35 protein-coding genes and 4 pseudogenes (1 of these 39 running past the window's edge) are annotated in these 57,671 nt (G+C 70.4%); 22 read left to right on the forward strand and 17 right to left on the reverse strand.

Features of this window, described 5'->3' with window-relative positions; all coding sequences use genetic code 11:
• Positions 1-1,473: beta-ketoacyl synthase N-terminal-like domain-containing protein (locus IEZ00_RS25850; protein WP_229796088.1), on the reverse strand; the 1,473-nt coding region annotated here is incomplete at its 3' end.
• A gap of 312 nt (positions 1,474-1,785) precedes the next feature.
• Positions 1,786-2,406: a pyridoxamine 5'-phosphate oxidase family protein gene (locus tag IEZ00_RS25855; protein WP_229796089.1), complete on the reverse strand. Its 621-nt coding sequence runs from the start codon at positions 2,404-2,406 to the stop codon at positions 1,786-1,788.
• A gap of 280 nt (positions 2,407-2,686) precedes the next feature.
• On the opposite strand from IEZ00_RS25855, the gene IEZ00_RS25860 reads away from it, so the two are divergent.
• The 5 genes and pseudogenes from IEZ00_RS25860 (at position 2,687) to IEZ00_RS25880 (ending at position 21,862) form a co-directional block, all read left to right on the forward strand.
• Entirely contained in the window at positions 2,687-14,485 is an 11,799-nt protein-coding gene (locus IEZ00_RS25860; RefSeq protein WP_189225945.1) for a type I polyketide synthase, read from the forward strand.
• A 147-nt stretch (positions 14,486-14,632) separates the two neighbouring features.
• Positions 14,633-18,634, forward strand: a pseudogene (locus tag IEZ00_RS25865) (type I polyketide synthase); the annotation flags it as partial.
• Positions 18,634-19,980 (forward strand): crotonyl-CoA carboxylase/reductase, encoded by a 1,347-nt coding sequence (ccrA, locus tag IEZ00_RS25870; RefSeq protein ID WP_189225947.1) that lies wholly within the window; start codon positions 18,634-18,636, stop codon positions 19,978-19,980. The pseudogene IEZ00_RS25865 and the gene ccrA, both read left to right, overlap by 1 nt.
• Positions 19,977-20,987 carry a 3-oxoacyl-ACP synthase III family protein gene (locus tag IEZ00_RS25875; protein ID WP_189225948.1) on the forward strand — a complete coding sequence of 337 codons (1,011 nt, stop codon included), beginning with the start codon at positions 19,977-19,979 and terminating at the stop codon, positions 20,985-20,987. The genes ccrA and IEZ00_RS25875 overlap by 4 nt, the downstream gene beginning before the upstream one ends.
• Positions 20,984-21,862: a 3-hydroxybutyryl-CoA dehydrogenase gene (locus IEZ00_RS25880; RefSeq protein ID WP_189225949.1), complete on the forward strand. Its 879-nt coding sequence runs from the start codon at positions 20,984-20,986 to the stop codon at positions 21,860-21,862. The genes IEZ00_RS25875 and IEZ00_RS25880 overlap by 4 nt, the downstream gene beginning before the upstream one ends.
• Before the next feature lie 122 nt (positions 21,863-21,984).
• Here the strand turns inward: IEZ00_RS25880 and IEZ00_RS25885 are convergent, their stop codons facing one another.
• The 4 genes from IEZ00_RS25885 to IEZ00_RS25900 all read right to left on the reverse strand — a co-directional run bounded on the left by IEZ00_RS25885 (position 21,985) and on the right by IEZ00_RS25900 (position 24,882).
• Positions 21,985-23,181, reverse strand: coding sequence for a cytochrome P450 (locus IEZ00_RS25885; protein WP_189225950.1), 1,197 nt, complete (start codon positions 23,179-23,181; stop codon positions 21,985-21,987).
• 26 nt (positions 23,182-23,207) lie between these two features.
• Positions 23,208-23,399, reverse strand: a complete 192-nt coding sequence (locus IEZ00_RS25890; protein ID WP_209620344.1) for a hypothetical protein — start codon at positions 23,397-23,399, stop codon at positions 23,208-23,210.
• A gap of 140 nt (positions 23,400-23,539) precedes the next feature.
• Positions 23,540-24,721: an LLM class flavin-dependent oxidoreductase gene (locus IEZ00_RS25895; protein ID WP_189225951.1), complete on the reverse strand. Its 1,182-nt coding sequence runs from the start codon at positions 24,719-24,721 to the stop codon at positions 23,540-23,542.
• A complete protein-coding gene (locus IEZ00_RS25900; protein ID WP_189225952.1) occupies positions 24,718-24,882 on the reverse strand; it encodes a hypothetical protein in 165 nt (54 codons plus the stop codon). The genes IEZ00_RS25895 and IEZ00_RS25900 overlap by 4 nt, the downstream gene beginning before the upstream one ends.
• A gap of 229 nt (positions 24,883-25,111) precedes the next feature.
• On the opposite strand from IEZ00_RS25900, the gene IEZ00_RS25905 reads away from it, so the two are divergent.
• Positions 25,112-25,945: an SDR family oxidoreductase gene (locus tag IEZ00_RS25905; protein WP_189225953.1), complete on the forward strand. Its 834-nt coding sequence runs from the start codon at positions 25,112-25,114 to the stop codon at positions 25,943-25,945.
• A 133-nt stretch (positions 25,946-26,078) separates the two neighbouring features.
• Here the strand turns inward: IEZ00_RS25905 and IEZ00_RS25910 are convergent, their stop codons facing one another.
• The 6 genes from IEZ00_RS25910 to IEZ00_RS38160 all read right to left on the reverse strand — a co-directional run bounded on the left by IEZ00_RS25910 (position 26,079) and on the right by IEZ00_RS38160 (position 36,683).
• Positions 26,079-28,853 (reverse strand): AAA family ATPase, encoded by a 2,775-nt coding sequence (locus tag IEZ00_RS25910; RefSeq protein ID WP_189225954.1) that lies wholly within the window; start codon positions 28,851-28,853, stop codon positions 26,079-26,081.
• Positions 28,854-28,955: 102 nt separating this feature from the next.
• Positions 28,956-29,591, reverse strand: coding sequence for an MFS transporter (locus tag IEZ00_RS25915; protein ID WP_189225955.1), 636 nt, complete (start codon positions 29,589-29,591; stop codon positions 28,956-28,958).
• 1,429 nt (positions 29,592-31,020) lie between these two features.
• Positions 31,021-32,523 carry a multicopper oxidase family protein gene (locus IEZ00_RS25920; RefSeq protein ID WP_189225956.1) on the reverse strand — a complete coding sequence of 501 codons (1,503 nt, stop codon included), beginning with the start codon at positions 32,521-32,523 and terminating at the stop codon, positions 31,021-31,023.
• 164 nt (positions 32,524-32,687) lie between these two features.
• Entirely contained in the window at positions 32,688-35,468 is a 2,781-nt protein-coding gene (locus tag IEZ00_RS25925; protein ID WP_189225957.1) for a M48 family metalloprotease, read from the reverse strand.
• On the reverse strand, positions 35,465-35,938 hold the full coding sequence (locus IEZ00_RS25930; protein WP_189225958.1) for a hypothetical protein: 474 nt from the start codon (positions 35,936-35,938) through the stop codon (positions 35,465-35,467). Before IEZ00_RS25930 ends, IEZ00_RS25925 begins: the two co-directional genes overlap by 4 nt.
• A 475-nt stretch (positions 35,939-36,413) precedes the next feature.
• Entirely contained in the window at positions 36,414-36,683 is a 270-nt protein-coding gene (locus tag IEZ00_RS38160) for a hypothetical protein (protein WP_189225959.1), read from the reverse strand.
• A gap of 26 nt (positions 36,684-36,709) precedes the next feature.
• On the opposite strand from IEZ00_RS38160, the gene IEZ00_RS25940 reads away from it, so the two are divergent.
• From IEZ00_RS25940 to IEZ00_RS25955, 4 genes are all read left to right on the forward strand, one after another.
• Entirely contained in the window at positions 36,710-37,270 is a 561-nt protein-coding gene (locus IEZ00_RS25940; RefSeq protein ID WP_189225960.1) for a 2Fe-2S iron-sulfur cluster-binding protein, read from the forward strand.
• A complete protein-coding gene (locus tag IEZ00_RS25945) occupies positions 37,267-38,253 on the forward strand; it encodes an FAD binding domain-containing protein (protein ID WP_189225961.1) in 987 nt (328 codons plus the stop codon). Before IEZ00_RS25940 ends, IEZ00_RS25945 begins: the two co-directional genes overlap by 4 nt.
• The gene (locus IEZ00_RS25950; RefSeq protein WP_229796090.1) at positions 38,250-40,685 is read left to right on the forward strand and encodes a xanthine dehydrogenase family protein molybdopterin-binding subunit; all 2,436 of its coding nucleotides are present in this window, start codon (positions 38,250-38,252) and stop codon (positions 40,683-40,685) included. Before IEZ00_RS25945 ends, IEZ00_RS25950 begins: the two co-directional genes overlap by 4 nt.
• Positions 40,686-40,885: 200 nt before the next feature.
• Positions 40,886-41,389, forward strand: a complete 504-nt coding sequence (locus IEZ00_RS25955; RefSeq protein ID WP_189225962.1) for a TetR/AcrR family transcriptional regulator — start codon at positions 40,886-40,888, stop codon at positions 41,387-41,389.
• A 110-nt stretch (positions 41,390-41,499) separates the two neighbouring features.
• On the opposite strand, the gene IEZ00_RS25960 is transcribed toward IEZ00_RS25955, so the two are convergent.
• Positions 41,500-43,257, reverse strand: coding sequence for a serine/threonine-protein kinase (locus tag IEZ00_RS25960; RefSeq protein ID WP_189225963.1), 1,758 nt, complete (start codon positions 43,255-43,257; stop codon positions 41,500-41,502).
• A 1,215-nt stretch (positions 43,258-44,472) separates the two neighbouring features.
• Here IEZ00_RS25960 and IEZ00_RS38165 point away from each other — a divergent pair.
• The 3 genes from IEZ00_RS38165 to IEZ00_RS25975 all read left to right on the forward strand — a co-directional run bounded on the left by IEZ00_RS38165 (position 44,473) and on the right by IEZ00_RS25975 (position 46,930).
• Positions 44,473-44,913 carry an nSTAND1 domain-containing NTPase gene (locus IEZ00_RS38165; RefSeq protein ID WP_373293197.1) on the forward strand — a complete coding sequence of 147 codons (441 nt, stop codon included), beginning with the start codon at positions 44,473-44,475 and terminating at the stop codon, positions 44,911-44,913.
• Positions 44,914-45,011: 98 nt separating this feature from the next.
• Complete coding sequence (locus IEZ00_RS25970; RefSeq protein ID WP_189225965.1) at positions 45,012-45,815, forward strand: glycosyltransferase family 2 protein; 804 nt, start codon at positions 45,012-45,014, stop codon at positions 45,813-45,815.
• Between the two features lie 26 nt (positions 45,816-45,841).
• Positions 45,842-46,930: a glycosyltransferase family 4 protein gene (locus tag IEZ00_RS25975; RefSeq protein WP_189225966.1), complete on the forward strand. Its 1,089-nt coding sequence runs from the start codon at positions 45,842-45,844 to the stop codon at positions 46,928-46,930.
• A gap of 377 nt (positions 46,931-47,307) precedes the next feature.
• Here IEZ00_RS25975 and IEZ00_RS37135 read toward each other — a convergent pair whose 3' ends face one another.
• Positions 47,308-47,469 (reverse strand): hypothetical protein, encoded by a 162-nt coding sequence (locus IEZ00_RS37135; RefSeq protein WP_229796091.1) that lies wholly within the window; start codon positions 47,467-47,469, stop codon positions 47,308-47,310.
• A 33-nt stretch (positions 47,470-47,502) separates the two neighbouring features.
• Positions 47,503-47,802 carry a winged helix DNA-binding protein gene (locus IEZ00_RS37140; RefSeq protein ID WP_229796092.1) on the reverse strand — a complete coding sequence of 100 codons (300 nt, stop codon included), beginning with the start codon at positions 47,800-47,802 and terminating at the stop codon, positions 47,503-47,505.
• Positions 47,803-48,019: 217 nt separating this feature from the next.
• Between IEZ00_RS37140 and IEZ00_RS25985 the strand changes: the two genes are divergently transcribed.
• The 4 genes from IEZ00_RS25985 to IEZ00_RS26000 all read left to right on the forward strand — a co-directional run bounded on the left by IEZ00_RS25985 (position 48,020) and on the right by IEZ00_RS26000 (position 52,791).
• Positions 48,020-48,652, forward strand: coding sequence for a (2Fe-2S)-binding protein (locus tag IEZ00_RS25985; protein ID WP_189225967.1), 633 nt, complete (start codon positions 48,020-48,022; stop codon positions 48,650-48,652).
• A 4-nt stretch (positions 48,653-48,656) separates the two neighbouring features.
• Positions 48,657-49,637, forward strand: a complete 981-nt coding sequence (locus IEZ00_RS25990) for an FAD binding domain-containing protein (RefSeq protein ID WP_189225968.1) — start codon at positions 48,657-48,659, stop codon at positions 49,635-49,637.
• A 20-nt stretch (positions 49,638-49,657) separates the two neighbouring features.
• On the forward strand, positions 49,658-51,814 hold the full coding sequence (locus IEZ00_RS25995) for a xanthine dehydrogenase family protein molybdopterin-binding subunit (protein WP_229796093.1): 2,157 nt from the start codon (positions 49,658-49,660) through the stop codon (positions 51,812-51,814).
• A gap of 92 nt (positions 51,815-51,906) precedes the next feature.
• On the forward strand, positions 51,907-52,791 hold the full coding sequence (locus IEZ00_RS26000) for a helix-turn-helix transcriptional regulator (protein ID WP_189225969.1): 885 nt from the start codon (positions 51,907-51,909) through the stop codon (positions 52,789-52,791).
• 131 nt (positions 52,792-52,922) lie between these two features.
• Here IEZ00_RS26000 and IEZ00_RS26005 read toward each other — a convergent pair.
• A pseudogene (locus IEZ00_RS26005) lies at positions 52,923-53,146 on the reverse strand (transposase); the annotation flags it as partial.
• A 104-nt stretch (positions 53,147-53,250) separates the two neighbouring features.
• Here IEZ00_RS26005 and IEZ00_RS26010 point away from each other — a divergent pair.
• The 4 genes and pseudogenes from IEZ00_RS26010 to IEZ00_RS26025 all read left to right on the forward strand — a co-directional run bounded on the left by IEZ00_RS26010 (position 53,251) and on the right by IEZ00_RS26025 (position 56,121).
• Positions 53,251-54,051: an IS3 family transposase gene (locus IEZ00_RS26010; protein WP_189225970.1), complete on the forward strand. Its 801-nt coding sequence runs from the start codon at positions 53,251-53,253 to the stop codon at positions 54,049-54,051.
• 32 nt (positions 54,052-54,083) lie between these two features.
• Positions 54,084-54,419, forward strand: a pseudogene (locus IEZ00_RS26015) (IS481 family transposase); the annotation flags it as partial.
• Positions 54,420-54,481: 62 nt separating this feature from the next.
• Positions 54,482-55,702: pseudogene (locus tag IEZ00_RS26020) on the forward strand (RHS repeat-associated core domain-containing protein); the annotation flags it as partial.
• Complete coding sequence (locus IEZ00_RS26025) at positions 55,699-56,121, forward strand: hypothetical protein (protein WP_189225971.1); 423 nt, start codon at positions 55,699-55,701, stop codon at positions 56,119-56,121. The pseudogene IEZ00_RS26020 and the gene IEZ00_RS26025, both read left to right, overlap by 4 nt.
• A gap of 622 nt (positions 56,122-56,743) precedes the next feature.
• Here the strand turns inward: IEZ00_RS26025 and IEZ00_RS26030 are convergent.
• The gene (locus tag IEZ00_RS26030; protein WP_189225972.1) at positions 56,744-57,211 is read right to left on the reverse strand and encodes a hypothetical protein; all 468 of its coding nucleotides are present in this window, start codon (positions 57,209-57,211) and stop codon (positions 56,744-56,746) included.
• Positions 57,212-57,402: 191 nt separating this feature from the next.
• Between IEZ00_RS26030 and IEZ00_RS26035 the strand changes: the two genes are divergently transcribed.
• On the forward strand, positions 57,403-57,671 hold the beginning of the coding sequence (locus IEZ00_RS26035; RefSeq protein ID WP_229796096.1) for a hypothetical protein. 520 nt of this gene lie beyond the right edge of the window; only the first 269 of its 789 coding nucleotides appear in the window; the start codon lies at positions 57,403-57,405; its stop codon lies beyond the right edge, outside the window.

Genomic DNA, 57,671 nt, shown 5'->3' on the forward strand with positions numbered 1-57,671 from the left:
GGTCACCAACGAGTACGCAAGATCGACCAACGCCACATCCGGCCGCTCCACCACAAACGACCGCAACCGAGCAGCCTGACCACCCAACGCACCCAACCCACGAGCCGACAACACGAACGGCAACATCGCGGGTGACTGCCCGGAGTCCGCCTCACCGGTCCCAGGTCGCCCGTCCGAGGTGATCGGGTCGGATGGCGCTTCACCGACGACCAGGTGGCAGTTCGTACCACCCATCCCGAAGGAACTGACGCCGGCGATCAGCGGGTGGTCGGGTGCTTCCCACGGACCGTGGTTCTGCTGGACTCGGAGGTTGAGCTCGTCCAGGGCGATGTCCGGGTTCGCCCGCTCGAAGTTGAGACTGGCGGGGAGTTCGCGGTGGCGGATCGCCATCGCCACTTTGATCAGGCCGGCGACGCCCGCGGCCGCTCCCAGGTGCCCCACGTTCGTCTTGACCGACCCGACGGGCAGCGGTCGCGTTCGCGGGCGGGCGGAGCCCACGGCAGCGCCGAGGGCGGACGCCTCCACCGGGTCGCCTGCGGGCGTCCCGGTTCCGTGCAGCTCCACGTACTGGAGTTGCGTGGCGCTGATTCCAGCGCGCTCATGAGCCCGCCGCAGGACGTCCTGTTGTGCGGCTTCGTTGGGCTGGGTCAGGGCGCGACCGCTGCCGCCGTGGTTGACAGCGCTCCCGAGGATCACGCATCGCACGGTGTCACCGTCGGCGAGGGCGCGGTCGAGCCTCTTGAGCACCACCAGGCCGCCGCCTTCGCCTGGCACGTAACCATTCGCGCGAGCGTCGAAGGTGTAGCAACGGCCGTCGGGGGACAGCGGTCCCCAGCGGTCCGCGATGTCCAAGGACTCCGCCAGCAGGTTGAGCTGCACACCGCCCGCGACGGCGAGGTCCGACTCACCGGTGAGCAGGCTCTGGCAGGCCATGTGGACGGCGACCAGCGATGACGATTGGCCGCTGTCGACGGTCACGCTGGGCCCGCGCACGTCCAGGAAGTGGGAAAGCCGGTTGGCGATGACCGCGCGTTCGATGCCGGGGTAGGTGTGCTGCGACGCAGCGGTAGCACCGTTCCGGTGCGCGAGATGGGCGTAGTCGTCGGCGAAGGCACCCACGAAGACACCGAGTCGGCCGCCGCGAACGCTGTCCGGCACGATCCCCGCGTCCTCCAGCGCCTCCCACCCCAGCTCCAGCACGAGTCGCTGCTGCGGATCGGCGGCCGCCGCCTCTCGGGTGGACATGCCGAAGAACTCGGCGTCGAACTCGTCGACGGCGTCGAGGTACCCACCCCACGGGGGCGCGACGGTCCTGCCCGAGGCACCGCGTCCAGGACGTCCAGGCGGGCCATCGGTGATCGCGTGGCGTCCCGCAGCCAGAAGCCGCCACAGTTGCCCAGGCCCGTCTGCGCCGGGGAAACGGCACGACACGCCAATCACCGCGACTTCGCCACTCCGGGCGCGGACATCCACCTGGGTCGTCCCCTTCCACGTTCGCAAATCGCGTCCTCCGGGCCACCGCGGCCAGTGCCGGAAAATCAAGTCGAAGGCGCCAGAGATCCCGCCGGCACGGAGGTCCGGCGTGATTCACCGTCTCGGTTTTCGCGGTTCCCGGTCCCGGCCAGGTGTTTTCACGCACCCTGAACTACGGCGTGATCCCTGGCCATGGCCCGATCAACGCCGCGCACCGGACTTCACGCACCGCGGCTGCGGCGCAGTCGCACGAAGAGTGTGATCAATCGAGTGTCGAGAAAGCAGATCCAGCGGATGACGACGCGAGCACGGTCATCGGGCTCGCGGGAAGTCCCACCTGGTCGCGGATTCCCATTCGGCGATACCCGCCCAACCGTAGACCCGCTGGGGAGTCAACCGGAACACCGGCGCGCTCTGGCCGAACTGCGTGTGGACACGGCCTTCGGTCACCGAGAGCTTCCAGTCGTACTTCACCCCCACGGCTTCGGCGAGCACGTTGATCTCGTCGACCGCGATCACCCTGGAACAGCTGCCCTCGATCATCACCACGTCCTCGCCGACCTGCAGGTTCACCGAGGCCCGCGGGTTGACCTCCAGGAACCTGCCGCAGCGGTTCTGGCTGGAGAACAGGAAGGTGTCCTGATCCCAGACACCCCACAGGGGCCTGCTGTGCGGGACACCGTCCGGGCTGGTGGTGACCAGCCAGTACGTGTGCGCGGACGCCAGCAGGTTCTCCGCCCAGCTCCACGGTTTCGCCGGTCCCGGCGCGGTCTGGTTGAAGATGAATGCCGACGTCCCCGCCGGATCCTGCGTGTTCTCCAACAGCTCGGCAGTCATGTCGCCGTCCCTTCGCTCGTCTGTCGCGGGCGACCAGCGGGACGCACCCGTCCAGCTTCGCGGCCAATGCTTGCAGCGCGGCTGCGACACCGACACCCCACAAGGATCGCGCGGCTGGGGTCGTTCCACCGGTACGGCGACTAGGGGAGTTAGGGGGTGCCCGCGCTGACGCCGTCAGACCATGGTGGTTAACGCGACCGCCCAGAGGCAGTCTTGATCATGGCCCCACCCGAGCCTTCTTTCGGCGCGATTCGCCGGGCTGCCGGCCTCATCAGACGCCTGCCGCGTGTCCAGGGCACGTCAGGTCCGGGGTACGTCGACCACTCCGGGGTCCCCCGGACCACTGGAACAGACACAGACGGATGGGGTTTCTCCTGTGGAAAACGAGGAAAAGCTTCGCCAGTACCTCAAGATGGTCACGAGCGACCTGTACCAGGCTCGCAAGAGGATCACTGAGATGGAGGCCCAGGACACCGAGCCGATCGCCGTCGTCTCGATGGCCTGCCGCCTGCCCGGCGACGTCTGGTCGCCGGAGGACCTCTGGGAGCTGGTCTCCAGCGGGACCGACGCGATCGGCGACGCCCCGACCGACCGGGGCTGGGACATGGACAGCATCTTCGACCCGGAGCCCGGCAAGCCCGGCAAGACGTACTCCCGCGAGGGCGGCTTCATGTCCGGCCTGGCCGACTTCGACGCGGGTTTCTTCGGCATCTCCCCGCGCGAAGCCCTCGCCATGGACCCGCAGCAGCGGATCGTCCTCGAAGCCGCGTGGGAGTCGTTCGAACGCGCGGGCATCGACCCGGAGACCCTCCGCGGCACCAAGACGGGCGTGTTCATCGGCTCGAACACCCATGACTACGTGCCGCTGACCGTCACCGCGCCCCGCGAGGTCGACGGCTACCTGCTGCTGGGCAACGCGCCCAGCGTGCTCTCCGGCCGCGTCGCGTACATGTTCGGCTTCGAGGGCCCCGCTGTCACCGTCGACACCGCCTGTTCCTCCTCGCTGGTCGCGATGCACTACGCCATTCGGGCCCTGCGCCGCGGCGAGTCCACGATGGCCCTGGTCGGCGGCGTCGCGTCGATGTGCTCGCCACTGGTCATGGTCGACTTCGCCCGACAGCGCGGGCTCGCGCCCAACGGCCGGTGCAAGGCGTACGCGGACACCGCGGACGGCACCGGTTGGTCGGAGGGTGTCGGCCTGGTCCTGCTCGAGCGGCTCTCCGACGCGCGCGCCAACGGTCACCCGGTGCTCGCCGTCATCCGTGGTTCGGCGATCAACCAGGACGGCGCCTCCAACGGCCTGACCGCGCCCAACGGCCCCGCCCAACAACGGGTCATCCAGGCGGCGCTGGCCGACAGCCAGGTCCCGATGGAGCAGGTCGACCTGGTCGAGGGGCACGGCACCGGCACCCGGCTGGGCGACCCGATCGAGGCGCAGGCCCTGCTGGCCACCTACGGCCGCAAGAAGAAGGACGGCGAGCCGCTGTGGCTGGGCTCGCTCAAGTCGAACGTGGGTCACACCCAGGCGGCCGCGGGCGTCGCGGGCGTGATCAAGGCGGTGATGGCCATCCGCAACGGCGTCCTGCCCAAGACGCTGCACGTGGATGAGCCGACGCGCGAAGTGGACTGGTCGGCCGGTGGGGTCGAGGTGCTGACCGAGAACCGCCCGTGGCCGGAGAACGAGTGGCCGCGCCGGGCGGGTGTGTCGTCGTTCGGCATGAGCGGCACCAACGCGCACGTCATCCTGGAGGAGGCGCCCGCGCCGGAGCCGGTCGAGGCCGAGCCGGTGAGCGCACGGCCGACCGCCTTGCCCTTCCTGCTCTCCGCCCGCACTCCGCGGGCCCTGGCCGGTCAGGCGGCGCGGCTGCGCGACTGGCTCGCCGACGAGGACGTCGCCCTGCTCGACGTGGCGAACTCGCTCGCGCTGCACCGCGTGACGTTCGAGCACCGCGCCGCCGTGGTCGCGGGCGGCAAGGAGGACCTGCTCGCCCAGCTCGACCTGCTGGCAAGCGGCGGCAGCGGCGCCACGGCGGTCGTCGGCACCGAGTGCCGCGGACTCACCGCGGTGATGTTCCCCGGACACGGCCCGCAGCGCATCGGCATGGGCGCCCAGCTCGCGGCCGCGTTCCCCGTCTTCGCCGCGGCGTACTCGGAGGTCCTGGGGTTGCTCGACCCCGAGCTGCCGCGGATCATGGCCGAGGGCGGCCCGACGTTGGACCGGCCCGAGTACGCGCATCCCGCGCTGTTCGCGATCGAGGTGGCGCTCTACCGCCTGGTCCAGTCGTGGGGTCTGCGGCCCGACTACCTGCTCGGCCAGTCCTGCGGCGACATCGCGGCGGCGCACGTCGCGGGTGTGCTGTCGCTCAAAGACGCGGCCACCATGGTCACCGCCCGAGCACGGCTGATCCAGACCACGGCCGCGGGCGTGATGGCCACGGTCGCGGCAGGCGCCGACGTGGTGGAGCCGGTCATCGCCGACATCGAGGGCGTCTCGCTCTCCGGCGTCAACAGCCCGAGCGCGGTCACCATCTCGGGGCTGGAGGGCCCGGTCGAGGCGGCTGTGGCGCGGCTGTCCGAGCTCGGCTGCGCGACCCGCGTGGTGCGGGTCGACCGCGCGGGCCACTCGGCCACGATGGAGCCGATCCTGGCCCAGTTCCGGGCCGTGGTGGAGACCTTGACCTACTCGGCCCCGACCATCCCGATGGCGGTGCCCGCCGAGGTGCTGCGCACCCCCGAGTTCTGGGTCCGGCAGATGCGCGACACGGTGGACCTCGCGGGCGGCGTGGCCCGGCTGCGCGAGCACGGCGTCACCCGGTTCATCGAACTGTCGCCCGCCGCGTCGATGACCAGCCACGTGCGCGAGTGCTACGGCGACGAGCCGGTGGTGGTCGTGCCCGCCCTGCGCAGTCGGCGCGACGAGGTGGAGTGCGTCGCGACGGCGATGGCCACCCTGCACAACGCGGGCGTCGAGGTGGACTGGGCGGCCTTCTTCGCGGGCACCGGCGCGCAGCGCGTCGACCTGCCCACCTACGCGTTCGAGCGCGAACGCTTCTGGCTGGAGACCAGCCACGTCGGGGGGCACGACCTCGGCTCGATCGGCCTGCGCCCGGTGGACGCCCCGCTGCTGGGTGCGGGCGTCTCGCTGGCCAACGACGGCGGCTTCCTGTGCACCGGCAGGCTGTCGCTGTCCACCCAGCCCTGGCTCGCCGACCACGCCCTGTTCGACCGCGTCCTGCTGCCCGGCACCGCGTTCGTCGAGTTCGCGCTGCGCGCGGCGGACCAGGTCGGCTGCGAGCTGGTCGAGGACCTGACCATCGAGACCCCGCTGCTGCTGGAACGGGGCGGCGTGGCGCTGCAGATCGTGATCGGCGAGCCGGAGGAGTCCACCGGCCGACGGTCGATCACCATCTGGTCGCAGCAGCAGGACCCGGACTCACCCGACGTCGACGGGGCCTGGACGCGGCACGCCAGCGGCTTCGTCTCAGCGACCGCTGGTGTGCGCCGCGACGACCCCGAGATGGCCCAGTGGCCACCCGCCGGTGTCGAGGAGGTCGACCTCGGTGATCTCTACGAGAACTTCGCCGCGGCCGGGTACGGCTACGGGCCGGTGTTCCGCGGCCTGAAGGCCGCTTGGCTGCGTGACGGGGAAGTCTTCGCCGAGGTGGCCCTGCCCGAGCACGTGGGCGACGCGGGCGCGTACGGCATGCACCCCGCCCTGCTGGACGCCGCTCTGCACGCGATCGGGGTCACCGGCACCACCAGGGGCGTCATCCCGTTCACGTGGACGGGCGTCCGGCTGTACGCCGTCGGTGCTTCCGCGCTGCGCGTACGACTGACCCCTGTGGGGACGGACGCGGTGGCGCTGCTGGTCGCCGACGGGACGGGCCGCACGGTGCTGTCCGTCGACTCGCTGACCTTGCGGTCCGCCACCGCGGAGCAGATCGCCCAGGGCGCCCCCCGTGCCCACGACTCCCTCTACGAGATCGAGTGGATCTCCGCGGGTGAGGTCGAGGTCCCGTCGCCCACAGGCTGGGCGAACCTGGGCGGCGGAGCGCCCGCGACAGGCACGGCGTACGACGGCTTCCCCGCGCTGCGGGCCGCCCTCGACGCCGGCGGCGAGGCGCCCTCCGTGGTGCTGGCCGCTCCCGTTCACGGCCACGGTCGCGACACGGCCGAGGAGGTGCGCTCGGGTGTCAACCGGATGCTCGAACTGGTGCGCCACTGGCTGGCCGACGAACGGCTGGCCACCTCACGGCTGGTGCTGGTCACCCGCGGCGCGTTGGCCACCTACGACGGTGAGCACGTCGGTGACCTGGTCGGCGCGGCCCTGCACGGCCTGTTCCGCTCGGCGCGTGCCGAGCACCCCGGCAGGCTCGCCCAGGTCGACCTCGCACCCGGTGAGCCCGACGCGGCCGTGGTGGCGGCGCTCGGCGCCGGGGAGGACGAGATCGCGGTGCGCGCGGGCGCGGTCCTGGTGCCGCGCCTGGCCAAGGTCTCCTCCTCGACGACCCTCGCCGTGCCGGAGGGGGTGACCGCGTGGCGCCTGTCCGCCCCCCGCCCCGGCACCCTCGACGGGCTCGCCCTGGTCGACTCGCCGGAGGCGGTCGCGCCCCTGGCCGAGGGCTGGGTGCGGGTGGCCGTCCGGGCCGCGGGCATGAACTTCCGGGACGTCATGTCCACCCTCGGCCTGGTGCGCGGTCAGGAAGTGCTCGGCGGCGAGGGGGCGGGCGTGGTGACCGAGGTGGGCCCCGGCGTCACCGACCTCAAGCCCGGCGACCGGGTGATGGGCCTGTTCTACGGGCCGTTCGGGCCACTGGCCGTGGCCGACCAGCGGATGGTGGTGCCGATCCCGGACGGGTGGTCCTACCTGCAGGCATCGACCGTCCCGATCACCTACCTGACCGCGTACTTCGGGCTGGTCGACGTGGCCGACCTGCGCCCCGGCGAGTCCGTGCTCATCCACGCCGCCGCCGGCGGCGTCGGCATAGCGGCCGTGCAGCTGGCCGCCCACCTGGGCGCCGAGATCTTCGCCACCGCCAGCCCCGCCAAGTGGGCCGCCGTCCACGAGCTCGGCATCCCCCGCGAACGGATCTCGAACTCCCGCACCGCGCAGTTCGAACCCGACCTGCTCGGCGCCACCGGCGGCCGCGGCGTCGACGTGGTCCTCAACTCGCTGACCAACGAGCTCGTGGACGCCTCGCTGCGGCTGCTGCCGCGCGGCGGCCGGTTCGTCGAGATGGGCAAGACCGACATCCGCGACGCCGGTTGGGCGGCCGACACGTTCCCCGGTGTGCGGTACCAGGCCTTCGACCTGCTCGAGGTGGCGCCGGAACGGGTGCACGAGATGCTGGTCGAGGTGCTGGAGCTGTTCGACCGCGGCGTTCTGACCCTGCCTCCGATCGCCACCTGGGACGTCCGCCGGGCGCCGGACGCGTTCCGCTTCCTCAGCCAGGCCCGGCAGGTCGGCAAGATCGCCCTCACCATCCCGGTTCCCCCCGATCCGGCCGGGACCGTGCTGCTGACCGGCGCCTCCGGCACGCTGGGCGGTCTGGTCGCCCGGCACCTGGTCGCCGAGCGCGGCGTGCGCAACCTGGTGCTGGCGAGCAGGCGCGGCCCGGACGCCCCCGGCGCCGCCGAGTTCGCCGCCGAGCTGACCGGGCTCGGCGCCTCGGTGACGACCGTCGCCTGCGACGTCGCCGACCGCGAGTCGCTGCTCGGCGTGCTGGCCGCGATCCCGGCCGAACACCCGCTGACCGCGGTCGTGCACGTCGCGGGCGTCAGCGATGACGGCGTCGTCGGCTCGCTGACGACCGAGCAGGTCGACAACGTGCTGCGTCCCAAGGTGGACGCCGGTTGGCTGCTCCACGAGCTGACCGAGGACCTCGACCTGTCCGCTTTCGTGCTGTTCTCCTCCGCGGTCGGGGCACTGGGCGCGCCGGGCCAGGCCAACTACGCCGCCGCCAACGCGTTCCTGGACGCTCTTGCCCGGCACCGCCGCGCGTTGGGGCTGCCCGCCGTCTCGCTCGACTGGGGTCTGTGGGCCACCGCGAGCCAGATGTCGGCCTCGCTGCGGGAGGCCGACTGGGAGCGGATGACGCGCTCCGGCATCAAGGCGATATCCGACGAGGAAGGTCTGGCCCTCTTCGACGCGGCCCTCACCGTCGGCGCCCCGGTGGTGCTGCCGGTCCGGCTCGACCTGGCCGCGTTCCGCGGCCAGGTGCCGCCCGTGCTGCGCAACCAGGTCTCCGGGCGGGTGCGACGTGCCGTCGTCGCCAGTGGCGGCGACGCGGGCTCGTGGACCCGCCGTCTGCTCGCCCGGCCGCCCGCCGCCCGGCATCGGATCGTGCTGGACGCGGTCGCCGCCGAGACCGCGGCCGTGCTCGGGCACACCTCGGCGTCGAGCCTGTCGCCGGACCGGGCCTTCAAGGACATCGGCTTCGACTCGCTGGCCTCGGTGGAGCTGCGGAACCGGATCACCGCGCTCACCGGCCTGCGGCTGCCCCCGACGGTGGTCTTCGACTACCCGAGCCCCGCTTCGCTGGCCGACTACGTGCTCGGCGAGGTGGTCAGCGCCAACTCCTCCGCGCAGGCGACGCCCGCGGTCGCCACGGCCGACACCAGCGGCGACCCGGTCGTCATCGTCGGCATGGCCTGCCGCTACGGCGGTGGGGTCGACTCGCCGGAGGCGCTGTGGGCGATGGTCGAGCAGGGCCGGGACGCCGCCGCGGAGTTCCCGTCCGACCGCGGCTGGAACCTGGCCGAGCTGTTCGACCCCGAGCCCGGCCGCTCGGGCACGACCAACACCAGGGCGGCGGGCTTCCTGCCCGGCGCGACCGAGTTCGATCCCGAGTTCTTCGGCATCTCGCCGCGTGAGGCCACCGCGATGGACCCGCAGCAGCGTCTGCTGCTGGAGTCGGCGTGGGAGGCGTTCGAGCGCGCCGGCATCGACCCGTCGGCGACGCGCGGCACGAGGACCGGCGTGTTCGTCGGCCTCAGTGCCAACGACTACGGCAACCTGCTCGCGCGCGAGTCGCGGGGGCTGGAGGGCCACCTGCTGACCGGCACGGCGGCCAGCGTGGCCTCGGGCCGCATCGCCTACGAGTTCGGCCTCGAAGGACCCGCGCTGACGGTCGACACCGCCTGCTCGTCCTCGCTGACCACGGTGCACATGGCGGCCCAGGCGCTGCGCAGCGGTGAGTGCGACCTCGCCTTGGCAGGCGGTGCGGCAGTGATGGCCACACCGGTGGTGTTCCAGGAGTTCGCGCTGCAGGGCGGCCTCTCCCCGGACGGCCGCTGCCGGGCGTTCGGCGCGGACGCGGACGGCACCGGCTGGGCCGAGGGCGTCGGACTGCTCGTGCTGGAGCGCCTGTCCGACGCCCGCCGCAACGGCCACCAGGTCCTCGCGGTGGTCAAGGGCTCCGCGGTGAACCAGGACGGCGCCTCCAACGGCCTGACCGCGCCCAACGGCCGCTCGCAGCAGCGCGTGATCCGGGAGGCGCTGGCCAACGCCGGCGTCTCGGCCGCCGACGTGGACGTCGTGGAGGGACACGGCACCGGCACCAGGCTCGGCGACCCGATCGAGGTGCAGGCGCTGCTGGCGACGTACGGGCGGGAGCACACCGAGGAGAGCCCGCTCTGGCTCGGCTCGCTGAAGTCGAACCTGGGCCACGCGCAGGCGGCGGCAGGCGTGGCAGGCGTGATCAAGATGGTGCAGGCGCTGCGGCACGGCCTGCTGCCCCGGACGTTGAACGCCGAGAAGCCCACCCCGCACGTGGACTGGTCGGACGGCGCGGTGAAGCTGCTGACCGAAGCCCGGCACTGGCCGGAGCGCGACCGGCCCCGGCGCGGCGCCGTCTCCGCGTTCGGGATCAGCGGCACCAACGTGCACGTGGTGCTGGAGCAGGCACCGGAACCGGAGCAGCCGCCCGCCGCGCCCGAGTCCGATCGGGTGCTCGCGCCATCGGTCAAGCCGTTCGTCATCTCGGCGCGCGGCGCGGCGGCACTGCGCGGTCAGGCAGCCAGGCTCAACGCCTACCTCGCCGAGCACCCTGGAGTGGACCTCGACGCGCTCGGGCGTTCGCTCGGCGGCCGAGCCGCGTTGGAGCACCGGGCCGTGGTCCTCGCCCAGGACCTGGGCGAGCTGACGGCGGGGCTCACCGCGATCGCCGCCGACACGGCGGAGTCCAACGCGGACGTCGTGCTGGGCGAGGGTGGTGGCCTGAGCAGGCCGGTCTTCGTCTTCGCCGGCCAGGGTGGCCAGTGGCGTGGCATGGCCGTGGACCTGTGGCGCACCAGCCCGCTGTTCGCCGCGGCCATGACCGAGTGCGACGCCGCGCTGGCCCCGCACGTCGACTGGAACGGCGCCACCCTGCTGGACGTCCTCACCGGTGCCGAGGACGCGCCCGGCCTGGACCGGGTGGACGCGGTGCAGCCCGCGCTGTTCGCGGTCATGGTGTCGCTGGCCCGGCTGTGGCGCTCGCTCGGGGTCGAGCCCGCCGCGGTGGTCGGTCACTCCCAGGGCGAGATCGCGGCCGCCGTGGTGGCCGGTGTCCTCACCCTGGCCGACGGCGCCCACATCGCCGCGCTGCGCTCGCGCTTGATCGCCGGCCTGACCGCGCGCGGCGGCATGGCCTGGATCGGCCTGCCGGTCGCCGGGGTCCAGGAACGGCTCGCCGACTACGCCGGGCTCGGCGTCGCCGCGGTCAACGGGCCGCGGTCGGTGGTCGTCTCCGGCCCCGCCGACGAGTTGCAGAGCATGTGCGCGGCGCTCGCGGCCGAGGAAGTCCCGGTGCGCAAGCTGCTGGTCGATTACGCGTCGCACTCGCAGGAGGTGGAGGAGCTGCGCGCCGAACTCGTCGACGCGCTGGCCGACATCGCGCCTTCCGAGGCGGAAGTGCCGTTCTACTCCACGGTCACCGGCGAGCGGGTCGACGGCACCGAGCTGAACGCCGACTACTGGTACCACAACCTCCGGGAGACGGTGCGGTTCAGCACGGCCGTCGAGGCCCTCCTCGACGACGAGCACAGCTGCTTCGTGGAGCTCAGCGCGCACCCGACGCTGGTCGACGCGGTCGAGACGGTGGCCCAGGCGCGAAACGTCGACGTCACCACGTCGTGGTCGTTGCGGCGGGACGGCGGTGATGTCGAGTTCACCCGCTCGCTGGCCCGAGCCTTCGCGCACGGGGCACCGGTGCGCTGGGTGACGGCATTCCCCGCAGGAGCGCGAATCGACCTGCCCACGTACGCGTTCCAACACCGCCGGTTGTGGGTCGAGACCGCGGGCGCGGCGACCGCGAGTGCCGCCGACCTCGGACTGATGTCGGCCGACCACCCCCTGTTGGGCGCCGCCGTGGAGCAGGCGGGCGACGACCGGGTGCTGTTCACCGGCAGGTGGTCGCTGGCGACCCAGCCGTGGCTGGCCGACCACGTCGTGCTCGGCACCCTCCTGCTGCCGGGGGCCGCCTTCGTCGAGCTGGTCACCCACGCCGGGCGGCACGTCGACTGCGCCCGCCTGGAGGAGCTGATCTTCCAGGCGCCGCTGGTGCTTTCGCCGACCTCGGGCGTGGCCGTGCAGGTCGCGGTCGGCGCGGCTGACTCCACCGGTCGGCGTTCGGTCACGGTGCACTCGCGGCGCACCGAATCCGGCGCGGGCGGCAAGTGGACCCTGCACGCGGAAGGCACGCTCGCCCCTGTCGGCACCGGCCCGGCGCCGGGCGATCTGAGGGTCTGGCCGCCAACCGGTGCGCAGGCGGTCGACGTGACCGGCGTCTACGCGCGACTCGCCGAGCGCGGGTACACCTACGGGCCTGCCTTCGCCGGGATCCGCGCGCTGTGGCGGGACGGCGAGGACATGTACGGCGAGGTCGCGCTGCCCAGCGTCGTCCACACCGAGGCGGGGCGGTTCGGCCTGCACCCGGCGCTGCTGGACGCCGCGCTGCAGGTGCCGGTCGCCGGACTGGTCGACAGCGAGAACGGGGCGGTGATGCCGTTCTCCTGGAGCGGCATCACCGTGCGCACCCGAGGGGCGAGCTCGCTGCGGGTCGCTTTCCGACGCACGGGCCCCGACTCCTCCACCATGCTGCTCGCCGATGGCGCGGGCGAGCCCGTCGCCTCGTTCGACTCCATCGTCGCGCGGCCGGTCAGTCGCGAGCAGCTGCGCATCGCCATGGACAACGCGACCGACACCAACGTCGACGACGAGCACTACCGCGTGGAGTGGCGCACGCTGCCCAGCGGCACGCGCCCGCCGATCAACGGCACCTGGCTGGCGGTGGTGGCCGAGGGGCAACCGGCCGACGGCTGGGCCGCGGAAACCGCGCGCCGCCTCGCCGACCACGCGCCCGGCCTGGTGACCTGGGCGGTACCGGGCGGGCACCTCGACCGGGCGGCGCTGGCCCAGCGGCTGCGCGAACTCGCGACCAACGGCGCGAAGCCGGTCGGGGTGCTGTCGCTGCTGGCCGAGGACGAGACCCCGTGCGACGACTCGGCGGCGCTGTCACGAGGGCTCGCGGGCACGGTGGTGCTCACCCAGGCCCTGCTCGACGCCGAGCTCGACGTCCCGCTCTGGGCGGTGACCCGCGGCGCGGTGGCGACCGGTCCCCAGGACCGCATCGGCTCGCCCACCCAGGCGCTGGTCTGGGGCTTCGGGAGGGTCGCCGGTCTGGAACACCCCCGGCTCTGGGGTGGCCTGATCGACCTGCCGGAGACGGTGGACGACCACGCGATCGCCGAACTGGCCGGTGTGCTCGCGGGCGGCGACGAGAACGAGGTCGCCGTGCGACCGCAGGCCGTCCTGGCCCGCCGTCTGGTCAGGGCGGCCACGCCCGAGCGGGAGCCGACCCGCTGGCGGACCAGCGGCACCGCGCTCGTGACGGGTGGCACGGGTGGCCTCGGCGCCGAGGTGGCCCGCTGGCTCGCCGACCGCGGTGCCGAACACCTGGTGCTCGCCAGCCGCAGCGGCGCCGACGCGGCCGGTGCGCGGCAATTGGTCGAGGAACTGGCCGCCAAGGGCGTCTCGGCCTCGGTGGTGGCCTGCGACGTCACGGACCGGGCCGCCGTGGCCGAACTGCTGGCCCGCGTTCCCGCCGAGCACCCGCTGACCACCCTCGTGCACGCCGCCGCCAGCCTCGACGGCGGGGCGATCGCCGACATGACGCCTGGCGGGTTCGGCGACATCATGGCGGCCAAGGTGCTCGGCGCGGCGCACTTCGACGAGCTGCTCGACCACGACAGCGTCCAGACGGTGCTGTTCGGCTCCATCTCGGCGACCTGGGGCGTCGGCAACCAGTCCGCGTACTCGGCTGCCAACGCCTACCTCGACGCCCTGGCCCGGCAGCGGCACGACCGCGGCGGCCGCACCGTCTCGGTGGCGTGGGGCCCGTGGGAGGCGGGCATGCTGACCCACGACGAGGAGATGGCCGACTCGCTGCGCCGCGGCGGTCTGCCCCTGCTGCGGGTGGACTCCGGACTGGCGACCCTGGACCGGGTCCTCGCCGAGGACGAGCCGTGCCCGGTGGTGGCCAGAGTCGAGTGGGCCCGGTTCCACCCCCGGTTCACCTCGCTGAGGCCCAGCCCGCTGCTGGCCGACCTGCCCGAGGTGCGCGCGTTGTCCACAGTGGACTCGCCGAGCTCGGCCACCCGCGGTGTGGCCCTGATCGAGAAGCTCACCGCGCTGCCCGAGGAGGACCGGGAACCGGCGGTGCTCGACCTGATCTGCTCGCACGTCGCGACCGTGCTCGGCTACGACTCCGCGGAGCAGGTCGACCGCAAGCGGGCCTTCAAGGACGTCGGCTTCGACTCGCTGCTCGCCGTCCAGCTGCGCAACCGGCTCAACACGGCGACGGGGTTGCGGTTGCCCGCAACGCTCGTGTTCGACTACCCGAATCCGACGAGCCTCGCGTCGTTCCTGCGCTCCGAAGTGGCCGATAGTGTGCCATCACCGACGGACGCGGCACTCGCCGAGTTCGACCGGCTGGAGGCGTCCCTGTCCTCGATACCGTCCGAGAACGCGGAAGTGCGCGATGTGCTCGTCAGCCGGGCGCGAGAGCTGCTCAGCAGGCTTTCGGGCCCGGCGCGGGCCGCGAACAGCGGAGGCGATGTGGCGATGCTGACCGCGGCTTCCGATGACGAGCTGTTCAGCTTCATCAACACGCAACTCGGCCGCCAGGACGAGTGACCCGCACACCTGCGGGCGAACGTGCTGTTGCGTCGGTGAGAGGTCGAGGAGCAGATGGACAACGAGGACAAGCTACGCCGCTACCTGAAGGTGGTCACGGCGGATCTCATGCAGGCCCGCAAGCGGTCGGAGGAGCTCGAGCGGAGGGCGGGCGAGCCGATCGCGATCATCGGCATGGCCTGCCGCTATCCGGGGGGCGTGCGCTCACCGGAGGATCTCTGGGAGCTGGCGGTCACCGGCCGGGACGCGATCACCCCGTTCCCGGACGACCGGGGGTGGGACCTGGACTCGCTCTACGACCCCGACCCGGATCGCCCCGGCACCAGCTCCACCCGGCAGGGCGGCTTCCTGGCCGACGTCGCGGACTTCGACGCCGGGTTCTGGGGCATCTCGCCCCGCGAGGCCGTCGCCATGGACCCGCAGCAGCGACTGCTGCTGGAGACGTCGTGGCAGGCCCTCGAAAGGGCCCGGATCGATCCGCACTCGCTGCACGGCAGCGCGACCGGGGTGTTCGTGGGCCCGAGCGTGACCGACTACGCCGCCCTGCTGGCGCGCTACCCGACCGGGTTCGAGGGGCTCCTGCTCGGCGGCCTGGCAGGAGCCATCATCTCCGGCAGGATCTCCTACCTGCTGGGGCTGGAAGGGCCCGCGGTGACCGTGGACACCGGTTGTTCCTCCTCGCTGACCGCCCTGCACCTCGCGGCGGGTGCGCTGCGCGCCGGGGACTGCTCGCTCGCCCTGGTCGGTGGCGTTTCCGTGCTGGTCACGCCGGGCTCGTTCGTCGAGTTCAGCATCCAGCGCGGACTCGCCCCGGACGGCCGGTGCAAGTCCTTCGGCGACGCCGCGGACGGCACGTCCTGGGCCGAGGGCGTCGGCATGGTGGTGGTCGAGCGGCTTTCCGACGCCCGCCGCCACCGGCACCCGGTCCTGGCGGTGCTGCGCGGCTCGGCGATCAACCAGGACGGGGCGTCGAACGGGCTGACCGCGCCGAGCGGCCCGTCCCAGCAGCGGGTGATCCGGCGCGCGCTGGCCGCGGCCGGGCTCAAGTCCTCCGACATCGACGCCGTCGAGGCGCACGGCACCGGCACGACGCTGGGCGATCCGATCGAGGCCCAGGCGCTGCTGGCCACCTACGGGCGGGACCGGCGGCCCGGTCGCCCGCTGTTCCTGGGCTCGCTGAAGTCCAACCTGGGCCACAGCCAGTCCGCCGCCGGGGTGGGCGGTCTGATCAAGACGGTGATGTCGCTGCGGCACGGCGTGTTGGCACCGACGCTGCACGCCGACCCGCCGTCCACAGAGGTCGACTGGACGGCGGGCGACATCGAGCTCCTGCACCAGTCGCGGCCGTGGCCGGAGACGGAGGACCGGCCCCGGCGTGCCGCCGTTTCCGCCTTCGGCATCGGCGGCACCAACGCGCACGTCATTCTCGAGGCGGTGTCCGAAGAGGAGGCTGGACGAGAGGGCGACGGCGTCGCGCACCGCACGCTCGCGGCCGTGCCCTGGCCGGTTTCCGGCCGCACCGCGGCCGCCATGCGCGCCCAGGCCGCGCGGCTGGCCGCTTTCCTGACCAACCGGGCCGAACCGGCCGACCCCACTGACGTCGGGTACTCACTGGCCACCACTCGCGCCGCCCTGGAGCACCGCGGGGTGGTCGTGGCCGCCGATCGGGACGGCCTGCTCGCCGGGCTCACCGCACTCGCTCAGGGCACACCGGACGCCGCGGTCACGACAGGCGCCACCGTGCGCGGCCGGCTGGCCTTCCTGTTCACCGGTCAGGGGGCGCAGAAGCTGGGCATGGGCCGTGAGCTCTACGCGGAGCACCCCGTCTTCGCCGAGGCGTTCGACGCCGTCTGCGCGCGACTGGACGGTCCGATCGGCCGTTCGCTGCGCGAGCTGACCTTCGCCGACGACGACGCGCTGGGCCTGCTCGACCGCACCGGATTCGCCCAGCCCGCCCTCTTCGCCGTCGAGACCGCCCTGTTCCGGCTCGTCGAATCGTGGGGTGTGCGGCCGGATTTCGTCGCGGGGCACTCCATCGGCGAGGTCACCGCCGCGCACGTGGCCGGGATACTGTCCCTTGAGGACGCTTGCGCGCTGGTCGCCGCCCGTGCCCGGCTCATGCAGGGCATGTCGCCCGGCGGCGCGATGGTCGCCGTGCGCGCGGCCGAAGAAGACGTCCTGCCGATGCTGGATCGACTGGACGGTCTCGTGTCCGTCGCCGCTGTGAACGGTCCCGCCTCGGTGGTGCTCTCCGGCGACGAGAAGGCGCTCGCCACAGTGGTCGAGAGATTGGCCGACAAGGGTGTCCGCTCGCGCGAACTGCGGGTGAGCCACGCTTTCCACTCACCGCGGATCGACTCGATCCTGGCCGACTTCCGGTCGGCGATCGAGGGCATCTCCTACGCCGCACCGCGCATCCCGGTCGTGCCGCTCGCACCGGGCGACGCGGACCGGGGCGAGCGGATGCGCTCGGCGGACTACTGGGTCGCCCAGGCCCGTGCGGCGGTGCGGTTCCTGGACGGTGTCGTGCGCCTGGGCGAGGCCGGTGTCACCACCTTCCTGGAGCTCGGGCCGGGCGGCGTCCTCACCGCCCTGGGCCGGGACTGCCTGCCCCCTGCCGGTCCGGACGTTCCGGAGCGGGCCTTCGTGCCGACGCTGCGTCAGGGTCGGGCCGAGTCGGCCGCGCTGATGGACGCGGTGGCCGCCCTTTTCGTCCGCGGTGTGCCGGTCGACTGGCGCGCGGTGTACGCGGGCACCGGCGCGGCCCAGCTCGACCTGCCCACGTACGCCTTCCAGCGCCGCCGCTACTGGCTGGTCGATCACCTGCCCTCGGGTGCGAGCCTGCTGGCCGACCAGGGCGTGGCAGGCGGGAAGGGCGTCCCACCGCCGGACGCCGTGCCCGCCGAGGCGATCCCGCGAATGCCCTCCGTGCGCGGCAGGTTGGCCGGTCGCCCGCGCCAGGAGTGGGCGGAGATCCTGCTCGCCGAGGTGCGCCACCAGGCGGCGCAGCTGATGGGCTACGACGCGCCCGAGGACGTGGACGCCCAGCGGGGCTTCGCCGAGCTGGGCTTCGACTCGCTGACCGCGGCCTGGATGACCGAGCGACTGGGGGCCGTCACCGGTCTGGAGCTGCCCCGCGCCCTGGTGATCGACTGGCCGACGCCGTACGCGGTCGCCACCCACCTGGCCGACCGCTTCGCCGCGCTCGACGACCTCGAACCGCTTCCGGTCGCCCCCGCCGCCGCACCGGCGGGTCCGTCGCCTGCGGCCGAGAGCCCGGCCACGCCACCCGCGACCGAACCGCTGCCCGCGCTGTTCGCCCAGGCCTGCGCGCAGGGGCAGGTGCGGGACGGGTTGGAGATGCTGGCCGTCGCCGCCCGGCTGCGGGTGAGCGCCGTCTCGCCGCCGATGCGGGCGCCGGTCAGTTTCTCCCGTGGACTCGCGGGCCCGACTCTGATCTGCATCCCGTCCGTGGTCGCGCCCTCCAATGTCTACCAATACGCGCGGATGGCGGACGCGCTGCGCACGACGCACAACATGGCCGTGCTGCCGTTGACCGGCTACGCCGACCACGAGACCCTCTCCCCGACCCGAACCGACCTGGTGGCCGCGGTCGCCGAGGCGGTCCGCGGCAGTGTGACCGGCCCCTACGTCCTGGTCGGGTACTCCTCCGGCGGTTGGATCGCGCACGCGGCAGCCGCCCTGCTCAAGGATTCCGGCACCGCACCGGAGTCACTCGTGCTGCTGGACAGCCACCTGCCCGGCAGCGCGGGTCTGGCCGAGATCCAGTTCGACCTGCTCGGCGACGCGTACGCCGAGTGGACCGCGACGCAGCCGCCGCGCGGCGCCGAGCTGACCGCGATGGCACACCACCTGCGGCTGTTCGACGACTGGGCACCCGCCGAGATCAGCGGCGTGCCGACACTGCTGCTGCGCGCCACCGAGCGGATGGGCGGCCAGCCCCGCACAAGCGAGCACTGGCAGGCCCGCTGGGGCCCCGACCACGACGCCGTCGACGTGCCCGGCACGCACCTGAGCATGGTCGACGAACACGCCGCGAGCACCGCCTCGGCGATCACCGGCTGGCTGGCCCGACGGCCTGAGCACTTTCGCCATCCTTCGACGGATGTGACTTCTTGGGAGCGATGATGACGACACTGTCGGAGGCCGTGCTCGGCGGCGGGACACCCGAGGAGTTGCTGCGGGCGCCGGTCCCGCAGTCCTACCGGGCGGCGCACCTCAGCGTCGAGGACACCGACCTCTTCCTCGGCGTGCAGGACAAGGACGTGCGCAAGTCGCTGCGGGTCGGCGACGTGCCCATGCCCGAGCTGGCGCCGGACGAGGTGCTGATCGCGGTGATGGCCAGCGCCGTCAACTACAACACCGTCTGGTCGGCGATGTTCGAGCCGCTGCCGACCTTCAAGTTCCTCAAGCAGTTCGCCCGCCAGGGCGGCTGGGCCGCGCGCCACGACCAGCCCTACCACGTGGTCGGCTCGGACTGCGCGGGTGTGGTCGTGCGGACCGGGTCGGGCGTGCGCCGCTGGAACGTCGGCGACCACGTGGTGGTCAGCCCGATCCAGGTGGACGACCAGGAGCCCGCCACCCACGGCGACGGCATGCTCGGCGAGGAGCAGCGCGCCTGGGGGTTCGAGACCAACTTCGGCGCCCTGGCCGACTACACCGTGGCCAGGGCCAGCCAGCTCATCCCCAAGCCCGCCCACCTGAGCTGGGAGGAGGCCGCGGTCAACCCGCTGTGCGCGGGCACCGCCTACCGCATGCTGGTCGGCCGCAACGGCGCCCGGCTCAAGCAGGGCGACGTGGTGCTGGTCTGGGGCGCGGCGGGCGGCCTCGGCGGCTACGCCGTGCAGTTCGCCAAGAACGGCGGCGCGACCCCGGTCGGCATCGTCAGCTCCCCCGAGAAGGCCGCCGCGGCCCGCGCCCTGGGCTGCGACATCGTCATCGACCGCAACGAGTTCGGGCTGCGCGGCGACCCCTCCGACGACCCGGCCGAGGTGGTGGCCATCGGCAAGCGGCTGGGCTCGCTCATCCGCGAGCGCGCGGGCCGCGACCCCGACATCGTGTTCGAGCACGTCGGCCGGGCCACCTTCGGCGTCTCCCTGTTCGTGGCCGCCCGCGGCGGCGTGGTCGTCACCTGCGGGTCGAGCAGCGGTTACCAGCACGTCTACGACAACCGGTACCTGTGGATGCGGCTGAAGCGGGTCATCGGCAGCCACGCGGCCAACATGCGGGAGCAGTTCGAGTGCGGTGACCTCATCAGCTCCGGTCGGATCAGGCCCACGATGTCGGCGGTCTACCCGCTCACCGAGATCGGCGAGGCGGCCCGGCTCGTGCAGACCAACGGGCACCTGGGCAAGGTCGCCGTGCTGTGCCAGGCGCCGAGGGCCGGACTCGGCGTCACCAACCCGGAACTGCGGGCGCGGCTCGGGGCCGACCAGCTCGCCCCGCTGATGAACCTCGCTGGAGGAGGCCAATGAGCACGCGCGCCATCGGACTGCTGGGCACCGGGTCCTACCTGCCGGAGCGGGTGGTGACCAACGAGGAAGTCGCCGCCATGACGCCGGACGCCACCGCCGAGTGGATCCTGCGCAAGACCGCCATCAGCACCCGCCGCTGGGCCGCCGAGAACGAGGCCACGTCGGATCTCGCCGCGGCCGCCGCCGTGGCCGCCCTGGAGCACGCGGGTCTGTCGGTGGACCGCGTCGGCTACCTGATCGTGTCGACCTCCACCGGTGACTTCCCCCAGCCGCCCACCGCCAGCCTCGTGCAGCAGCTGATCGGCGCCCAGAACGCGGCGTGCCTGGACATCAACACCGTCTGCGCGGGCTTCGTCTACGGCCTGGAGCTGGCCCGCGGCCTGGTCGCCACCCACCCCGGCGCCAAGGCGCTGGTCGTGGCGGCCGACCTGTACTCGCGAATCCTGGACTTCGACGACCGGCGCACCTGCGTGCTGCTCGGCGACGGGGCCGGGGCGGCCGTGGTCGGCGAGGTGGCCGAGGGCTACGGCATCCTCGACGTCGACCTGAGCACCAGCGGCGAGCACCAGGACCTGATCAAGGTCAACGCGGGCGGCAGCCGGGTTCCGACCTCGGCCCGGACCGTCGCCGACGGCGGCCACTTCTTCACCATGCGGGGTCGTGGCGTGCGGGACTTCGTCTTCGACAACGTGCCGCCCGCCATCGACAAGCTGCTGGCCTCGGTGTCGCTGGACGCCGACCAGGTCGACTTCTTCGTGCCGCACCAGGCCAACGGGGTGCTGCTGGACGAGCTGGTGGTCCGCTGTGGACTGACCGGGGCGCACACCGCCAAGACCGTGGAGCAGTACGGCAACGTCGGCAGCGCCTCGGTTCCGGTGGCCCTGGACCACGTCGTCAAGTCCGGCCAGGTGCGGCCGGACGACCTGCTCGTGCTGTCGGCCTTCGGCGGCGGCATGTCCATGGGCAACTGCGTGATCCGGTGGTCCGAGGCCGGGGGCGCGCGATGAGCGTGGAGCGCGTCGGCGTCATCGGCTGCGGGGCCATGGGCGCGGGCTTCGCCGAGGTGTGCGCCCTGGCCGGGCTGCCCGTGCAGGTCGTCGTGCGCGACGCCGACTCCGCGCGCCGGGGCCGGGAGCGGCTGACCGGGTCGCTGGAACGCCTGGTGCGCAAGGAGAAGATCAGCCCCTCGGACCGTGACCAGGCCATCGCCCGGCTCGCCTTCTCCCAGGAGCTCAAGGACCTGCGCGACTGCCAGTTCATCCTGGAGTCCATCGCCGAGGACCTGGTCGTCAAGCAGCGCCTGTTCGAGGAGCTCGACGCCGTCGTGGCCGAGCCGGGGGCCGTGCTCGCCTCCAACACCTCGTCCATCCCGATCATGAAGCTGGCCATGGTCACCGGCGATCCCGGCCGGGTCGTCGGCGTGCACCTGTTCAACCCGGTGCCGGTCATGGGCCTGGTCGAGGTCACCCCGTCGCTGCGCACCAGCGCCCAGACCCTGGCCACCACCAGCTCCTTCGTCACCGACGTGCTCGGCAAGCAGGTCGTGCTGTCCACCGACCGCCCTGGGTTCGTGGTCAACTCCCTGCTCATCCCGTACCTGATCTCCGCCGTGCGCATGCTGGAGTCCGGCGTCGCCTCCGCCGCCGACATCGACCGCGCCATGGTCCTGGGCTGCGGCCACCCGCTCGGGCCCCTGGGCCTGGTCGACCTGATCGGCCTGGACATCATCGCCTCGGTGGGCCAGTCGATGTACGAGGAGCTCAAGGACCCCCAGTACGCGCCTCCCACCCTGCTGCTGCGCATGATCGAGGGCGGCTTCCTGGGCCGCAAGAGCGGCCGGGGCTTCCACGACTACTCCCCCGCCGCCCGGAAAGCGGGCTGACCCCATCGCCGCGAAGGCCGACGAGCGACCACGCTCGTCGGCCTTCGCGTTTCCCGGCTCAACCCTCGACCGGGCGAAACCCGCCGCACTCCGGCATCTCCGGCCTGCGCTCCCCCTGGCGATCAGGCCGCTTTGATCGGGACTCCCCGAAGGCCGCGCAGCGTGAAGTCGGAGCCGAATTCGATGTCACCCGCGAACTCGTACTCCGGCAGCTTGTCCAGCAGCCGGTTCAACCAGACGTTCATCTCCAGCCGGGCCAGGTGGACGCCGAGGCAGATGTGCGGCCCGAAGCCGAAGCCCAGATGCGCTTTGCGGGGACGGAAGATGTCGAAGGAGTTCGGGTCGTCCCAGCGAGCGGGATCGCGATTCGCGGCCCCCAGGAGGAGCATGACCGCGGAACCCTTGGGGATCGTGACCCCCTGGACCCGCGACTCGTCGCTGCACGCGTAGCGCAGAACCGACTGCGTGAGCGTCAACCAGCGGTGGACCTCCTCGAGCGCGGCAGGCACGAGCGACCTGTCGGCGACCAGCGCGCGACGCTGGTCGGGATGGCGTCCCAGCGCGTACAGGGCCAGCGCCATCAACTGCGCCGAGCTCTCGTTCGCGGCAACCGTCAGCATCGTCCCGTTCGCTATGATCTCCCGATCGGGCATGGACGGCGCGAAGTCGTCGAACACCATCTGCGCCATGAGCGTGCCATCGGACACCCCCAGCGCGCGGTGCTTCTCGACGAGGCCGCCGATGTAGGAGTTCAGCGCAGCCGCCGCGGCAGCGCCCTCGGCGAAGATCTCCTGACTCCTCGGAGTCGAGTCCAGCCGCGCGCTGAGGACCGCCGCCGTGGCGTCACTCCACTTGATGAAGTCCTCGTACACGTCCTCTTCGACACCCAGCAGTTGGGCGGTGACAATGGTCGGGATGATCCGCGTCATCTCCGCCAGGGCGTCGAGGGATTCGCCGGACCGAAGGCGTTCGACGAATCGATCGACGTAGACGTCCACAACCCGTCGTATCCGCTCCGGCCAGTCGACCTCGACGACCTTGCGCTCGAACCCCGGCGCCCAGATCTCGCGAACCGTCTGGTGCCGGAGACCGTCCATGCCGAGAAAAGTCGGCCCGCCGAACGCTTTCTCCATCTCCGCGAGCACGTTCGCGGAGTTGAAGCGGCGGGTGTCACCGAGCACTCGCGAGCAGTTGTGATGCGAGGTGATCATGTACTGGTCGTGCCGGGAGTTGTACACGACCGGCCCCAGAGCCCGCCACGCGCCCATGGTCTCGTAGGGGTCCTGCGCGAAGTCGGGATCGAGCATGTCGAAGTCCACGGTGGGACATTCCGCCACTACGGAGTTCATCGCAGGTCCTCTCCCCGGTCGGGATCGACACCACCGGGCATCATCGCGGCCAAAACGTGTTCGGCGGGAACGTTGTAGCGGTGGGCATCAAGCGTGTGCAGCTGGGACAAGCGGATGAGCTCGTCCTGGTCAGTCGCCTCGATGAGACCTCCGCACATCGGGCAGCTCACTTCAAGGCCAGCGTTCATGGCCGCACCCTCCTGTCGACCGACCCCGGTCGCGGCGCGCTCCGAGGACGAGCACGCGCCGCCGACATCCGGGCGCGGCTTCGGACGTCAATCCCTGGCCGTGCTCGTCGACCACGCACAGGCGTGTCACGACGGCGCGGTCAGGCCCTCCCGGCCACCTCGTCGGCGTACTTGCGGGTCATGTGCTCGACCGCCGCGCTGGCCGCGACGCTCGCCTCCTCGCGTCGCGCGAGAATGCGGGCCCTGGCGTCGCGGGAGGACTGGGCGTGGGTCTTCCCCGGCCCCTGGAAGTGCGGGGCGACCTGACGGGCGATGAGCTCCCACGAGCGCCACGCCGCCGTGGGGTCGGCCCAGTCGTGCGCCAGCAGCAGCACGGTACCGAACCCGCCGGACTGGTCGACCATGCGCTGGATCTGGCGGCGGACGTCGTCGGCCGTGCCGATCGCGCCCATGCCCGACTCGTTGACGAAGTCGATCAGCTCCCGCGTGCTGCCGCTGGGCAGCGTGAGCCCCGGCACGGCCGCGTTCTCCTGCAGGTGCTCCAACCAGTCCCGCAGCCCGAACTCGACGTCGCGGTAGGCCTGCTCCCTGGTCTCGGCGACGTGCACTTCGGTGACCAGCCGCCAGGTCGAGCGGTCGGGCGCGGGCCGTCCCGCGTGGGCGGCGCGCTCGGTGGCGATCCCCCAGTGGTACGCCAGCGCGTCGAACCCGCCCTTGGTCATGGTCGCCCCGAGCGAGATCAGGCTCACCCCGCGGCTGCCCGCCAGGCGTGCGCCGGTCGGCGACGACGTCGCGGCCACCGCGATCTCGAAGCACGGCTCGGTGAACGGGCGCAGCTGCAGCGTCGCGTCGACCAGCGTGTGGCTCCCGACCGTCGCGGTGACCGACTCACCGGCCAGCAGCCGCTGGATGACGTCGAGATGGGTCTCGAGGAGCTCGCGACTCTGGGTGGGGGTCATGCCGATCATGGCGACGTCGGCGGGCAGGGAGCCGGGTCCGACCCCGAACATCACGCGGCCCCGCGTGAGGTGGTCGAGCATCACCATCCGGTCGGCCACCCACAGCGGGTGGTGGTAGGTGATCGAGGTCATGCCGGTTCCCAGGCGGATTCGGCTGGTGCGCTCCGCGGCCGCCGCGATGAAGATCTCGGGCGAGGCGATGATGTCCCGGCCGGTGGAGTGGTGCTCCCCGATCCACGCCTCGTCGAAGCCCAGCCGGTCCAGGTGCGCCATCAGGTCCAGGTCGTGGCGCAGCCACCACGTCGGGCTCTCCCCCAGGGGGTGGATCGGGGGCAGGAACGCGCCGAAGCGCAGACCGGTCACGTCAGCACCACGGGGAACTCGACGTCGGTGCTCCGCGCGAGCGACCCGCTCGCCGCGACCGGTCGGCGAACCGGCGGATGATTCAGCTCCGGCGCGGGGTGGAAGATTGACGGCGCGCCCGGAAAGGGGATCGGGACGGGCGCGTGGTCGGCATTGGCCATGAATTTACCTCCGGAAATCCAGCTGCGCCCCAAGGTAGACCATCGCCGACTCGGTAAGCATCCCCCTAATCTTCACACGGCGTCTCTGGGGTTTTTTGCACGACATCTCTGGGGTCTCGACGCGCGGGCGACCGAACCCGGTGCTGTGAATATGTGGTGGGATGGGCGTCAGCGAGCGGATCACGGTTCGGGGCGAGCACTGATGCCCGCAGAAGGAGGCGTTTCCGTCATGGCGACATGGTTCATCACCGGAGCCGGCCGAGGGCTGGGCGTCGAAATAGCCCGGCACGCTCTGAAGGCGGGACACGACGTCGCCGCAGGCGTCCGGCGTGTCGACGCGCTGCCCGACGACCTGCGCGGCGCCGAAAGGTGCCATCCGGTCACCCTCGACGTCACCGACCAGGCGCAAATCGACCGTGCCGTCGCGCAGGTCGTCGACCGGTTCGCCACGATCGACGTGCTGGTCAACAACGCCGGTCGCCTACTGGTGGGTGCGCTGGAGGAGATCACCGACGCCGAGGCGAGGTCGCTGTTCGACGTCAACCTCTTCGGTCTGATCAACGTGACGCGAGCGGTCCTGCCGACCATGCGTGCCGCGGGCAAGGGCAAGATCGTGCACATCGGCTCCAGGGCGGGGTTCGAGGGCGAGCCGGGGATGAGCCTGTACAGCGCCTCGAAGTTCGCGGTCGCGGGCATCAGCGAAGCCCTCGCCGTCGAGCTGGGTCCGTTCGGGATCCAGAGCATGGTCGTCGAGCCGGGGGCGTTCCGCACCGACCTCCTCGACCCCAGCTCCATGTCGGTCGCCGGAGCGCGGCTGGCGGCCTACGACGGCACCCCCGCCCACCACATGCGCGACGGGATCGGTGGGGCCAACCACCTCCAGCCAGGGGACCCGGCCAAGGGCGCGGCGCTGATCGTCGAGGTGACCGACGGCGAGACGCTGCCCTCGCACCTGCTGGTGGGCAGCGACGCCTACGAGCGTCTCGAGATCAAGAACGCGATGGTGGCGGAGCACATCGCCCCCTGGCGCGACAGGTCGCTGGCCACCGCGCACCGCGACTGAGCCCACTCGTTCCGCAGCACGCCGTGGGCCGGGCTCAGCTCGGTCCCACGGCGCGAACGTCCTCCGGCCGTGCCGCTGCCGCCGACACCGTTGTCGGCGGCGCCACCCGACCTGACGAAGCGCGGCCGGAGTGCTAAGCGGACGCCTCGCCGTGAGCCGGGTGCGGAACGGCCGATTGGGGCCCGAGGCGGGACAGCAGCTGCACCCGTGAGCTGACACCCAGCTTGCGGTAGATCCGGGTCAGGTGCTGCTCGACCGTGCTGGTGGTGAGGTAGAGCCTGCCCGCGATCTCCCGGTTGGTCAGGCCCTTCGCCGCGAACCTGGCGACTCTGCGCTCCGCGTCGCTGAGGATGAGCATGTCGACTTCGGTCTCCGCCGGCCCGTCCGCCGCGTCGACCCGCCGAGCGGGCTGCTCCACGAAGAACGCCTGCTTGATGCTGTTGACCTTGCGTGCCACCGACCGCGCCCGGCCTGCCTCGCCGAGTTGGGTGTACGCGTCGTGCAGGGCGGCGAGCGCACTCGCCAACTCGAACTTGTCCCCGCTCCGGTGCAGCACGTCCACGGCATCGTGCAGCACCGGTGGCCGGAGGCGCAGTTCACGGGTCGCCGCCAGCAGCCGCAAGGTGCGCCCGCGCACCCGCAGGTGGCCGCCTTGGCCGATCCGGCGCAGCTGTTCGCGGGCATAGCGCGCGGCTGCCTCGCGGTCCCCGAGCTGCAGGTGAGCGGCGGCCATCTCCGTGCGCCACGGCAACGCCTCGTTCTGCTCCATCCCCCACTGGTCGAGCAGGTCACCGACGGCCTGGAAATCGTCGAGAGCGACCTGCGCGAGCCCGCGCTCGACGTAGTGACGGCCACGCGCCATCAGGTAGAACAAGCCGGACGGCGTCTCGAACATCACGTCCGGCACGGGCAGGGCGAGTGTGCGCGCCGCTTCATCGTGCTTGCCCTGCAGCGTTTGCGCCATCAGCAGGGTGCTCAACGGCACACCGGCCAGCACACCCATCCCGGCGACCGGGATCAGTTCGAGCGCGGCGGCCGCCCTGGTGGCCGCGACGCTGAGCGAGCCCCTGCGCAGGGCGACCTCCGCCGCGATCGCGCAGAACAGCGCATGCCAAGTGGGCTCCTGGAGGTCGAGGCAGGTCAGCATCAGTCCCCGACAGCGCCGTTCCGCTTCCTCCAGCCGCTCGGCGTAGATCATCGTGCACAGCGCGAGGATGACCGGCAGCAGGTTGATCTCGGTCAGCGGCTGCTGCCAGAACGCCTCGTCCACTTGCACCAGGCGTTCCGCGGTCACCCCCTCGTGGTGGGTGCTCCGGAAGTGTTCGAGCAGTTGATAACCGATAGCGCCCAGAGGCGTGATCGACGTGCCGTTCGTCCTGCCCTCGTCAGCCGCTGGACCGAAGATGCCCGGATACATGCCGGTCAGCCATATCCGCACCATCTCGAACTCCCACGAGGGTCGGGAGTCCGGCGGCGAGTCGGCCGCCAGCCGGGACAGCACGGAGCAGACGTCGGTCACCCGCCCCTGGACCAGCATGATGATCAGGGGCATCGTCGCGTGCCTGCCCCGAAGCCGACCGCTCAGCATCGCGTCGGCCAACTCGGACAGATGGCCGATCGAGGCTCCCAGGTCGACCCGCCACTCCGCCCGCATCAGCAGGGCCAGGCTCTCCACCTTGCGCTGGACATCGGTGTCCACCTGGTACGCCAGCCGCAGCAGCTCCGTGGCCCGCCGCGGATAGCCCTTCTCCAGCGCCTGCTGCGCCCCCTCGACCAGGTTCGGCACGACCGACGGGTCGTCCAGACGGCCGGAGGCGACGAAGTGCTCCGCGATCGTCAAGGAGTCCGCGCCGCAGGCCTTGAGCAGATCCGCCACGCGCCAGTGCAGCCTGGACCGATCAGCGGCTGAGAAGGTGCTGAGCACGGCGCCCGCGATGATCGGGTGCCGCATCCGACCCGCTTCCACCAGACCGATCTGGGTCAGCACGCGCATCGCCACGGCGATCCGGTCCGGCGCGGCGTCGACGAGCCAGCCGAGCAACGCGAACCGCGACGGCTCACCTATCACCGAGATCGCGCCCGCGACCCGCAGCGTCACCGGATCGCACCGGCGCAGGGCGAGCTGGACCGCCCGCTCGAGCTCGGGCCCCGCATCCAGCTCGGCAGGCGGGCCATCGCCGACGGCGGCAGCCCGGCTGTCCTCCAGCAACGCGTGCAGGAGCAGCGGATTGCCACCGGTGAGCTCGTGCGCCTTCGCGGCCAGTTCCGTCGCACCCGGCTCGAGGACTCGCCCGGTCACCAGCTCGGCGACGCCGCTCGGTGAAAGGGGGGCCAGCAGCAGCTGCCGGAAGTAGGGCTGCTGGTAGAGCTCGGCGCAGAGCAGCCGGGAGTTGCTCGGGGACATCTCGATACCGTCGCGCCAGGCGAAGACGATCAGGATTCGGGCGAGCCCGGCACGGCGGATCAGGTAGATCAACCAGTCCTGGGAGAACGCGTCGAGGTACTGCGTGTCGTCAATGGCGATCACCACTGGGCTCTGGCCCGCCAGCTCCAGCACCGCCGTCGCCAGCCCGTCCAGCACGCGAGAGCGACTCACCCCGTCCGATGCCGCATCGGCAAGCAGCTGGTGGTCGAGCAGACCGCTGACGAGCACCGCCGTGTCGTGGTCGAAGACCTCGCCGGCGAGCAGTTGGCGCACGATGCCCAGGGAGAGCGAGTGCTCGGTCGACGCCCCACTGGCGCGGAGCAGTCGCGCCCCCACGCCCCGAGCCCAGGCGCCGAACTCGTCGATCAGCGCTGTCTTGCCGGTTCCGACGACCCCCTGGAGCACGACGACGCGCACGCCCTCGGTGGCGGACTCGGCAAAAGCCGCGGTCAACTCAGCGAGTTCAGACTCTCGTTCGATCATGCACGATCCCTTCGTCTTACGGAGCCGGAGCTTCCGCTTGGCGGGAACCCCGAACGAATCGCCGCACTGGTCTTGTCTGCGAGAAGTCCTGCCGGACAGGGATCACGACGCCTTGGGCGCTCGACGACTCGGCATCCGGGCAGCGACCCGCCCCGACGCCACGCCCGCCCCACGGGCCGGGCCTCGGGGGATCGGGAACGGCGCTCGGCCGCCTGCGGGACACCGTCGCCTTGGCCGACACACGCTCGAAGGGGCGGTGCCGCGCACCGGCTGCCCCGGCGCACCACCACCCTGGCCGACCGCGCGGGCGGGGCCAGGGAAGAGGTCGGGATCAGCCCCGAAGGGCCCGCCGAGCGGCTGGTGTTGATGACTTGCGGCTACGGCACCGCCGCCTGCCTGCGCGCCGTCACCGCCTTCGCCGCGCACTACCCGCGTTCCCGGGAGCACCGGCAGCGTCCCCGCCACGCCAGTCGTGATGATCAACGCCTGCTCGCGGCCGCACTTGTCGCCGAAATGATCGAACACCAGGCCACCGGCCAACCAGGCGACGAGCGACGCCAGCGCCGCGATGGCGCCCAGCACCGGGTCGGGATCGGGGAAGAAGAGCTCGTCGAAGACGATCATCGCGGCGGTACCGCGAAGCAGGAAACTGTAGTACTCGATCGTCGTGTCGAGAAAACCCGACGGGCCGATCCGCCGGCGCGAGGTATCGAACAGGGCTGGGGCGGGGATCACCACCGTTTGCCTTGCCCCGCGCAACCGGTCACCCGAATGGGTGATTTCCTACGCTGTGGTGTTTCCAGAAACAGCCGGGTCCCGCACGGCGAGGCCACATCGATCATGGCCTCAGACTACCGTCGAACGGGACCGGTGAAGATCATCAAAACAAATCCTGCACTTTTGACCAGCCAGAGTTCCCCGACAACCCGAGACGGTTGTTACCTGGCTGCCATCGGCGATGCCGGGATGGTAGACAGTTGGGCCTGGACCGCGCGCCAGGCGGCTTCGCACCCGTCGAAACCGAACCGGTCGAGGCCCTTCCGGACGCGCTCGGTGTCGCAGCCCCCGTGGAGGAGTTCTCAGTCAGGGCGTTGTCGCAGGAGTCGTCGACCGATCCCGTCGAGGGCAGAATCGGAGTGTCCGCCAACCGTTCGGTGAACCGTGCAGCCATGTGGGCCGACCTGCGGTCGCCGTGCCGGATCAACCGTCCGTCTCGCACGTCCAGAAGCGGATCGCGTACTCCACAGCACCGGGCACGGGATCGGTGCCACAACCGGTCGGACGCGGGCGCGCTGAAGCCCGGTTCACCAGATCGGGCACTGGCGCGGACCGCAGATCCCGCCTAGTCGGCGGAATGCGCCACTTCCCGCGCGGGAACGTGCTGCGCAGGACGACTCGGCGCAGCTCGGCGGTGACCACCCGGTCGTCAGGGCCGAGTCGAGGCCCCGCTTACGGCTGGGATTGCGGACGCGGAAGCAGGCGGGGAGGGTGTCGACGGGTCGCGCGTTGTGCGATTACGTTACCTCGACCAACCCGCCTGGGCCGCGAATGAGCAGCAACGGGACTCCTGGCGGAGCGGCACTTCGACAACGTCCGGCCTACCAGGAGTTCCCTTTTCCGCACACCGAGGAGCGCCATCCTGCCGAGGTCGGAGGCAGGCACCGGCAGCAGATTCCTCCACTGCGCTCGTCAGCGCGAGCAAACGGTTCGGGCGGATGTCGGCGTTGTTTGCGGACTTGGCCGTCGACACGCGGGGTCAGCAGACGTTCAGACCCTCCGCCGAAGCGACGCCGGCACTGACGGTGGGATGACCGGCCTTTGCGCGCGAGTGGCTCACGTTCATCCATTCCGCCCGATTGGCGTGCCAGTTGCAGAAGTGACCGACAGTGCCCGATGGCTGGTTGTCGATGATGGACCTGATCTTGTTGTGGTCCCAGGGACGCCCGATGCCGACGAACCTGCGGTGTCGACGTTTTCAGTGCGGTTGTCCCGGTAGGGCGGTGTCCACAATGGATATTTCGATTTGGAGACCGTTGGCGCGAGTGCGGTCCTCTCGGGCAGGCCGCGACGATTCTCCCCAGCAGGGCCGCCTCCGTCGGTGCAGCCAAGCGCTCGACACCGTCCAGGCTGACGACCTGCCCCGGTGTTCCGACTGCGAGCGGCGCGCTCAGGAATGGTGGTGCTTCTGCGGCACGACGCCGATCTGCTCGCCCTCGCCCAGAACGACGAACTGGCCCATCATCCCGTTGTCCTCGTGCTGGAGCAGGTGGCAGTGGTACATGTACGGCACGTTCGGATCGGTGTGGTCGCTGAAGCGCATCGCCAGCCGGTAGCGCTTCCCCGGCACCAGCATGACGGTGTCCTTCCAGCCGCGCAGGGGCGGCTCCGGCGTCCCGCCGTCGACCGACAGGACCTGGAACCGCACGTCGTGGACGTGGAAGTTGTGCAGGTAGCCGTTGTCGTTGGTCACCTCCCACACCTCGACGGTGCCCTCGCGGACGCCGAAGTCGATGCGGTCCATCGCCATCGCCTGGCCGTTGATCTGGTCCGACGCGAGCGCGAAGGAGCGCTCCTGGGCGACGGCCTGGCCCGCGAGGTCCGGCGCGGCCCCGAGGGTGGCGGGCAGCTCGGCGGTGTCGGACAGGGTGCCCGCGGCCCGGAACTGGCAGATGTCCAGGAGGTCGTCGAAGCCTTCGAGCCTGCCCAGCGTGCCACCGTGCTCGGACGGGTAGGAGCGCAGCTCGACCCGCTCCCCCGGTTCGAAGGCCACCACGATCTCGGCGCGCTCGCCCGGCGAGAGGTACAGGCGGTCGGTCTCCCACGGCTCGGCGAGCAGGCCGCCGTCCGTGGCGACGAGCGAGAAGCGCCTGCCATCGGAGAAGCCGAAGTTGTACAGGCGCGCGTTGGACCCGTTGAGCAGCCTCAACCGCACGAGCCTGGTGGTGACGTCGAAGTGCGGCCCGATGGTGCCGTTGACCAGGATCTCGTCCCCGATCACGCCCAGCGACCCGCCCAGCGGCACCCGCTGCTCGAACTGGTTGTCGCCGTCGAAGGCGCGGTCCTGGACGATCATCGGGATGTCGTCGATGCCGTACTCCGACGGCAGGTTCAGCGCGTCGGTGACCTCGTCGTCGACGATGAGCAGCCCGGTCAGGCCGCGGTAGGTGTGGTCGGCGGTCGAGCCGTGCACGTGCGGGTGGTACCACAGCGTCGCGGCGGGCTGGTCGACCGTCCAGCGCGGTCGCCAGGTCCCGCCCACCGGGACGGTCTGGTGCGGCCCGCCGTCCATGACGGCGGGCAGGTGCATGCCGTGCCAGTGCAGCGAGGTCTCCCGGTCCAGGTCGTTGCGCACGGCGAACTCCACCAGGTCACCGCGCCGGACTCGGATGGTCGGGCCGAGGTAGGCGCCGTTCACGCCCCAGGTGCGGGTGGCTGGCCCGTCCTTGAACCTGGTCTCGCCCGCCTCGATGCCGAGCTGGAACACCCTGGCGCCCGACGCGCCGCTGCCCGCCTCGGCCAGCGGGGGGATCGCCAGCGCCCTGTCGAAGGCGATCTTCCCGGCGGTGTCCTGCTTCGCGGTGAAGTAGTAGGCGCCGAGGCCACCGCTGCCGAGGACGGCCGCGCCCCCGACGCCGAACCCGAGGGCCTTCAGAACCGTGCGACGTCTCATGGGACGACAGTCCCGCGACGGGGGCCGCCGTCGCGTCGGCAAGAACTACGTAGATCCGAGGTCCCGCTGGTCCCCGAACTGCCTGCGGGAGGTGGTCCCTCCCCTACCCGAGGCCAGCGGGATGGTGGGCACCACAACCGGCACCCCTGCGCAGTGGTGAAAGATCACAGCTTCGCGACGATCGCGTTCATCGCGTTCGTCACAAGCCGTTCGACCTCGTCGAGGAAAGCCTGCGGCGGACTGGTGCCGAGGTGGAACCAGTCGAGGGCGACGTCCACCCGGTTCAGGCCGAAGATCGCCGTGTAGTGCTCGAAGGCGAAGAGCGTGGCGACCCCCTTCAACTGCCCTCGCCCGGTGATGGACCGCCGACGCGCCAGGGGGAAGTCGAGCGCGGGCCGCAGGGTGATGTGGAAGTCGTAGTAGCGGTTCTCCTCAGGTGAGACGAGTTGCCTGAAATCGGCGCACGCCTGGTTTTCCGCGTCGATGTCGGAGAAACCCGGTGGAGGCGTCGAGTACGAGGTGATCGACACCGAGATGGATCCGCCGTCCGGTCTGCCGCCCAGCGGAAAGGTGAACCGCTGCTCAACCTCGGCGGCGCGCGGAAGGGCCTTCTCGTTCGCGATCGACCGGTCAAGGGCGGCGTCGCAGGTGGCGGGGGTCTGGACCGACGACGAGTCGTCCGGGATGTTGGGCACGCTTTTCGCACCAGGTGGGAGCACGCCGGGCACGTCGGCCAGGGCAGCGGTGGCGGCGGCCTGGTCCAAAGGCTTCTCGGCCTCCACCGGCGGATCAGGTCGGGGCGAGGCCTGTTCGGCGAGTTGCGACCGGGTGTCGGGTTGGGCGAAGTCGGATTCCGCGGTCGTGACGCCGGACAGGCCACCCGCCACGAGCAGCAGGGCCAGCAGCGCGGTGACACCGCCTGCGGCCCAGCGAACCGCACCGTGTCGGGGTTCCCGGCGCCGCACCATGACCACGAGCGAAGCCGTCAGCGGAGCCGTGCCGACCAGGGCCAGCACCAGCAGCCATCCCGGTGCTTGCAGGGTTTCCTGGAAGACGTTCGAGTCGCCGCCGTGCCGGACCCGCCGGATCAAGTACTGGGCGCCACCGGCCGACGCCGCGACCAGTAGTCCACAGAGGACACCAGAGGGCAGTTCGGGCAGCGCGCCGCCATTGACGATCACCACCGCCACGGCGGCGACCAGCCCGGCGAGCGCGCAGATCCACCACGTCTGGTAGGCCAGGAAGGCGCTCCTGGCGTCGGAGAGCTGGTCGTCCAGGCGGAGCTGCCAGGACAGCGCCGCCGCCACGGCGCCGACCACGGCGGTCACCCCGCTCACCACCGCGGCTGGTCGTCCAGGGCGTCGGACGACGAGCGCCAGCGCGACGAGGAGCAGCGCCGCCGTGTGGCGCCAGACCTGGTCGTAGCCGTTGGTCACCAGGAACGACCGGAACGACGCGGTGCCGCCGGTCGCCACGTGGACCGTCGCGGTCCCGGTGAGCGTGCCCACGGCGGCGGCGAGGACGGCCGTCACGGCGAGTGCGGCACCGAGCCCGCCTGGGCGTCGGTGGCCGGGGTGCGCGGCGAGGCGGGCGACCAATCCGGCGGTGAGCAGGGCGACCGCGAAGGCGGCGACCACCAGACCGGGCACCAGCACCAGCAGCAGCGACGGCAGCGGCAGCAGGTCCCGTTCCGGGCCGGGGGCGGTGATGGTGCTCAAACCGGGCGGTTGGAGGCAGTACCCGACGACCAGGCCCACCACCGCGCCTGCCAGCCGACCCGTCCACCCGGACGGGTCGGACGCCGCCTGCCTGGTCCACGACGGCACCACCACCGAGGCCCACAGCAGGGCCGCGACCACCGAAGCCGAGCTGATTGCGGTGCCGTTGAACGGCAGCAGGCTGCCCAGGACGAGGTAGGTGGCGTGGTAGGTGGTCATGGCCACGACGCCGGCCGTGGCGGTGGAGACGAAGCCGCCTTCCCGATCAGGCGCGTCCACGTCGAGGGCGAGCCGGTCGGCGGCCGCCGGGTGGATGGCGAACACACCCGTCCTGCGCTTCTTCGCGGGCTTGACCACGCGCGCTAGCGCGTTCGGGTCGGCGGTCACCTCCAGCGCGTGGCGGTCGGCGGCCAGCTCGCGGCGGCGCAGCAGCCCGGCGCGCAGCACGAACATCACCACCGCCACGACCAGCGAGACGAGCAGCGAGAGGCCGTAGAACTCCCACACCACCTCGGGCGCGGCCGCCAACGGGACCAGGGCGAGCAGCAGGGCGGGCACGGCCAGCCACCCCGCCCACCACACGGCCGAGGCCCACAGCACGTCGCGCGCCCGGACGTGCCCCACCTCGTGCGCGGCCACCGCGTCGAACGCGATCGGCTCGGCGTAGGCGTAGGCCAGCGGGATCACCACCCAAGGGCGCGTCCCCGGCAGACCGGTGGTGAACGCCTGCGTTACGCCGGTTCCCGGCGGCGCGAGCACCAGGTGCGGCCGGTCCCGCCTGGTCAGGCCCTGGCTGTCGCACAGCACGGCGAACCGCTCGGTCAACCGCTGCGAGGCCGCGGGTATCCCGGTGATCCGACCGGGCCGCAGCCGCCACCGCTCGGCGAGGCCGCCCAGCAGCACCAGCAGCCACGCGGCGGCGGGCAGGGCGACGGCACCGGCGAGGACGGCGGTGGCCTGCACGCGGAGGTTGTCCTCCATGCACTGCCGGTACGCGGCCTGGTCGAGCGCCACCGGATCGGTGCCGTCCACGGAGATCCCGTTGCGCACCAGGCAGGCTTGCGCGCCGGCGATGTCCCCCAGGTCGAAGGTGGTGGACAACGCCTGGCCCGCGCCCGCCCCGAGCACCGCCAACGCCCCCCACACCAGCACGTGGACCCACCCTGGGCGGGCCGGTGCGGCGGCGCGCACCAGCCGAGGTTCCCCGTCCGCGACGGGTGCGGTCATCCGTCGTCGGTCCTGCGCAACGCACCGTGCACGGCGTCGGCCAGCATGGTCGCCTCGGACTCCGACAGACCTAGCGTCATCCCGTGCGCGATGCAGGCGGCCCGCGCGCGTTCGACCTGCTCCGGGGTGAGGGTGATCTGCGCCGACGGCACCACCGCGCGCTTGCGCCACCACCGCCTGCGCTGGAGCCGGGCGAACGCGCTCGCGCCCAGCACCTGCGCGAGGGTCCCGGCCAGCAACGGGTACACGAGGTCGGCCAAAACCCAGGGCTGCACCCCGGAGCCAACCGTGCCACCGGTCCACGACCTCGACCCGCGCGGCGGGGCGCCGCGTTCCCACGAGGCGGTCACCAGGGCCAGGTAGTCCACCTGCTCCGGTTCCACCTCCGCCACGATCCGCCGCGCGAGGTCGGCGATGGTCACCGGCTTCCCGGACGAGCCGACTTCGCCGGGATGGGGCGTCTCCGTCATCCGATCACCCGATCAGTTCCGTTGACCGCGATTCGAACGCTCTCGGTGGTTGTCGTGGTGGGAGCGCCGCACATTACGCGGGAGGGAGCGCACCAGTCCGCTTCGTCAGGGAGTGGGGCCGAACAGCCGGGCCGAGGCCGCCGTTCGCGTGCAGCGGGGTCGCTCTGTTCATCCGCTACTGGGTTAATCCTGTTCTGCTGGCCGTTGGAGCGCCGTTCCCGGGCTGTGGGGGCGGCGAGTCGGCGGGTGGGATGTGGACACCGGAGCAGGGGGCCGGTGGCGCAGTGGTCCATGGTCACGGCTGGGAGGTGCGGCCCTTCCGTTGACACGCGGAACACCGTTCAGTACGTTCCTGAACAGTGTTCCGCCGGAACACCGTTCAGCTGCCTCTGGGGAGTCCCGTGCGCCATCGCGACCTCGGCCGGACCGGCATCAAGGTCGACCCTTGCGGGCTTGGCACGCTGATGTTCGCCACTCAGGTCGGCAACCCCAATCCCGAGGATTCGCTCAAGATCACCCCAGGGCGCTCGATGCCGGGATCAACCTGGTCGACTCCGCCGACTCGACGCCCCACCTCGCGATGGCCTTCGCGATCTCGCACCCGGCGGTGACGAGCGCGCTGCTCGGCGTTCGCACCACGGAGCACCTGGACGACCCGCTCGCGGGGATGGGCGTCGTCCTCTCCGACGACATCCTCGACCGGATCGACGAGATGGTCCCGCCCGGCACCGACATCGGCACCCATCCGAACAAAGGATTCAGGGAACGAAGATGTACGCGAAAAGCGGAGCGATCCGCATCAACGGCACCCCGGTCCCACCACCCGACGACCCACGTGTCTCCCTCCTCGACCTCCTCCGTGAGACGCTCGGCCTCCACGGCACGAAGAAGGGGTGCAACCAGGGCGGGTGTGGCGCGTGCACCGTGCTCGTCGACGACGAGCGCATCGTCTCGTGCCTCGCTCTTGCAGTCCAGTACACAGGACGAGATGTCGTCACCATCGACGCCTTGGCCGGCGAGGACGGGCTGCACCCGTTGCAGCAGGCGTTCATCGAGCACGACGGATTCCAGTGCGGATACTGCACGCCCGGCCAGATCTGCTCGGCGATCGGAATGGCAGGCGAGCTCGAACGCGGCGTACCCAGCCACGTCACCAGCGATCTGTCGGCGAAGCGGATCGAGCTCACCGATGACGAGCTGCGCGAGCGGATGAGCGGCAACCTGTGCCGCTGCGGCGCGCACAACGGAATCGTCTCGGCGATCGCGCAAACGCATCGGGCGGGCCAGCTCTCGCCTCGGAGCAGCACGAAGGCCCGGAGGGCCGCGCGATGAAACCGTTCACCTACGCGCGAGCAGGCGATGTGGCAGAGGCACTGCGAGCGGGCGCGGCGCCGGGTGCCAAGTACATCGGCGGTGGCACGAACCTCGTCGACCTGATGCGCGAGACCATCGAGCAACCGACGGCATTGGTCGACGTAACCGGCCTGTCCTCGGACATCAAACGGCTCCGCGGCGGCGGCCTGCTGATCGGCGCCGCGGTGCGCAACACCGAACTGGCCACGCATCGCGAGGTCCGCACGCAAAGTCCCGTGCTGTCTCGGGCGGTAGTGGCGGGTGCCTCGGGACAGATCCGCAACATGGCGACTGTGGGCGGCAACATGCTGCAGCGCACGCGATGCGCCTACTTCTACGACGCCGGGGGTTCGCGCTGCAACAAGCGAAACCCAGGGCAGGGCTGCGATGCGATCGAGGGGTTCAACCGCACGCATGCGATCCTCGGCGCCTCGTCGGCGTGCGTCGCGACGCATCCGTCGGACATGTGTGTAGCACTCGCTGCCCTCGATGCGGTGGTGCACCTGGACGGGCCCGGTGGTGCCCGCAAAGTGCCACTGACCGAACTGCACCGGCTGCCGGGCGACCACCCCGAGGTCGAGACCGTTCTCGATCGGAGCGAACTGATCACGGCGGTCGAACTACCGCCGCTGCCCTGGGCGAGGCGCTCGACGTACCGCAAGGTACGCGACCGGGCGAGCTACGCCTTCGCGCTGGTGTCGGTCGCCGCTGCCCTCGACGTGCGAGGCGGCGAAGTCAGGAACGTGCGGATCGCGCTGGGCGGGGTCGCGCACAAGCCATGGCGCGCCCATGAGGCCGAGACAGCACTTATCGGAGGTCCAGCCACCACACGGGCCTTCCGCGCCGCGGCTGAGGCCGAACTGATGGCTGCCAAACCGTTGCACGACAACGGATTCAAGATCGAGCTCGCCACGCGGACCATCACCGCCGTGCTCAGCGAGCTGGCAGGAGGAACGCGATGAGCAGCCAGACGCCTGATGACGTGACAGACGAGAACGTCCCCGACCAACTACACGCTCGCCAGGGCGGATGGACTTCACCTGAACGCGGTGGTCCGTCGCTGACGCGACGCAGGGTGCTCGGCGCCGCAGGCATGGGTGTCGTCGTGTCGGCGCTCTCCGGTCCATCCGGCATCGCCAGTGCCGCCCGTCCGAGCGCACCCGCGCGGACTCGGTCCGGACCGCCGAGCCAAGAGTGGATCGGAGCCCCACTCCCCCGGACCGAAGGGCCGCTGAAGGTGCGCGGCGCGGCGCCCTACGCCGCCGAGTTCGCATTCGACGGCATGGTTTACGCCGCACTGGTGTTCAGCACCATCGCCAAGGGCCGCATCGTCGCGATCGACACGAGCGCGGCGGAGTCCGCACCCGGCTTCGTGCACGTGATGTCCCACTACAACGCACCCCGGATGAAGCCGATGATGCCGTGGGCATCGAGCGAGAAGGCAGCGGGCAACGACGCCCTGCCGATCATGCAGGACGACCGGATCCGCTGGAACGGTCAGCCGATCGCTGTCGTACTGGCCGAGACGCAGGAGCAGGCCGACTACGCCGCCTCGCTGGTCCGGGCGACCTGTGAAGCGGAACCCGCGACCACCTCGTTCGCCCAAGCGAAGGCGAACGGAACCGAGACCGCCATGCTCGGCGGCCAACCGGTGCACATCGAGATCGGCGACGCGGAAGCCGCGCTGGCGACGGCGGCGGTGTCCGTGGACGCCACCTTCCACACGCCGTACCAGAACCACAACGCCATCGAGCCGCATGCGGTTACCGTGGCCTGGCACGGCGACGAACTCGAGGTGCACGACGCGTCGCAGTCCGTGGCGCACAACGCCTGGTCGCTCGCCACCATGCTGGGGATCGACGAGCACCAGGTCCACGTGACCTCGCCGTACGTCGGTGGCGCGTTCGGCGGGAAGTTCATGGGGACGCACCAGGTGCTGGCCGCGGCGGCGTCCCGGCTGGCAGGCAGGCCGGTGCGGCTCGCGCTCTCCCGCGCGGGTGTGTACCGGCTGGTCGGCGGACGCGCGCTCACCGAGCAGCGGTTGGCCATCGGCGCCGCGCGCGACGGCCGCTTCGTCGCACTGATCCACACCGGCACCTCCACCCACATCCCCGGCAGCCCACATCCGGAACTGGCCCAATTCGTCAGCTACAGCTCCTACGCGACGGACACCTTGAAGATCGACCTCCAGTGGGCGTACCTGGACATGGTCGCCAACGCCGCCATGCGCGCGCCGGGAGAAGCGGTCGGCAGTTTCGCGCTCGAGAGCGCGGTGGACGAGGTGGCCGTCGCCCTCGGCATGGATCCGATCGAGCTGCGGATCCGCAACGAACCCGCGACCGATCCGCTCAGCGGCCTGCCGTTCTCCTCGCGCAACATCGTCAAGGCATGGCGGGCAGGCGCCAAGCGGTTCGGCTGGGAACGACGCAACCCCACCCCCCGCGCGGTTCGCGAGGGTGACTGGCTGATCGGCATGGGCTGCGGGGCCGGTTCGCACATGTACGCTCGCGAGCCCGGTGGATCAGCGCGACTCACACTGGCAGGCGACGGCACCGTCGAGGTCGCCATCGCCGCGCACGACGCGGGCATGGGTACCGCCACCGTGCAGACCCAGATCATCGCCGAGCAGCTGGCGCTCCGCCCGGAGCAGATCGAGCTCCGTCTCGCCGACTCGGCGCTCCCCGGTCTGGTGCCGGGCGTCGGGTCAAGTCAGACCACCACCGCCGCCGCGACCACGGTCGCGGCCAAGCACGAGGTGGTGGCCGAGTTGCTCAAGCTCGTGCGTGGGGATTCACCGCTGGCGGGACTCACCGCCGACGACGTCACGCCCCGCGACGGCGGCCTGGCCAAGATCGACGACCCCGGACGTCACGAGAGCTACGCCTCGATCCTCACCAGGGCCGGACGTGACGAACTCACCATCGACGCGAGCGGCGGCAACCCGACCGAGTCGGAGCAGTACTCGATGTACTCCTACGGGGCGATGTTCTGCGAGGTCCGGGTCAACGCCATCACCGGGGAGACCAGGGTCAGCCGCCTGCTCGGCTCGATGGACTGCGGGCGGGTCATGAACGCCAGGACCGCCGCAGGCCAGTTCCGCGGCGGCATGATCATGGCGATGGGCCTGGCGCTGACCGAGGAAACGCTGTACGACGAACGCACCGCCCGCATCATGAACCCCAGCCTGGCCGAATACCACATCCCCGTACACGCGGACGTACCGAAGATCGACGTCATCTGGACCGGCATCCCCGATCCGCATGCTCCCCTGGGCGCCCGCGGTATCGGCGAGCTCAGCATGAACGGAACGGCTGCCGCCATCGCGAACGCGATCTACAACGCCACCGGCAAACGCGTCCGCCAACTGCCCATCACGCTCGACAAGCTGCTCTGAGCACGCTGATCAGGTCACGGACAGATGATCAGGGAGGTGGGAGCGCGAGGTCGGCCCGCATCCACGACCAGCGTTCCCGCCGCTGGTAGATTCGGATCGGAACATCGTTCAGCAGTTCAAGGAGTCCTCCGATCGCGACCGACCCCACCGAGACGCCGCGCACCCGTCGGCAGCAGGACGTCCAGCGCAACCTCGACGCCTTGCTGGCGGCCGCTACCGAGGTCTTCGCGACAGAAGGCGTGGACGCCTCCGTACGACGGATCATCGCCGCGGCCGGCGTCGGGGCGGGCACCTTCTACCGCCATTTCCCCGATCGCTCGGCCCTGATCACCGCTGTCTTCCGGCACGACGTCGACGCCTGCGTCGAGACCGCCGCCTCCTTGGCCGACCAGTACGACCCGGTCGAGGCGCTGACCCGATGGATGCGGCAGGTCGCACGATTCATCTCCGACAAGTACGGACTCAAACCCGCCATGCACTCCGGCGACCCCGCCTACCGAGGCCTGCCCGCGTACTTCCTGGAGAGCTTCACCCCAGTGCTCGCGCAGTTCCTGAACACCGCTGCCGCAGCCGGAGAGATCAGGGCCGACATCACCCCGGAGGACCTGATGCGCGTCCTCAGCGGCATCGCCGCACCGGACGACCACGCCTACACCGACCGCATGATCGACCTGCTCGTCGACGGCCTACGCCACATCGTCTGACACGCACCACGACACCTGCCGACGACAACGACTTGGCGGCATCCTCAACGAGTACTACCACGCCGCCTGACCTGCACGGGCGACATTCTCGGCAAGCGCAGTACCGGAATCTACTGCGGTCCCCTGCCGGTGCGGCGCACGACGTCCTTGACGAAGTCGAGGGTAGCTTTGCCCGCCCTGGACACCACCCCCTCGGAGTTGAAGTTCCAGGCGAACAGGCGATGTCCGATGAGTTCGGCGATCGACGTGTCGGACAGCAGCGCCCGGACCTCCCCGTCGACGATGTCGTCCGTTCTCTCATTGCCGTAGGCGGCTACCATGACCGGCCCGTACTCGCCGAGGATGCGGACGGACTGGCGCACGTCGTCCACATTGCCCAGTCGTTGCTTGGCGATGACGGACTGGAAGTCCGACGCCGCCAGCACGTCGGCGAAGTGCCCGAACATGGATCGGCCGTAACCCGTTTTCGGGTCGTCGCTCCCGGCTTGCCAGGCGTCCCAGCCCAGCGCCACCCGCGAGTTGGGCGCCTCCTCGTGGAAGATCCGCAAGACCTCGAGGTAGCGATCCTTCAACGCCTCGTAGTACGCCGTGCTCGACGCTTCGTCGGCGTAGTAGCCGTCCTTGCACCCCATCTTGTTGACGTCCTGGAAAACGGTGACGTAGAGGGGTGGATCGTCAGGCTGCCCGGCGAAGATGCGCGCGAGGGTGCGCATGTGCCGGGGGAATTCGGAACTGAGCACGTAGGCCCGGCCGCAGCCGACGCCGTACGAGGTGGTGACGCTGATCTCCGGATCGTTGACCTCCCAGTCCGACACGATCAGGTGCAGTGCGTAGCCCTCCGCATAAGCCTCGGGTACTGCGGTGTCGCCCCAGGGCGCCAATTTCGACAGATCGCTGGGTTTGTGGTAATTGGTGGTCAACATGCGCACCGGGGTTTCCCGCACCAGTTCGCTCGCCAGGACGGAGTTGAGCTGGTCGCCAACGCCGTACAGCAGCTTGCCGTCGTCGCCGGGCGGCACGGCGCGGGGGGACGAGCCCGGCGCGTTGGCCACGGCGTCTGGGCTGTCCGAATCGCGTACGAGGACCACGACGGCGGCGAGCAGCACCGCGACCATCCCGACGCCCGCGCCCACGAGCACGCCTCGGGAGGGTCGCCGCGCCCCGGATCTCGTGAGGAGCTTCGCCGCCTCGTCCGCGGTGGGCCTGCCGGACGGGCTCGGATCGGTCAGCCTCGCCAGGAGGTTCGCGAAGCGCCCGTTCACCTCGTCGTGCCCCCTGACGGCGGTCCGCAGCGTGGCCCCCAGCGAGTACACGTCGGCAGCCGGCGTGACGTGGTGGCCGTCGAGCAATTCCGGGGCCATGTAGGCGGGAGTTCCGGCGTTCTGCTGCGTTCCGGTCCGCGTGACCTGGTCCCACGTCGTGATGCCCAGGTCGATCAGCTTCGCCGTGCCGTCGTCGGCGACGAGGATGTTGCTCGGCGTGACATCCCGGTGCACCATGCCCTTGGCGTGCATCGCGGACAGCGCTGCGGCGATCTGCGCGCCGACTCGAGCCGCGCGGATCGGGGGAATCGGGCCGTCCTCCCGGATCATCTCGGCGAGACTGCGCGCGGGCAGGTATTCCATGACCAGCCACCGCTGGTCGCCCTCCTCGACCACGTCGAAGACCGAGATCACGTTGGGGTGGTGCAGGCCCGCTCCGATCTTGGCTTCACGGCGGATCTCCTCGTCGTCGCCGGTGCTGGTTTCTTTGAGAGCCACCGTCCGGCGGAGTTCGAGGTCGGTGGCCTGCCAGACCTTTCCCATACCGCCTGCGCCGACGACGTCCCCGAGCTGGTACCGACCGGCTACGACTTCCCCGCTGCGCACCGGGTCAGACTAGTAAATCCCCGGAGGTAGGTGCACTCACCCGAACGGTGGGAGTTCACCGGCTACTCGAAGCGTTATTCCGGATGACCAACCAAGGCGAATGACGTCCAAGAACTCCGAAGAAATCGTTCCGCGCCCTTTTTGCAACTTCCACGGATTGACGGTCTCGCGTGATCGGAATGTTCGAATTGCGACCTGCGGTTGGCCGCTCGTGACGTGCCGGGCGGACAGCGGCAAGGGCAGACCGTGAGTGATGTTCGCTCGCACACCGAGCACGAACGCATCCGCAGGATCCCCGTCGGAGAACTTGACGCGGATCGTCGTCTCACCCCGCGCGACAGCCACACCCCAAGCCGGTGCATCCCGTCGATCACCCGCATCGTGGCGCGGTGCACGACGATGGGTGGAAGGACGTCCTCCGACTCCGCGAGCGTCCTTACGTGCCCAGGGTCGACGCCCTTCGACCTTGGTGAATCCCCTTCCGACAAGGCGCTGATCGGGATGATCCGCACCTGCCCTTCTTCCGACATCGACGCCTGATCGGTCACCCGTCCTCGCCACGGCGTCGAGTTCCCCTCACTGGTCACGCTCCCTGGATCCACCTGCGGTGGAGGCTCCCGACCTCCACCGCAGCGGTCATGGCCGGACCGAGGGTCCGCCCATGGCTCTCCGGCCTGGATGCAGAATGTAATGCTGTGATCACAAGGAGATCACCGCGTATCGCGTCCAGAAGCGCGTTTGCGCTGCTCAGGTAACGGATGCAGCTGTTCGGACCGGACAGCTGAAGCGCGGGAACCCGAGGAACAGGGGAAGGCTGGGTGGACGAGTTGGACCTGCGGCATCCGGCGCGTGGGCTCTTCGCCGAGCGCTTCACGTTGCCGCTCGCGCAAGCGGGCGGTCCGCCGTTGAGACGAATAGCCCAATGGATCAGCGCCACCCTGGAGACCGATGACCGCGGACGTCCGATCACCGTGCCGGCGCAGCGGATCAGCGACTGGCGCAGGGGCCGCGACGTCCCGGCGTCCTTCAGCCCGCTGGCCGCCGTGCTGAAACCACTCATCCACAGGGCACGCAGGACTGCGCCTGGCGCTCCAGTGGAAGGGCTGCACGGCCTGCGGACCTGGCGGCTCTGGTGGCGGGAAGCCTCCGCGAGCCCCAAGGCGCCGGTGAGCGACGATGGTGCCGAGGCCGCATCGGACACCACGACGCCGAGCGATGAGAAGCGGGGGTCTTGTCGCGGTTACCGGAGCGTCCGGTGTCGGGAAGTCATCACTGCTCCGAGCAGGCTTGGCAACGGCCCTGACCGATCGACCGCCGGGATGGAGCGGCACGGTCGATCGGCTGGTGAAAACCATGACGCCGGGCTCTTCTCCGCCTGCGCAGCCGAACCGGAACGTCCCTGAGTTGGCGGAAGTCCTCCCGGTGGGCAAGAGCGCCGAACAGTTCGACGACGCGGTACGCCGGGCCGTGACGACACACGCCGAGGGGGCGGTGGTGACGCCGCTCGACTGGCTCTGGCTGTGGACCAGTTCGTGTTCGATCCAAGGGGGCACTGGGTCGCGACCGGTTCCGGTGACGGCGTCACCCGGTTGTGGAACCTCGACCACGAGCAGCCGCCAACCGGATCTGCGCCACCAGTCGAGGAGTTCTCACTGAGGAGACGTTGGTACAGCACATTCCACAGTTCACCTTCGAACCGCCGTGCCGCTGAGTCCGCCCCAACCATCGCAACACCCGCGCGAGGAAGGCATCCCATGCCCAAGATCTCCGTGATCACAGCCGCATACGGTCCCAGTGCCCACCACCTGGCCGAGGCGGCCCGAAGCGTCCAGGCGCAGCAACTTCCACCAGGGTGGTCACTGGAGTGGATCGTCCAAGAGGACGGCGACAACCCGGTTCTGGCCAACATGCTCGGCGCCCACGCCCACTACGACCGCAACGGCACACGACTGGGCATCGCCGCTACCCGCAACCTCGCGTTGGCCCGTGCCACCGGCGCGCTCGTCCAGAACCTCGACCACGACGACGTGCTGCTCCCCCACGCCTTGGCCACGCTCATCGCCCGCTTCGAACAGCACCCCATCCACTGGGCTGTCGGGGCGGCCGACGACCTCCTCGAGGACGGCACCCGCCAGTCCTGGGACTCCGCGTTGCCCTTCGGCCTCATTCCTGCAGGCCACGTCAACCAGTGGGCCGAGCAGCACGGCGGCAACTGGCCGGTCCACGGCGGCGGACTCATGATGCGCACCGACACCCTTCGCGCCATCGGCGGCTGGACCGGCATCCCGGTGGACGACGACCTCGCCGCCCTCGCGGCGATCTCCGAACTGGCCGACGGCTGGAACGACCGCACCGTCACCTGGCTCTACCGCAAACACCGCGCCCAGACCACGCAGAACTCCCTCTACGCCGGCCTCGAGGACACAGGCCGCCGCATCGCCCTGCAACGCGCCAAAGCCATCCGCAACATCGCCGGACCAACCCTCAGCACCGGCGCCGCCTTCGACAGTGACAGCGCAGACGTCGAAGTAGGCCCCAACATCAAACTGACCCCGTAAACGAAAGCACAGCGGAAACCTGCACCATGCGGATCACATTCATCCTCCCCGTTTTCTCACGACTGCCGAGCGGCGGCTTCCGGGTCGTCTACGAGCACGCCAACCGGCTGGCCAAACGGGGCCACCAAGTCACGGTGGTGCACGAGCAGTGGTACGAAGGTTGGCACAAGCCGCTGAGGCACGTGTACGAGATCGCACGGGACCGATGGCACAGCAGACGCCCAGGCGCGTTGTCCGAGTGGCTGCGGTGGATGCCGATCGACTGCGGCGTACGGATGACCATGGTTCCGAAACTGGAGCCCGATCGGCTACCGGACGCCGACGTGGTCATTGCCACCTACTGGACCACCGCACGTCTGTTATCGCGGCTCGCCGAACGACACGGCCGTCCGGTGCACCTCGTCCAAGGTTACGAAATCTGGGGAGTCGAAGACCCCACCCAGGTCGATGACGTCCTGCGGTCCGATGTGCCGAAGATCGTGGTGTCGAACCACCTCGCCGACCTCCTCCGAGGACTGGGCGTGCCCCGCGCAAGGTTATCGGTAGTCCAGAACGGCCTGGACCACTCCACGTACCGTCTTCCGACGCACGACCGACCTCGCGGCACAAGCGTCAGCATCCTGGTGGGCACGGGCCCCCAGAAGGGGTCGTCCGCCGCCGTCGCCGCCCTCGAACAGGTGCGCGAGCAGCACCCTGAACTCGTGGTGAACGCCTTCGGCCCGGAAAAACGGCCCTCCCGACTACCTGGCTGGATTCGATACACGCGTGCCCGCAACGGCCCGGAGCAAGCGAGCCAGGCGTACCGGGCGAGCGCGATCCACCTGTGCAGTTCCGTGCACGAAGGATGGGGCTTCCCGGTCGCCGAGGCCATGGCGTGCGGAACAGCGGTCGTGAGCACCCGCAACGGCGGAGTGGAAGATTTCTGCGTCCACGAACAGAACTCACTGCTCGTCGACGTAGGTGATTCTCGAGCCATGGCCGAGGCGTTGACCAGACTCATACGAGACCCTGGACTGCGCGACCGACTGGTCGAAGCAGGAATACGCACGGCGTCGTCCATGGACTGGAACGCCTCCACGGATTCGTTCCTCGCCGCACTGGAAGCCGCCACCTGACCTCTGCGAAACGACCGGTCGCCTACGTGATGCGTGGCGGTCCGGTCGCGGACGTCGAGGTGTCGGTGTAGGAGAAGTTGTCCATGACCAGGTAGAGCCTGGCGTCGAGCCACCGGGCGCAGGGTCTTGAGCAGGTCGAGGAACTCGCGGTGGCGTTTGCGGCGCCGGATGCGGTAGTGGATCTTCCCGGTGGTCAGGTCGAGTGCGGCGAGCATGTCCATCACGCCGTGGCGGCGGTTGTACTGCGTCGAAAGTGTCCGCTTGCCTGCACCTCAAGCCGCAGAACAACAGGCTCGCCACCAAGAGGCAGGCAACCGCATACTTTCGGTTCGATAGTTCGGGTTCAAGACGCGGTGAGCGCGATCATGCGCTTCACATCACTTGCCTGACCATCCCATCCTGGAGAGTGCCACCTCGTCAGTCAGTCCGGTGGCCAGCACCTCGCAGATCTCACGCAGCTCCCGTTGCTGTTCATGGCTGAGCCGATCGAAGACGAGCTCGCGAACCTGCTCGACATGCTGGCGCGCGGCACGTTTCACCTCTTTGACTCCCTCTGCTGTCAACACGGCCAACTAGCCCCTGCCGTCGACACCGGCTTCTTCGCGGCGGACCCAGCCGTCCTTGGCCAGGCGGTCGATCGTGTGGCTCATCCATCCGGCTGCGGTCGAACACGCACGCCAGGGCCAGGTCCGCCATCTGCATCGACCGTCCGGGGCCTCGGACAACCGGGACAACACGTCGTAGTAGGCGAAGGAGAGCCCGGACTCCCGCTTGAGGCCGCGCTCGACCCGATCCATCAGGAGCTTGGTCGCCAGGAGGAAGCCGCGCCAGGTCACCTGTTCGTCCTCGTCCAGCCAGCGCGTCTTCGGCATCGTCGTCCTTCTGGGCTCTGTCCCGCGTAATCCTGAGGGCCCTAACGCAGACGTTGAATTTCAACTACTTTCCCGGTCTGGCCGCGACATGGTACAGACGTTCCGGTCAGGGTGGAAGGCCCTGGTGCGGGCATCGTGAACAGGCCCCTTGAAAGGAGCAACAGGAGACGTAGCGTGCCAATGACGCCATCACTCTCCACCGAAGTGAGAAACACGCATGCCTGTTGATCTTCCGGATTCCGGTGCTCCGCCCGCCCAGGACAGCTCGTCGCCGTCGTCGGCCCTGTCCCGGCGCACCTTCATCGCGACCACCGGGGTCACGGCTGCCGGTGCCGTCACGGCCTCGTCGCTCCTCGCCACCTCCACGCCCGCGGTCGCCACTGAAGGGCCCGGTGGCACCGTTTCGCTGACCGTCAACGCCGTCCGGCGGACCGTGACGGTCGACAACCGCACGTCCCTGCTGGACCTGCTGCGTGAGCACCTCGGACTCACCGGGACCAAGAAAGGGTGCGACGCCGGAGCCTGTGGAGCGTGCACGGTGCTGGTCGACGGGCGTCGCGTGAACGCCTGCCTGACGCTGGCGGTACGCCTGGAGGGCGCGGAGGTCACCACCATCGAAGGGCTCGCGGAGGGCGAGCTGCACCCGCTGCAGAAGGCTTTCATCGACCAGGACGCCTTCCAGTGCGGCTTCTGCACGCCCGGCCAGATCATGTCCGGTGTCGGCTGCATCCGCGAGGGCCGGACCCGCTCCGCCGAGGAGATCCGCGAGTGGATGAGCGGAAACCTCTGCCGCTGCGGCTGCTACGTGAAGATCGTGCGCGCGGTCGAGCAGACCGCAGGCGGACGGTGATCGCGTGTTTCCCTTCTCCTTCACCAAGACCTCGACCGTGGCCGAGGCGCTCAGGGCCGGACAGCGCGGTGGTCGGTTCATCGCGGGCGGGACCACGCTGGTGGACCTCATGCGGGAGACCGTCGAGCGTCCCGGCGCGCTCGTCGACATCAGCGCCCTTCCGCTGCGGGACGTCGCGACCACCTCGCGCGGCGCGCTGCGCATCGGCGCGCTGGTGCGGATGGCCGACGCCGCCGCCCACCGGGACGTGCGCACCGCCCATCCGGTCATCACCGAGGCACTGGAGCTGAGCGCCTCCCCGCAGCTGCGGAACATGGCGACCATCGGCGGCAACATCATGCAACGCACCCGCTGCACGTACTTCCGGGACGTCTCCGCGGCCTGCAACAAGCGCCAGCCGGGTTCGGGCTGCGCCGCGCTGGGCGGGTACAACCGCACGCACGCCATCCTCGGTGGCTCGGAGCACTGCGTGGCCACCCATCCTTCGGATCTCGCCGTGGCCCTGACCGCGCTGGAGGCGAGCGTGCACCTCGCGGGACCGGACGGAGAACGCCGGGTGGCCCTCGCCGACTTCCTGCTCCGGCCGGGGAACACGCCGGACCGCGAACAGGCCCTGCGCCCAGGTGAGTTGATCACGGCCGTGGAGGTCCCGGCGCTGCCGCATCCGTCGCGGTCCGGGTACCTGAAGGTTCGCGACCGGCAGAGCTACGAGTTCGCCCTGGTCTCCGTGGCGGTCGCGCTGCACGTCCGGGACGGGGTGATCCGCGTCGCCAGAGTCGCGGGCGGTGGTGTCGGCACGGTGCCGTGGAAGCTGTCCGCGGTGGAATGGCACCTCGTGGGCAAGCGGCCGTCGCCACGGCTGTGGGAAGAGGCCGCCGAACGCGCCGCGGAAGGTTCGAAACCGCTGGCGCACAACGGTTTCAAGGTGGACCTGCTCAAGCGCGCCGTGGTCCGCCAGCTGAGCGTCGTGGGAGGCACCAGGTGAACCGGTTCGTGGGAACCCCGGTGTCGCGTGTGGACGGGGAGTTGAAGGTCACCGGTCGGGCGCTCTACACGGCTGACCACCACGTCGAGGGCATCGTCCACGCGGTGGTGGTCGGGAGCACCGTCGGACGGGGCCGGATCCGCGCGATCGACATCGGCCCCGCCGCCGGGCAGCCCGGTGTGCTCGCCGTGATCACGCACCTGAACGCGCCCAGGCTGCCCTACCGCGACTACCACGGCCCCCTGGTACCGGTGGGCGAGCGGTTGCACGTCCTGCAGGACGAACAGGTCCGCTTCTTCGGGCAACCGGTCGCGGTCGTGGTCGCCGAGACGCTGGAGGCCGCGCAGCACGGAGCCGGCCTGGTCGCCGTCACCTACGACGCCCAGCCGCCGGCTCTCGACCTGGCCGCGTCCTCGTCCAACCAGCCCATCACCTACGCGCGGGGTGACGCGGACGGCGCGTTCGCGTCGTCCGAGACCCGGCTGGAGCTGACCTACCGGGCGGCTCGCAACCACCACAACGCCATCGAACCGCACGCCACCACTGCGCGCTGGGAGGGCGATCGGCTGACCGTGTGGGACAAGACCCAGTACCTGGTCGGCGCGCAGAACGAGCTCGCCGCGGTGTTCGGCGTCCCCACGGACGCGGTGCGGGTCATCTGCCCGTTCATCGGCGGCGCCTTCGGCAACGGCCTGCGCAGCTGGCCGCACGTCGTCATCGCGGCGCTCGCCGCACGGGTGACCGGCCGCCCGGTCAAGCTGGTGCTGACCCGCAGGCAGCTGTACTTCGGCGTGGGGTTCCGGCCCGCCTACACCTACACCGCGCGGGTCGGCAGCGACCGCCGGGGCCGGCTGAGCGCGATGATCCACGACGCGAGGTTCGAGACCTCGAGCTACGAGCAGCACGGTGAGAGCGTCCAGGCCCTGGGGCAGATGCTGTACGAGACGCCCCACGTCCGGCAGGTCTTCCAGTCCGTGCCGTTGGACGTGAGCACTCCGACGTGGATGCGCGGGCCCGGCTACTCCACGGCCGCCTTCGTCATCGAGTCCGCGCTCGACGAGCTCGCCCACGAGCTGCGGCTGGACCCGATCGAGCTGCGGTTGCGCAACGAACCGGCCGACGACCCGGCCAGCGGGATGCCGTTCTCCACGAGGCGCCTGCGTGAATGCCTCACCGTCGGCGCCAGGGAGTTCGGCTGGCACCGTCGCCGCGCCCGGCCCGGTTCCACGACCGACGGTCACTGGTCGATCGGCTTCGGCGTGGCCGCGGGCGCCTACCACACGCTCCGCGGCGCGGCCCAGGCGTACGCGCGGCTGACCGCCGGAGGGACCGTGCTGGTGCAGGCGGGCGCGAGCGACATGGGCCCCGGTACCTACACCTCCATGACCCAGGTCGCCGCCGACGCTCTGGGCTTGAACCTGGACGACGTCCGGTTCGAGCTCGGCGACTCCACCTTGCCGCGGGTGCCCCCGCACGGTGGTTCGCAGACGATGGCGAGCGTCGGCTCCGCCGTCCAGAGCGCCTGCGACCAGTTGCGGAAGCAGGCCGTCACCTTCGCCGTCTCCGACCCCCGGTCACCCTTGCACGGCGTGAACCCGGACGACGTGGTCGTGCGGGCAGGCCACATGCGGCTGCGGAACGACCCCAAGCGCGGGGAGACCTACCAGCAGCTGCTGACCCGTCTCAACCGACCCCACCTGGAGCTCATCGGGTCCTACGCGCCACCTCAGCAATCACGGTTCTCCACCTACGCCTACGCCGCGACGTTCGCCGAGGTCGCCGTGGACGTCCGGCTCGGCCTGGTCCGGGTGCGCAGGATGCTCGGCGTCTACGACGCGGGTCGCATCGTGAACCCGAAGCTCGCCGACAGCCAGGCGCTCGGCGCGATGGTCGGCGGCATCGGCATGGCGTTGCTCGAACACACCGTCACCGACCACCGCGACGGCCGGATCGTGAACGCCAACCTGGCCGACTACCTCGTGCCGGTCAACGCCGACGTTCCCGATCTACGGGCAGTCTACTTGGAGGGCAGTGACGAGGAAGCGGGCCCGATCGGCGTCAAGGGGCTCGGCGAGGTCGTCATGGTCGGCGTCGCGCCTGCTGTCGCCAACGCCGTCTTCAACGCGACCGGGCGTCGCGTACGCGACCTGCCCATCACCGCGGAGGCACTGCTGTGACCGCAGGAGTCCACCCGATGCCGGTGAGCCGGATCCTGCGGCGTGGCGGAGCTCATCGTCACCACGACAGCGCGGACAGCACACTGGTGGACATGACGTTCGCGCTGCACGGTGACGGGGCGGAGCTCGGGCATTTCCTGCGCACCCGTCGCGCGAGGCTCACTCCCGCCGATGTGGGGCTCCCGGCGAGCGCCGGGCTGCGCAGGAGGCCGGGGTTGCGCCGGGAGGACCTGGCCAGCCTGGCAGGGGTGAGTACGGACTACTACACGCGGCTGGAACAGGGCAGGAGGACCCGGCCCAGCCCGTCGGTTGTCGCCGCCCTCGCCAGAGCCCTGCGCCTGGACGAGGCCGACCACGAGCGGCTGCGGGAGCTGGCCGTCGGCGTGCGCCGCGCGGCGACCGGACAGGAGCCGGACCGGGAGGTGAACCCGGCAACGGCCCTGCTGGTGGAGAGCCTGCGTCCCAACCCGGCGCAGTTGCTGGACCACGCCATGAACCTGCTGACGTGGAATCCCGGCGGACTGGACATGTACGCGGGCATCGAGGAGTGGCCTGCCGAACGACGCAACGTCGCCCGCTACGTCTTCCTGCACCCTGCGGCAACAGACCTGTTCCCCGCCTGGGAGCACGAGGCCCGCTGCTGCGTCGCGTACCTCCGCACGTCGTTCGACCGGAGACCGGACGACCCGGCCCTGACGAGCCTGGTCGCGGAGCTGACGCTTGGAAACCCGGAGTTCGGCCGGCTGTGGAAGCGGTCCGACGTGCGCGGGCGTCCCAGCGGTGTGAAGACGTTGCGCCACCCGCGCGCGGGTGCCGTCACCCTGCGCTTCCAGGTCTCGCGTCTGGTCGGCGCGCCCGGCCGCCAGCACTCGGTCACCTACTATGCCGATCCCGGCACCGCCGATTACGACCGCATGGTGCTGCTCGACGCGACCGCGAGCGACCAGGCGCAGCCTCCCGCCGAGCGAGCAGGCTGACCCCCTCAGCAGAAAGTGGTTTCAGATGCGCGATCCAGTAGTAGGGCTTTGTTAGGTTAATCGGAGTCTGTTGTGTCGTAAGGGTTTGATCGCTTGGTGGCAGGTGGGGCATGCGCCGGTCCGGGTGGCAAGCAGGTATTGCAGCTCGTTGATGACCTTGTGGAGGGTCAGGCTGGCGCATCCGCTTTTGGGTCGGGTCGCAGCAGGTAATGAACAGGTGCGCGGCGGTGACGAGGAGGACGTGACGGTGCCAGCCTGTCCATGAGCGGCCTTCGAAGTGGTCCAGGCCGAGGCCGGTTTTGAGTTCGCGGTAGTCGTGTTCGATGCGCCAGCGGATCTTCGCGGTGCGGATCAGGTTGTTCCGTACCGGGTTTGATGGAGACCATCAAGCCTGGATGATGAGGATCGATGGCCCCACCGAAGAAGTACCCAGACGAGCTGCGTGAGCGGGCGACCCGGATGGCCGTGGAGGCCCGGCGGGATTCGGCGTACGCGACCGGGGCGATCAAGCGGGTGCACGAGGACAACTACGGCGTCTACGGGGCGCGCAAGGTGTGGAGGCAGCTGAACCGCGACGGCGTCGACGTGGCCCGGTGCACCGCCGAGCGGCTCATGCGCAAGAACGGGCTGCGTGGCCTGCCACGCGACAGGTCCCCGCGCACCACACGACCCGCGGCCGAGACCGGCAGGCCCGCTGACCTGGTGGACCGTGACTTCACCGCGACGCGTGTCAACGAGCTGTGGGTCGCGGACATCACCTACGTGCGCACCGCCGCCGGCTGGGTCTACGCGGCGTTCGTGCTCGACGTCTTCTCCCGCGTGATCGTGGGCTGGCAGGTCGCCACCAGCCTCTACACCGATCTGGCGCTGGACGCGCTGCAGATGGCGATCCGGCGCCGCCAGGCCGCCGGCGCCGACCTGGCCGGGCTTGTTCATCACAGCAACTGCGGCGTGCAGTACCGGGCGGTGCGCCACACCCAGCGCCTAGCCGAGGCCGACGCTGTCACATCCGTTGGCGGAAAAGGAGATTCCTACGACAACGCCATGGTCGAGGCGTTCAACTCGTTGTGCAAGGCCGAGCTCGTCCACAACAAGGGCCCGTGGCGCGGCATCGACGACCTCGAGATCGCCACCGTCGAGTACATCGACTGGTACAACAACCGACGCCTGCACGGCGAACTTGGACACCTGCCACCCGCCGAGTACGAAGCACTACACGCGATGACCCACCCGGTCACCGCAACCCTGGAAACCAACTAATCCAGTCTCCATCAAACCCGGTACTTGACAACCGCGCGCCCCGGCGGATCGTCGCCCGATGGCCCGGCCACATGGTCCACCTGGACGTCAAGAAGGTCGGCGTCATCCCCGACGGCGGCGGATGGCGCGTCCACGGCAGGGGCAGTGAGCAGGCCAAACAGATCGAACGCGCCAAGAACGCCGCCACCGGGAAGACCGACGCCCGGCGCGGTTACACCTACCTGCACTCCGCGGTCGACGGGTTCTCCCGCCTGGCCTACACCGAGGCCCTGCCCGACGAGAAAGCGGTCACCGCGATCGACTTCACCCGTCGCGCACAAGCCTTCTTCGCCGCCCACGGCATCACCCACATCCACCGCGTCGTCACCGCCGATACCACTACCAGGCCGACGACAACCTCGTCGCGGTCCGCGACTCGTCCGGTCCGTCGCGGAACTACCGCGTCGACCCCCTTGGACGGGTCACCGGTGTCGACGGGCCCGGATGGCGCGAGCGGTACGCCTACGACGCGGCGGGCAACGTCACCGCGTCCGACACCAGCTATGCAGGCACCCTGGTGCGCACGTCGGGTGACACGCGCTACGAGCACGACGCGCAGGGCCGCGTCGTGCTGCGACAACGCAAGCGGCTGTCCCGCAAACCCGACACCTGGCACTACCAGTGGGACGCCGACGACCGCCTCGTCGCGGTCACCACACCGGACGGCACGAGGTGGTCCTACCAGTACGATCCGCTGGGCCGTCGCATCGCCAAGCTGCGCCTCGCCCTCGACGGAACAGTGGCCGAAAGCGTCGCCTTCACGTGGGACGGCTCAGTCCTGGCCGAGCAGACCCACTCGGCCGGACGTGCCACAACCTGGGAGTTCGCCCCGGACAGCTTCCGGCCCCTCACCCAGACCGAACGTGCGCGCACCGGCCAGGCATGGGTCGACCAGCGCTTCTACGCCATCATCACCGACATCGTGGGCACACCCACCGAACTGGTCGACGAACGCGGGATACCCGCCTGGCGGCAGGAATCGACGCTGTGGGGTCTGCCCGCCGCCCGCGTCGGGGCCGCGGACACGCCGCTGCGCTTTCCCGGCCAGTACTACGACGCCGAAACCGGGCTGCACTACAACTACCTGCGCTACTACGACCCTCTCGCCGCCCGCTACACCAGCCCCGACCCGCTGGGCCTGTTCGGCGGACCGTCACCGCACGGGTACGTGCACAACCCCACCGGGTGGAGCGACGCGCTCGGCCTCACCGAGACCAGCGACATCGAATTCCTCGACCCCAACGACATCAACTTCTCCCAGCGCAGCATCACCCAGAACGATTACGCGGAGGCGATGCGCAGCGGCCAGTGGGACTGGAACCGCTCGCCGGTGCACGTCATAGAGATCGACGGTCAGCTCGTCAGCTACGATAACCGCCGCCTCGACGCCGCACGGGAGGCAGGCGTGCCGGTAGGTGTCCAGCGAGTCGATCCCAACGCCCCGCACCCCGAGTCGACCACCGGCAAGACGTGGGCCGAGAAGTTCCAGGAACGCTTCCGCGACCCGCGCAACAGGCTCAACGGCGAGCCGGTTCCCAACACCGGCCTGAACGAACGACCGACCTCCCTGCCACCGGGCTGCGGCGGAGGACGGCGCAGGAGACGCAGATGAGCGACATCACCACCCTCTGGTCCTCCGCCCGCCTGCCCATCGAGGACGGCCTCTACTTCGCCGACGGCCGCTCCTACGCGGTCGAGGCCGACGAGCGCGGCCTGCGCCTCATCGAAGCCTTCGACCTGGGCGAACTGCTGGCTGAAGACCCCGAGTGGCTGACCTCGATCGACATCACCAGAGAGATCCGCGTCCCCGGCGGCTACGCCTGCGCAGGTGAGGGCTCGCACGGCTCGGAGGGCTTCTTCGCCCGGCTGGACGAGGACCGCTCGCTGATCTGGGTCTGCTACCTGTCCGAGTCCAACCCGTTCGGTGAACTCACCGTCGAGGCATCGACCCTGACCGCGACCTCGACATCCGGTCTGTCGATCACCCTCCCCCTCGACAACCCGGACAAAGCACTACCGGCCGAGAACTGACCACGGGCAGGGTCCGTTTGGTACGGGCGTTACCCCCTTCGGTGCGACCGTCGTGATGGGGCAAGGTCGTGGCGGCGTCCACAGCGGACCGATCGACCACGAAACCGTTGGTGAGACTGCGCAAGTTCGGCAAATCCACGGCGCGAGCCGCCGTGGATTCTGGGCCGCTCGAAAAGTCAACACCGCTGGTAGGGCGAGGGGATCGCCATGTTGGGAGCATATCCGGAAGATCGTGCCCCTGCTGTACGAGGTGAGCCGGAAGCCGCTGTCCGTGCCGTCGGTGCTGCTGCGCAGCCAGGCGGCGAAGGACGTCGAAAACTGCTCGTGCCGCGGCACGAGAACCCTGATTACGGGCGAGAGCCGCGCACACCAAGTCCTCAGGGCCTACCAAGACCACTACAACCGCCACCGCCCCACCAGGTCCGCAACCAACTACCACCCGAGGACCACCAACACCCCGCTGCAGTACACGACCTCGACCCTCACAGACCGCGCCGCACCCGCCCCCTCGACGGACTTGTCAACGAGTACAGACACGCCGCTTGACCAGCAGCGACGACTTTCCGAGCGGCACAGCATCGGCCGAACTACGGACGCGGGCGTTCCGGCGTGGTGCCGGCCCTCACCCGGCCAGGAACTCCTGGATCGCCTGGGCCACCGAAGCCGGGGTCGACTCGTCGTTCGGATCGTCCATCCCGAGCAACGACAAGTCGAGCACCACAGTGACCGAGTCCCCGAACTCCTCCCTCACCGCCTGGAGAGACCGGAGGACCGCGTAGTGGGCAGGACTGACCTCTGCGAAGTCCTCCCTGGTGACGAACTCCCCGTCCCGTTCGACGACCGGGCGGAACGGCGGGACGACGATCCACTCCGGCAAACCGTCGCCCCGCGTGTTCGGCAGGATTTGCGCCGCCTCCCTGTCCGGGCGGCCACCGTAGCGGTCGAAGGCCCAGACACCGGACATCATGAGCACATCGGCCTGGACCGACCGGCTGCCCCCATTGACGAACCAGATCGCCGCCGAGGCGGGAAGCAGTCTGCCCCAGAGAGCCAGGGTGGACTGCCGAGAGGAGGCCACGCAGATCTTCATCGACTCACCTCGGGACCGGCATGGACGGCATGACCCTGACCCCGGCCGACCGTACTCACTCCGGCGTGGTCGAGCTGAAGCGCTGGGAGGCGCTGCCCGGACCTGTTGCCTGTGGGATTCCAGAACTCTGCACTGAGGCGCTGAGCTGCGGTGATCGCGCAGAAGTAGCTGTAGGAGCACGATCGTGGGGCGTGGCGCTACGACTGCTGTACCTGATCTTCGTCCGAGTCGTTGGCTGGTTGGTTCTGCTCGGCCGGTCATCGACGGCCAAAGACGTGGAGCTGCTGGTACTGCGGCACGAAGTCGCCGTACTACGCCGCACCAACCCCCGCCCACGACTGGAGTGGGCCGATCGCGCTGTGCCCGCCGCGCTGGTGCGCCCACTCCCCCAGATGCTGCGCGAGCACCCAGTGGTGACACCAGGCACCATCCTTCGATGGCACCGGCGCCTGGTCGCGAA

The organism is Saccharothrix coeruleofusca, assembly GCF_014648515.1.
GTDB classification, from domain to species: domain Bacteria; phylum Actinomycetota; class Actinomycetes; order Mycobacteriales; family Pseudonocardiaceae; genus Actinosynnema; species Actinosynnema coeruleofuscum.

Excerpts from the sequence above, each read along its gene's own strand:
- IEZ00_RS25925 (WP_189225957.1), bottom strand. The coding sequence starts at position 35,468 with ATGACCGCACCCGTCGCGGACGGGGAACCTCGGCTGGTGCGCGCCGCC.
- IEZ00_RS38160 (WP_189225959.1), bottom strand. The coding sequence starts at position 36,683 with ATGGGTGCCGATGTCGGTGCCGGGCGGGACCATCTCGTCGATCCGGTC.
- IEZ00_RS25910 (WP_189225954.1), bottom strand. The coding sequence starts at position 28,853 with ATGATCGAACGAGAGTCTGAACTCGCTGAGTTGACCGCGGCTTTTGCC.
- IEZ00_RS25930 (WP_189225958.1), bottom strand. The coding sequence starts at position 35,938 with ATGACGGAGACGCCCCATCCCGGCGAAGTCGGCTCGTCCGGGAAGCCG.
- IEZ00_RS25880 (WP_189225949.1), top strand. The coding sequence starts at position 20,984 with ATGAGCGTGGAGCGCGTCGGCGTCATCGGCTGCGGGGCCATGGGCGCG.
- IEZ00_RS26025 (WP_189225971.1), top strand. The coding sequence starts at position 55,699 with ATGAGCGACATCACCACCCTCTGGTCCTCCGCCCGCCTGCCCATCGAG.
- IEZ00_RS25985 (WP_189225967.1), top strand. The coding sequence starts at position 48,020 with ATGCCTGTTGATCTTCCGGATTCCGGTGCTCCGCCCGCCCAGGACAGC.
- IEZ00_RS25975 (WP_189225966.1), top strand. The coding sequence starts at position 45,842 with ATGCGGATCACATTCATCCTCCCCGTTTTCTCACGACTGCCGAGCGGC.
- IEZ00_RS37140 (WP_229796092.1), bottom strand. The coding sequence starts at position 47,802 with ATGCCGAAGACGCGCTGGCTGGACGAGGACGAACAGGTGACCTGGCGC.
- IEZ00_RS25950 (WP_229796090.1), top strand. The coding sequence starts at position 38,250 with ATGAGCAGCCAGACGCCTGATGACGTGACAGACGAGAACGTCCCCGAC.
- IEZ00_RS25875 (WP_189225948.1), top strand. The coding sequence starts at position 19,977 with ATGAGCACGCGCGCCATCGGACTGCTGGGCACCGGGTCCTACCTGCCG.
- IEZ00_RS25920 (WP_189225956.1), bottom strand. The coding sequence starts at position 32,523 with ATGAGACGTCGCACGGTTCTGAAGGCCCTCGGGTTCGGCGTCGGGGGC.
- IEZ00_RS25905 (WP_189225953.1), top strand. The coding sequence starts at position 25,112 with ATGGCGACATGGTTCATCACCGGAGCCGGCCGAGGGCTGGGCGTCGAA.
- IEZ00_RS26030 (WP_189225972.1), bottom strand. The coding sequence starts at position 57,211 with ATGAAGATCTGCGTGGCCTCCTCTCGGCAGTCCACCCTGGCTCTCTGG.
- IEZ00_RS25970 (WP_189225965.1), top strand. The coding sequence starts at position 45,012 with ATGCCCAAGATCTCCGTGATCACAGCCGCATACGGTCCCAGTGCCCAC.
- IEZ00_RS26000 (WP_189225969.1), top strand. The coding sequence starts at position 51,907 with ATGACGTTCGCGCTGCACGGTGACGGGGCGGAGCTCGGGCATTTCCTG.
- IEZ00_RS25945 (WP_189225961.1), top strand. The coding sequence starts at position 37,267 with ATGAAACCGTTCACCTACGCGCGAGCAGGCGATGTGGCAGAGGCACTG.
- IEZ00_RS25900 (WP_189225952.1), bottom strand. The coding sequence starts at position 24,882 with ATGGCCAATGCCGACCACGCGCCCGTCCCGATCCCCTTTCCGGGCGCG.
- IEZ00_RS26010 (WP_189225970.1), top strand. The coding sequence starts at position 53,251 with ATGGCCGTGGAGGCCCGGCGGGATTCGGCGTACGCGACCGGGGCGATC.
- IEZ00_RS25890 (WP_209620344.1), bottom strand. The coding sequence starts at position 23,399 with ATGAACGCTGGCCTTGAAGTGAGCTGCCCGATGTGCGGAGGTCTCATC.
- IEZ00_RS38165 (WP_373293197.1), top strand. The coding sequence starts at position 44,473 with ATGAGAAGCGGGGGTCTTGTCGCGGTTACCGGAGCGTCCGGTGTCGGG.
- ccrA (WP_189225947.1), top strand. The coding sequence starts at position 18,634 with ATGACGACACTGTCGGAGGCCGTGCTCGGCGGCGGGACACCCGAGGAG.
- IEZ00_RS25940 (WP_189225960.1), top strand. The coding sequence starts at position 36,710 with ATGTACGCGAAAAGCGGAGCGATCCGCATCAACGGCACCCCGGTCCCA.